Genomic DNA, 48,670 nt, shown 5'->3' on the forward strand with positions numbered 1-48,670 from the left:
GCCTGCACACCGGTCGGCGAGATGATGACCGGCATCGAAATGTCTTGGCCCATCACCGTTGTGGCCATCTCACGCTTCTCGGTGGCGCCGACGACGTGCGGGGCGAAGCCGAGCTCGGAGAAGGCCTGGACATTGTCGGAGACCGTCACGCCCTTCTCGCTGGCAGAGATCAGCGAAGAGTAGGCCGACTTGGGCAGCCGCTTCTTCGCCCGTTCCTGGGCGATGGCGACGGTCTCGAACCAGGTATCGCGTGCCATGGAGTTACACCGGACTTTCGTTACAGAAGCGGGCAGGCGGCTTGGTGAGCAACTTGAGCGCCACCGGTCCCTGTTTGGTGCCGCGGGAGTGATCACCACTGGGCTTGGGCTTGATGCGTTCCTTGGCCAGGGCCGGCTCGCCCCATCCTTCGACGCACTCCGGGTCCGGCCCGTCCATCGGCAGACCGGTGAAGAACTTGGCCGCCATGCAGCCGCCCCGGCAGGCGTCGTAGTGCCCGCACCCGCTGCAGGCACCGGCCGACTGGGGCTCACGCAGCTCGCGGAACAGCGTGGAGTTCTGCCAGACGTTCTGGAAGCCAGCCCCAAAACCAGTGTCTTCCAGGATGTTTCCGGCCAGGAACTTGTCGTGGATGGCGAACGGGCAGGCGTATACGTCGCCGACCGGGTCGATCAGGCACACCACCCGGCCGGCACCGCACAGGTTCAGCCCGGCCAACGCGCCGGGCTCGCCCAGGCCCGAGAGGTGGAAGAACGAGTCACCGGTCAGCACCCGCTCACCGTGGGACACCAGCCAGTTGTACAGCTGCCGCTGCTGGTCGGCGGTCGGATGCAGCTCGTCCCAGACGTCGGCACCACGGCCCGACGGGCGCAACCGGGTGATCCGCAGCGTGGCCCCGTACCGATCGGCCAGCGCCTTGAACTCATCGAGCTGGTCGACGTTGTGGCGGGTCACCACCACCGAGATCTTCGCATCGGAAAAGCCCGCGGCGGCAAGGTTTTCCAGCGCCCGCACGGCCATGTCGAAGGAGCCCTTGCCGCGCACGGCGTCGTTGACCTCGGCATTGGCGCCGTCCAGGGAGATCTGCACGTCGACGTAGTCGCTGGCGGCCAGCTTGGCGGCCACCTCGGGCGTGATGCGCACCCCGTTGGTGGAGAACTTGACCCCGACATGGTGCTCGGTCGCGTAATCGACCAGCTCCCAAAAGTCCGGGCGCACAGTGGGTTCGCCGCCGCCGATGTTCACGTAGAACACCTGCATGCGTTCCAGCTCGTCGATGATGTCCTTGCACTGCTGCGTGGACAACTCGCGCGGATCACGCTTGCCCGACGAGGACAGGCAGTGCACGCACGCCAGGTTGCAGGCGTAGGTGAGCTCCCAGGTCAGGCAGATCGGGGCGTCGAGCCCGCGCTCGAACTGGTCGACGAGCCTTGGGACGGGGGCAACAGAAGTCATTGTGGATTCCCGGGGATGAGCATCTTCGAGGACACCAGCACGCTCAACGCATGCAGGTACGGGCCTTGGTCGGAGTCGGCAATCCCGGCCGCGCGGCACGCGGACCGGGCGTCGGGGTGATCAGCCAGGGAGTTGACCACCTCGACGACCGTCCGGTTCTTCAGAAACGACAGCTTGCGGGTTCCGAAGTGATACAGCAGGGCACCGAACGGCTCCGGCCGCACCGCCACCTGGTGGTGCAGCCGCCAGCTGGCATCCGGGTCGAAGACGGCGCCAGCGCGCCCGCCCGTATCGGCGACCTGTGTGGACACCGTCAGTAAACCCCGCACATACCGTCGATCGAGACCTCTTCGACGAGCGTCTCGGTGACGAGCTGGGTTTCGGTTTCGGCCTGCGGGTTCTGATCCATGAATCGCACCTTTCTTCCAACTGTGGGTCTCGACAATTGTGACCTGAGTCGCAAGAATATGGCATCGAGTGCACAAATGGAAGGGCGGGTTTCATGCGACAGGCATCCGGGCCCCGCGTCGGTCGGCGCCCGTCCACCACGCAGGACCACATCACCGAAGTGGCCCTGGGGCTCTTCGCCGCACGCGGGTTCGACGAGGTCAGCGTCGACGACGTGGCCAAGGCGGCCGGGATCGCCCGGCGCACCCTGTTCCGCTACTACGCGTCGAAGAACGCCATCCCCTGGGGCGACTTCGACGCCCATCTTGAGCACCTTCGCGAGTTGCTCAGCACGGTGAGTACCGAGATTCCCCTGGCCGACGCGTTGCGCGATGCGCTGCTGTCGTTCAACACCTACGACGCGCAAGAGATGGCCCAGCACCGCCAGCGCATGCGCGTGATCCTGGGAACCGCTGAGCTGCAGGCCTACTCGATGACCATGTATGCCGGCTGGCGCGAGGTCATCGCCACCTACGTGGCACAGCGGACCGGCGCCCACCCCGGCGACCTGATGCCGCAGACCGTCGGATGGCTCATGCTCGGCGTCGCACTGTCGGCCTATGAGCACTGGCTCGGCGACGAGTCCGCGTCGCTGACCGGCTCCATCGCGCAAGCCTTCGAGCTGGCGCGCCCTGGCCTTGAGGCCTTAGCCGCGCGGTAGCCCGTCCCATGCCGCGGCCAGCGCCGCCGGGCCGNTCACCGAGCACCCCGAGCTCGCTGACTGCAGCAACCCCACCCCGCCGCATCGCCGGCATCAGCTCAGCCAGCGGGGCGGTGTTCCCCGGACTCCGTTCGTCGGCCCAGACATCGCCGGGCGAAATATGTAGCAATACAGATGTTTCGGTGTGACCCGCGTGCGCATCGGCATCCGCGGCGATGCACGGCACCCAGCCTGCGTCGCGTCCCTCCTGGCGCAACAGGGTCACCGCGGCCACCAACGCCTGCACGTTCCCACCGTGGCCATTGACGAAAACCAGGCGCGACGCCCAGCTCGACGCGGACCGCCCGTACTCCACCAGCAACAACCGCAAGGCGTCGGTACCGATCGACACCGTGCCCGGAAACCCCTCGTGCTCGCCGCTGGCGCCGTAGCAGACCGGCGGCGCGACCACCCAGTCACCGGCAGTCTCACCGTCGACCCGCTCGCGTGCCGCGTGGGCGACGGCGGTGGCGATGCGGGTGTCGGTGTCCAAGGGCAGGTGCGGGCCATGCTGCTCGGTAGAGCCCACAGGGATGATCAACATTGGCGACATGCTGCGTAGCTGCCTCGACGTTGAGTTCCCGAGCCCGCTGGGGAAAGCCACGTGCCGATGGTAGGCCGAATTCACCTACTGTGCGCCAATTGTTGGAGCACGAGCAGCAATTGATTTCCCTTAGCTTTCCGGACACCTGCCGTCAGCATCACGTACGTCTCACCTGCCACCCCCGTCACGCTGCATCTCAAGGTGACGGTCAGCCCGTCAGGCGTCGGACCGCGGTACGCCGAGCGTGCGGGTGAAGCCCTCGGGGATGAGGATGTCCTCGGGTGTCAAGTCGTGGATCGAGGACTTCGCCAACCCGCGCAGCGCCGAGTCGATACCTCCGCTGAGGATGTCCAGCACGTTCTCCACACCCGCCTGACCGTTGGCCGCCAGGCCCCACAGGTAGGCCCGGCCGATCATCACGGCCCGCGCGCCGAGCGCCACGGCCTTGACGACATCGCTGCCCCGGCGGATGCCGCCGTCCAGCAAAACCTCCACCTGATCGCCGACGGCCTCGGCGATGGCAGGCAGGCAACGGATCGCGGCGGGAGTGCCGTCCAGGTTGTTCCCTCCGTGATTGGACACGGTGATCGCCGAAACGCCTGCATCAACAGCGCGTTTGGCGTCATCGACACGGACCATGCCCTTCAGCAGGAACGGGCCGCCCCACTGCTCACGCAGCCACGCGATGTCCTCCCAGGTGGGCGGCGGGGTCCCCATCCACTGCCCGTAGGCCTCGAAGAACGTCGGGCCGGGCTCCCCGCGCCTGCCCTGGTTGGGCACCCGCAGGTCCGGCGGCCGCAGGTGCTTGCCGAAGCTCCACAGCCAGCGCGGCTTGGTGAGCACCTCCGGAGACATCCGCAGCATCGTGCGCAGATCCATTCGCTCCGGGATCTTCGGGCTACCCCAGTCACGGCCGTGGCTGAAGCTCCAGTCGGTGGTCGCGATCAACCCGACGGCGCCCGCGTCCTTGGCGCGCTGCACGCGCTCGGCGATCTCGTCACGGGACCCGAGCCAGTAGATCTGGAAGAAGATCTTGTCGTTGACGGCGGTGACTTCCTCCATCGGCTTGCTGGCGAACGAGGACAGCCCCATCGCGGTGCCGCGCGCCGCGGCGGCCCGGGCCACCGCCACCTCGCCGTCCGGATCGACCGCCTGCACACCGGTCGGCGAGATGATGACCGGCATCGAAATGTCTTGGCCCATCACCGTTGTGGCCATCTCACGCTTCTCGGTGGCGCCGACGACGTGCGGGGCGAAGCCGAGCTCGGAGAAGGCCTGGACATTGTCGGAGACCGTCACGCCCTTCTCGCTGGCAGAGATCAGCGAAGAGTAGGCCGACTTGGGCAGCCGCTTCTTCGCCCGTTCCTGGGCGATGGCGACGGTCTCGAACCAGGTATCGCGTGCCATGGAGTTACACCGGACTTTCGTTACAGAAGCGGGCAGGCGGCTTGGTGAGCAACTTGAGCGCCACCGGTCCCTGTTTGGTGCCGCGGGAGTGATCACCACTGGGCTTGGGCTTGATGCGTTCCTTGGCCAGGGCCGGCTCGCCCCATCCTTCGACGCACTCCGGGTCCGGCCCGTCCATCGGCAGACCGGTGAAGAACTTGGCCGCCATGCAGCCGCCCCGGCAGGCGTCGTAGTGCCCGCACCCGCTGCAGGCACCGGCCGACTGGGGCTCACGCAGCTCGCGGAACAGCGTGGAGTTCTGCCAGACGTTCTGGAAGCCAGCCCCAAAACCAGTGTCTTCCAGGATGTTTCCGGCCAGGAACTTGTCGTGGATGGCGAACGGGCAGGCGTATACGTCGCCGACCGGGTCGATCAGGCACACCACCCGGCCGGCACCGCACAGGTTCAGCCCGGCCAACGCGCCGGGCTCGCCCAGGCCCGAGAGGTGGAAGAACGAGTCACCGGTCAGCACCCNGGGCGGTCGCGGCTGGCCCCGTCCACCAACGCACCCGATTCGATGAAGTCCACCGGATCCGGCCCGAGCACCCCGGCGACGTCGCGGTGTGACCCGACCCGGATCCGGGTGGGGGCATCGGCGAAACCGATCTCCGACAGCAGGGTCAGCACCAGAACGGTGTGCGGGCGTCCGGTTACCGCCCAATCGCCGCCCGGGAGCGGGGTGTTGAGGTCGATGTGCCAGCCTCGGTCCTCGGCGGGCGGGTCGACCGGGAAGCGCACCGGGATGTTGCCCAAGGCGCCGCGCGGCAGCCACCCTCCGGCACCGCAGATCGCATCGAGGGCATCGGTGAGCGCCGTGTTGCCCACCAGCGGCCGGAACGGGCCTTGACCGGTCAGATCGGCCGTCCACACCACCGGCTCGGCCCACGAGCCCGGCTCGTGCGCGGACAGCCCGATCTGGGACCAGAGCAGATCCCTGGCCGCATCGGCGATTTCGTCCGGGACGGCCTGCTCGATCTTGACAAAGCCGTCCCGCACAAATGCGTCGACATCCACCACGCCAACCACCATGGCGCACCCCGGCTGAGCGACGCCAATGGTTTTTCGCCGAAAATTCTTCGCGCAAGCCCGTCGGAGTTTCGGGCCGGACGGCGACGATAAGAGTGTGAGCGCCGAAACTGACGCTCCGCGGTTGCTGATGAGGTGCTACGACCAGGCCCTGCCAGTGGTGTACGGCTACTTCGTACGACGCTGCGGTGACCGCGGAACCGCCGAGGACCTGACGTCGGAGACGTTCCTGGCCGCGATGGACGCGGCCCGCAGACCGTCGCCGCCGTCGATCACGGTGCCCTGGCTGATCGGGGTGGCCCGGCACAAGCTGGCCGACCATTACCGCAGGCGGCACGACCGGTTCACCGTGCCGGTGGCCGAGCTGCCCGAGCCGGTGGATCCTGCCGACGACTGGGATGCCGAACTGGATCGCATTGTCGCCGAGTCGGTTTTGGCGCGGCTGCCCGAACACCACCGCACCGTGCTGGCACTGCGCTACCTGGACGACTGCTCGGTGCCCGAGTGCGCCGAGTTGATCGGCCGCACCGTGCACGCCACCGAGGCCCTGCTGGTCCGGGCACGCCGCGCGTTCAGATCCGAGTATCCCGCCGAGAACCCCACACCGGAAGGAGGGACGTCGTGAACAACAGCCACGATCCGCTGACCGTGCTGACCGGCGCGGACCATCCGGTGTCCCCCGACCCGGGGTTCGCGGCCCGGCTGCGGGCCCGGCTGGAATCGGCGCTGACCCTCCCCGCCCATTCCGAAGGAGTTGACATGAGTGGAACCGACACTGCCATCGACGAACTGAACAACCCGGTCCCGGCCGCGCAGGTTCCCCCGCGCTCAGCGGCCATCGCGTACCTGGCCGTGCCCGACGCCCGCGCCGCGATCGCCTGGTACATCGATGCCCTGGGGGCGGTACAGGTCGGCGAGCCCATCGTGATGGACGATGGGCGCATCGGCCACGCCGAGCTCGAGCTCGCCGGCGGCGTGTTGTACCTGGCCGACGAGTATCCCGAGATGGGATTGAAAGCACCGGCACCGCAAGCGAACTCGGTGAGCCTGATGCTGAGCGTCCCCGACACCGACGCGACGCTGGAGCGGGCCCGCGCGCTGGGCGCACAGGTGCAACGCGAACCGTATGAGAACTACGGCACGCGCAACGCTGCGATCATCGACCCGTCGGGCCACCGCTGGATGCTGTCCGGGCCGGTGACCGGGGCCGCCGTGCCGATCCAGCACGGCGATGTCGGCTACGTCTCCGTCTGGGCCCCGGATGCCGAGCGGGCCGCGGCCTTCTACGGTCACGTGCTGGGCTGGACCTATGACCCCGTCACCCGGCAGGTGACCAACACCAGGCAGCGCATCGGCATCTTCGGCGTCCCCGGCCCGGCCAACCTGTTCTGCTGCTATGCGGTGACCGATCTGGACGGCGCCCGCCAGGCGATCCAGGCCGGTGGCGGCGAGCCCGGCCAGGCCCAGGAGTTCGATTTCGGCACCGTGCTGGACGCCACCGATCCGGCCGGAACTCCGTTCGCGGTGTTCGTGCCCGCACCGGGTACGCCACGGCCGGAGCTGAATGGTTCAGGGCCGGGCGAGCTTTCGTACCTCACCTACGAAGTCGCCGACTCCACCGCATTCAAGGCGTTCTACAGCCGAGTGTTGTTCTGGACCTTCGAGCCCGGCCGGATCGACGACGGCTGGGGTGTGCAGGGCAGTCAGCCGATGTCGGGTGTGGCCGGCGGTGCCGCGCGGACCGCCACGGTGCCGATGTGGACGGTCACCGACATCGACGCCGCGGTCGCCCGGGTCATCGAGGCCGGCGGCACCGTGCTGCAACAGCCGTCACGCCAGGATTACGGATTGATGGCCGAGTGCACCGACGACCAGGGCGGCCGGTTCTACCTCGGCCAGTTCTAGCGCGATTTGTGCACCTGCCGTAACGCCTGGCGTTACGGCAGGTGCACAAATCGCAGGGAAGGTCAGCCCAGGATGTCGGAGATGGGGGCACCCGCGGCGATCTTGCCTCGGGCCTTCATCACCTTGCCCGGCATGCCGCCGCCCACCACGCCCACCAGCACGCCGTCGCGTTCGTAGTAGGCCAGGAACTTGCGGCCGTCGTCCTCGACCACGTGCACGACGTCGTCGGCCTCGGGCTCACCCAGGCACTGGATCTTGACGTCGTACTGATCGCTCCAGAAGTACGGCACCGACACCACGGGCGAGGCCTCCCGGCCAAGCAACGCCGGCACCATGGCCCGGGCCTGGTCGGCGACATTGCTCCAATGTTCCACGCGCGCTTGGCCTCCCACGTGATCTCGCCACGAAGCGACGTCGCCGATGGCCCACACGTTGGGAGCGCTGGCGCGGCCGAGATCGTCGCACACCACGCCGTTGTCGAGCTCGATCCCGCTGCCCTCGAGCCAGTCGACGGCGGGATGGGAGCCGATGCCGACCACCACCAGATCGGCTTCGAGCTCGGTGCCGTCACCCAGCACGACGCCTTCCACCTTGTCGGTGCCGCGCACCTCGTTGACGCCGACCCCGCAGCGCACATCCACACCCTCGGCCTGGTGCAGCCGGGTCACCAGGGCCCCGATCTGCTCGCCCAGCACGGAGGCCAGCGGCGTCGGCTGCGGTTCTACGAGCACCACCTCGACACCCAGCTTGCGCAGGCTGGCGGCCACCTCGCAGCCGATGAAGCCGGCGCCCACCACCACCGCACGCCGGGCATTGCCGGCGTGCTCACGCAGGGCCATGCTCTCGTCGTAGGACCGCAACACGTGGATCCCGGCCAGATCGCCGAAGGACCGGATGCGCTTGGGCACCAGGCCGGTGGCGATGATGAGCTCGTCGTATGCGACATCGCTGCCGTCGGCCAGCTTCAGCGACTTTGCGGCGGTGTCGACCGACTGCGCCGCGGAGCCGAGCCGCAGCGTGATGTCGTTCTCGGCGTAGAACTCGGCCGGCTTGAGCGTGACGTCGTCGGTCTCGGCGCGCAGCACTTCCTTGGACAGCGGCGGCCGGTCGTAGGGCAGATGGTCCTCGTCGCTGACGATCGTGATGGGCCCGGCGTACTCCGATCGGCGCAGCTGCTCGGCCGTCCGGGCCGCGGCCAGGCCGCCACCGACGATGACGATGCCCGCCACTGATCCCGTTGAAGTAGTCACGTGGGGTTTTTACACGATCGCCGCCGGACGTTGTGCGCCACCCTACGTTTGCGCAGGCCGCCGGCTCACATCACACCTCCCGTCACGACCGGCCGCGATCGATGACGTTGGTCAGCACCACGATGCTCTCGCTGCGCTCGATTCGAGCCGTCGAACGGATCCGCTCCAGCGCCTCCTCGAGGTGGCGCATGTCGCGCGCCAGCACGTGCAGGATGGCGTCGGCGGTGCCGGTCACCGTTGCCGCACTGACCACTTCGGGGATGTCGATCCAGGCCGCGCGCAACTGGTCCGGGGCGATCGTGCCCTGACAGAACACCTGCACATACGCCTCGGTGCGCCAACCGAGAACGTTGCGGTCGATCACCGTGGTGAAACCCCGGATCACGCCGTCGGCGACCATGCGGTCCACCCGGCGCTTGACCGCGGGCGCCGACAGATTCACCTGCTGCCCGATCTCGGCGAACGTCGCCCGGGCATTCTCGGTCAGTTCGGCCAAAATCCGCTCATCGGTGGCGTCCAGCCGCTCCACATCGCCCTCCACGCAACAAAAAACCGCGAACTCGAACTTCATGCAATATATCGCTGGATATCGCGCAACAAGAAGCGATTGATTGCGTCAACACTCCTTCATATCGTCGATCCATGACGATTTCCGAGGAAGTCATGCCCGACGCTGCGCCCGAAACCACGACCACGCCCATCCGGACCGCGACACTGCGCCACTACGCCATGACCGCACCGGAGTACTTCACCGTCGAATACGCCATCAACCCGTGGATGGACACCTCCACCCCGGTGGACACCGAGCTCGCGCTCCAGCAGTGGGACACGTTGCGCCGGGTCTACGCCGATCTCGGTCACCGCGTCGAACTGGTGACGCCGCGCCAGGGACTGCCCGACATGGTGTACGCCGCCAACGGTGGCTTCCTGGCCGGGGACATCGCCGTGGTGGCCCGCTTCGCATACCCGCAGCGGGCAGCCGAGGCCGACGCCTACGCCGAATGGATGGACAGCCGCGGCTACCGCACGGTGCGCACCGAGCACCTCAACGAGGGCCAGGGCGATCTGTTGCTCGTCGGGCGAACACTGTTGGCGGGTTATGGTTTTCGCACCGACCGCCGCGCCCACGACGAGATCTCGGCCGTGACCGGGCTGGCGGTGACCAGCCTGGAACTCGTCGACCCGCGCTTCTATCACCTCGACACCGCGCTGGCCGTGCTCGACGACACGACCATCGCCTACTATCCCCCGGCCTTCAGCGACGACGCCCGCCGCCGCCTCGCCGAACTGTTCAGTGACGCCATCGAAGTCGGCTCGGCCGACGCGTACGTCCTCGGCCTGAACGTGGTGTCCGACGGCAGGCACGTGGTGATGCCCTCGGCCGCCACCGGATTCGCCGGCCAACTGGGCCGGGCCGGGTTCGAACCGATCGGCGTCGACCTGTCCGAACTCCTCAAAGGCGGAGGATCCGTCAAATGCTGCACGCTGGAGCTACCTCGATGACCATGCTGGACAGTGTGGAGAGCCAGGCCACTCCGGACTCCGCGACCGCAGCGGCGATCGCGCTCGACGATCGCCATGTCGTCCACAACTACTCACCGCTGCCGGTGGTCGCGGCCCACGCCGAGGGCGCCTGGATCACCGACGTCAACGGCCGGCGCTACCTGGACTGCCTGGCCGCCTATTCGGCGGTCAACTTCGGCCACCGGCATCCCGAGATCATCGCCACCGCGCACGCCCAGCTCGACCGGCTCACGCTGGTGAGCCGCGCCTTTCACTCCGACCGGCTGGGACCGTTCGCCGCGGCCTTGGCCGAATTGTGCGGCAAGGACATGGTGCTGCCGATGAACAGCGGCGCCGAGGCCGTGGAGAGCGGCATCAAGGTGGCCCGCAAGTGGGCCGCCGACGTCAAGGGCGTGTCGGCCGGAGAGTCCAATATCGTGGTGGCACACAACAACTTCCACGGCCGCACCACCACCATCATCAGCTTCTCCGACGACGAGACCGCGCGCCGCGGCTTCGGCCCGTACACCCCCGGCTTCCGTTCGGTGCCCTTCGGGGATCACCGGGCCGTGGCCGACGCGATCGACGCGAACACCGCAGCGGTGCTGATCGAACCGATCCAGGGCGAGGCCGGCATCATCGTCCCGCCCGCCGAATACCTGCCCCGGGTCCGCGAAATCTGCTCCGGGAACAACGTGCTGATGATCGCCGACGAGATCCAGTCCGGCCTGGCTCGCACCGGGCGGACCTTCGCGTGTGACCACTGGGGCGTGATTCCCGACGTCTATCTGCTCGGCAAGGCTCTCGGCGGCGGCGTGGTGCCGCTGTCGGCGGTGGTCGCCGACCGCGACGTGCTCGGGGTGCTCCATCCCGGCGAGCACGGCTCCACCTTCGGCGGCAACCCGCTGGCCGCAGCCATCGGCACGACCGTGGTGGGAATGCTGAAACGCGGCGAATTCCAATACCGCTCAACCGAGCTCGGGAACCACCTGCACGAGCGCCTCACCGGCCTGATCGGTCAGGGGGTGCAGGCGGTGCGCGGGATGGGCCTGTGGGCCGGGGTGGACATCGACCCGGCGTTGGGCTCCGGCAAGCAGTTAAGCCTCGCGCTGGCCGAGAGGGGCGTGCTGGTCAAGGACACTCACGGTTCGACGCTGCGGTTCGCTCCGCCCCTGGTGGTGACGGCCGACGAGCTCGACTGGGCCATTGACCGATTCACCGACGCTCTGGCCGAGGCCCGCCGATAATCGGTTGATCGGCAGCAAGGAGGCTCCATGTCCGCCCCAGCCAACAGCCTGACCGGCCAGATGTTGCGACGACGACCGGTCATGGGAGCTCCGGTCGCTCACGGTGCGTCCGATCACCTCCGACGAAGTATCGGCACGTTCCAGCTGACCCTGTTCGGCGTCGGCGCGACCGTCGGCACCGGCATCTTCCTCGTGTTGCAGGAAGCCGTGCCCGAGGCCGGTCCCGCCGTGCTCGTGTCGTTCGTCCTGGCCGGCATCGCCGCCGGGCTGTCGGCCCTGTGCTATGCGGAAATGGCCTCTGCGGTCCCGGTTTCGGGCTCCACCTATTCCTACGCCTACACCACGATGGGCGAATTCGTGGCGATGGGCGTCGCCGCGTGTCTCCTGTTGGAGTACGGCGTCTCCATGTCCGCGACGGCAGTCGGATGGAGCGGCTACCTCAACAAGCTGCTGGAGAATCTATTCGGCTGGCGGTTGCCGCACGCGCTGTCCACGGCGCCATGGGGCGAGAACCCCGGCATCGTCAACCTGCCGGCCATGGTCCTCATCATCATGTGCGCACTCCTGCTGATCCGCGGGGCCAGCGAGTCCGCGGCGGTCAACACCGTGATGGTGATCCTCAAACTGTGCGTGCTCGGCCTGTTCGTCGCCGTCGCGTTCACCGCGTTCAACACCGACCATTTCGCCGGCTTCTGGGACAAGGGTTTCGGCGGCATCACCCTCGCCGCGAGTTCCATCTTCTTCACCTTCATCGGGCTGGACGCGGTCTCGACGGCCGGCGACGAGGTCAAGAACCCGCAGAAGACCATGCCGCGGGCGATCATCGGCGCCTTGGTCGTCGTCACCGGCGTCTACCTGCTCGTGGCATTCGCCGGGCTGGGCGCCCAGCCCGCCGAACAGTTCGGATCCGAGGCGCAGGCCGAGGCCGGGCTGTCGGTGATGCTCACCAACATCCTGCACGGCCAGACCTGGGCCAGCACCATTCTGGCTGTGGGAGCGGTGATTTCGATCTTCTCAGTGACCCTGGTGGTGATGTACGGGCAGACCAGGATCCTGTTCGCGATGGGCCGCGACGGACTGCTGCCGCCGATGTTCGCCAAGGTCAACCCGCGCAGCATGACCCCGGTGAACAACACCATCGTCGTCGCGGCGGTCACCGGAACGCTGGCCGGCTTCGTACCGCTGGACTACCTGTGGGACCTGGTGTCGATCGGAACCCTGGTGGCGTTCATCGTGGTATCGATCGGGGTGATCATCCTGCGGGTGCGCGAGCCGAATCTGCCGCGCGCCTTCAAGGTTCCCGGCTATCCGGTGACGCCGATCCTGTCGGTGGTCGCGTGCCTGATGGTGCTGTACGGTCTGCCCGCGATCACCTGGCTGTGGTTCAGCCTGTGGGTCGCGCTGGTGCTGGCGTTCTACCTGTTGTGGAGCCGACATCACAGCGCGCTCAACGACGGTGGCGACGGCTACATCCCCGGCGCCGCGGCAGGCGAGGATGACGTGATGACGACGCCGGGTGCCGGGGAAACCCGATGACCGTCGTCGTCGGATATCTGGCAGGCAAGGGCGGCGCATCGGCGCTGCACCTCGCGGTCGGCGCGGCCCGCACGCTCAACACGTCACTTGCGGTGGCCACCGTCGTCCCACGGCCGTGGATGACCCCGTCACCGGCGCGCGTCGACGCCGAATATGCCGAGTACGCCGCGCAATTGGCGGCCTCCTCAGCTGAACAGGCCCGCCAGCATGTGTCCGCTCTCGATGCCCGCCTGGACGTCAGCTTCCACAAGTTCGCCCACCGCTCGGTGTCCGGCGGCCTGCTGGAGGCCGTGGCCACCCTCGACGCCGAGGTGCTGGTGCTCGGATCGGCAGCCGACGGGCAGCTGGGCCAGGTGGTCGTCGGCTCGACCGCCGACCGGCTGCTGCACTCCTGCCCGGTGCCGCTGGCGATCAGCCCGCGCGGCTACCGGCGTCCGAAATCCGAAGCGCTGGCACGCATCACGTGTGCCTACCCCGGCTCGCCAGAGGCCGTCTCGGTGGTCGAGCAGGTGGCCGAACTAAGCCAGCGGCTGGAAACCCCCATGCGCGTGATGACATTCGCGGTGCGGGGACGCAACATGTACCCGCCTACCGTCGGCCTGCACGCCGAGGACTCGATCCTGCAGGAGTGGGCGAAACAGGCCCAGCAGGCGCTGACCCGGTTGAAGGACACCAAGGTGATCGGCGACGACGTCGACCTGCAGGTGGTCACCGGCAACGACTGGCGCGACGCGCTCGACGCCACCGACTGGCTCGAGGGCGAGATCCTCGCGATCGGCACGTCACCCGGAGGCGCGGTGGCCCGCGTGTTCCTGGGTTCGCACGGATCAAAGATCCTGCGGCACAGCCCGGTTCCGGTGCTCGTCCTCCCGGGCTGACCGCCTCCGATTCAGTACTTGAGCACGCCGCGATCGACGGCGATCTGGCTGCCCGACAGGGTGGCCGAGCCGTCACCGGCCAGCCAGGCCACCACGTCGGCGACCTCCTCGGGCGCCATGAACGCCGCAAGTCCCTCGTTCTTGCCGTCGGTCACCTTGTGATACGGCATCGGGGCGAAGCTGTGCAGGAAGCTCGGGAACTTGCCGAAGATCTCGGCCATCGCCTCCGGTTCGATCATCGGGGTGTCGATCGAGTACGGATGGATCGAGTTGACCCGGATGCCGTACTCGCCCACCTCGAGAGCCAGCGTGTTGGTCAGCGCCACCAGGCCGTGCTTGGACGCCGCATAGTGGCCGTTGCCGGGGGTGGCTTTCACCCCGGCCGACGAGCTGACGATGATGATCGACCCGCCGTTGCCTGCCTCGATCATCGCCGGCACCGCGGCCCGGATGGTGCGCCAGGTGCCGTTGAGGTTCACGTCGATGACGGTGTCGAACTGCTCAGGGCTGAGCTCCCACAACCGCCCCCAGCTCAGTACGCCGGCGTTGGCCACCACGATGTCGAGCCGGCCGAACTGCTCGACGCCCTCGGCGACCACCTGTTGCTGGGCGGCCAGATCACGGATATCGATCTCGCGCGCGAGCACCTTGCGGCCCGCGGCCTCGACCCCGGCGACCGTCTCGGCCAGCTCCTCGGACGTCGCGGCCGGATAGGTGATGGTGTCGTCGACCGGCTTGCACACGTCGATGGCGATGATGTCCGCGCCGTCGTTGGCCAACCGCAGCGCGTGGGCGCGCCCCTGACCGCGTGCGGCGCCGGTGACGAATGCCACCCGGCCTTCCAGTGGTGCGTTGCCTGTCGCCATCCCAGGGTCCTTTCGGTGAGTCTGGGCACAGGCTAACAGCAGAAGTAGAACGTGTTCCTGGACTCTTACCACTCAATGGGATCGCGGATGATCGGGCAGGTCATGCAGTGCCCACCGCCACGGCCGCGACCCAGCTCGGCGCCGACGATCGTGATCACCTCTACGCCCGCCTTGCGCAGCAGCGAGTTGGTGTGGGTGTTGCGGTCGTAGGCGAACACCACCCCGGGCTCCACGGCGACGAGGTTGTTGCCGCTGTCCCACTGCTGCCGTTCCGAGTCGTACTTGGTGCCGCCGGTTTCGACCACCCGCAGCCGGCCCAACCCCAGTTCTGCGGCCACCACCTCGATGAACGGTTTGGTGGGCTCCTCGACCTCCACCCCCGGCGCCGCGTCGCTGGGACGCAGCACGAACGTCTGGATCGAGTCGACGATCTCGGGGTAGACGGTGACCACGTCCCGGTCGGCGAACGTGAACACCGTGTCCAGGTGCATGGCCGAACGCAGCTTCGGCATGCCCGCCACCACGATCGTCTCGGCGGCACCGGCGGCGAACAGTTTCGCGGCGACCTGGGTGATGGCCTGGCGCGACGTGCGTTCACTCATGCCGATCAGTACCACCCCGTTGCCGGGCACCAGCACGTCGCCACCTTCGAAGGTCGCCAGCCCCCACCCCTGCTCCGGATCGCCCCACCACACCGTCGAACCCACGTAGTCGGGATGGAACTGATAGATCGCCTTCATCAGCAACGTCTCGTCGTGGCGCGCCGGCCAGAACAGCGGATTGAGTGTGAGCCCGCCGTAGATCCAGCAGGTGGTGTCACGGGTGTAGAGCGTGTTGGGCAGCGGCGGCATCAGATACTCGGTCACCCCGGCCTCTTCCCGCGCCAGAGCCCGGTAACCCGAACGGATCTCGGCGGGTAGATCCCGCACCGACAATCCGCCGATGAGGAACTCGGTGAGCCGCCGGCTGACCAGAGAGTCCAGAAACGCGCGGGTGTCATCGACCAGGCCGAGCCCCACCTCGTTGGCCACGATCTTGCGATCCAGCAGCCACGCCTTGGCCTCGGGGATGTCCATCGTCTCCGTGAGCAGGTTGTGCAGCTCGACGACCTCCACCCCGCGGTCGCGCAACTTGTCCATGAAGTCGAAGTGGTCGCGGCGCGCGTTCTGCACCCACAGCACGTCGTCGAACAACAGGTCGTCGCAGTTGGTGGGCGTGAGCCGTTCGTGGGCCAGCCCGGGCGAACAGACCAGCACCTTGCGCAGCTTCCCGACCTCGGAGTGCACGCCGTACGTGGCGGACGGATTCGACATCATCTTCCCTTCCCGAGGTGAGGCACTAGATCTGGATCTGTCCGGTGACCAGGCCGACGATTCCGGCCACCGCACCGAGCAGGATGACCACGAACAACACCGCCTCGGCCGGCGTGAACACGCGCAGCGCGCGCTCGCGGCGCGCCATCACGTACAGCACGGCGCCCGCGGCGTAGAGAATGCAGGACAGCAGCAGGTGATCGAAACCGGCTGCGTACACGAGAAACAGCGTGTAGACGGTGGCCAGGCCCGCCACCACCCCGTCGGAGAGCGGCGGTCGGCGATCTCCATAGCTCTCGCGGGTGAGGACCAGCTTGAGCGCGTAGCCGGCGGCCAGGAAATAGGGAATCAGGGCGAGCGCCGCGGTGAGGTCCAGCATGAAGTCGAGCGCCTCGGAGGTGAACAGCAGCAGGATGAGCAGCAGCTGCACCAGCCCGCCGGCCATCACCAGGGCGGTCACCGGCGCATCGTGGCTGTTGGTGCGGGCCAGGAAACGCGGCATGTCCTCGGATTTGGCCGGGATATAGAGAATCTCGGCGGCCATCAGCGTCCAGGCCAGGTACGCCCCCAAGACCGAGAGCACCACGCCGACCTTGATGAACACCGAACCCCACGGGCCGACAATCGATTCGAGCACCGAGGCCATGGATGGCTGGTTGACGGTGGCGAGTTCGGACTGCGGCAGCACACCGTAGGACACCAGGGTGACCAGCGCGAAAACCGCGAGCACGGACAGGAATCCGAACACGGTCGCCCGGCCCACGTCCTCCCGCTTCTTGGCGTAACGCGAGTACACACTGGCGCCTTCGATGCCCATGAACACGAACACCGTGATCAGCATGGTGCCCTTGGCCTGTTCGAACACCGAAGCCGGCGAACCGCCTTCGGGCTTCCACCCGCCCCAGAGGTTGTCGGCGAACACACCGGCTTTGAAGGCGACGATCGCGATCACGATGAACACCAGGATCGGAACGACCTTGGCAACGGTGGCGATTCGGTTGATGATCGCTGCTTCCTTGACTCCGCGCAGGATCAGGTAGCAGAACAGCCACACGCCCACCGAGGAGATCAGCACCGCGAGCACGGTGCTGCCGTCGCCCAAGTCGGGAAACAGCGCACCGGCGGTGGCCATGATGAGCACCCAGTACGACGTGTTGCCCGCACACGCCGAGGCCCAGAAGCCGAATGCCGAGTTGAAGCCGACGTAGTCACCGAAGCCGGCCTTGGCATAGGCGAAAATGCCCGCATCCAGATCGGGCTTTCGGGTAGCCAGGCGCTGGAACACGAACGCCAGCATCAGCATTCCCGTACCGGCGATGGTCCAGGCGATGATCGCGCCCAGCACGCCGGACTCCGCACCGAACCGACGCGGCAGCAGGAAAACCCCCGAGCCGATCATCGATCCGACCACCATCGCGGTCAGGGTCGGCAGGCTAACCTTCTCGCTCGCCGCTTCTGTCTTCGGTTCAGCCGTGGTCATATGTCGTCTTTCGCAGAGCGCTGGACGGTGCCGTGACGATCGTGAATCCGCTTGTAACCATAGAACATACTCAGCAACTGGCTGGTGAACTTGAGCGACGCAACTGCCGAATGCGTCAATCGGGTTGATCCAGAACGGATCAGAGTTCGGCGATGATCTGCTGCCGCTTGGTCGCGTATTCGTCTTCGGTGACGGCGCCCGTCGCACGCAGGGTTTCGAGTTCCTGCAGGCGCTGCGCGGTCGACGGTTCCGGGGGCGCCATGAACGGGGCCGCCGGCGCAGCCGNGTGGCCCGGATTGACCGGTGAGGTCGTAGGTCGTGTTGTCCTCGGCGATGGTGAACGTAGCCGGCATCAGACCGCTGACCAGACTGCTTCTCTCCCAGTCGATCCGGTAGTCGTTGGTGGTCGGATCCACCAACGCGACCAGCTTGCGGTTGGTGATCATGGGTAGGCGCGAGACCGAGGCCAGCACCCGGTCCTGACTGGCGAACGGCGCGAACCCAGGTCCCGAGATCTGCAGGTCCAGCTTCACCAACGGCTGTTCGTTGATGCGGGTATTGGTCTCATGTATGCCGGTGACCTGGGCCAACCCCAGCACACCGACCTGCTCGAGCCGCTCCTTCTGCGCCGCCGACTTCGAGCCGGCGGCGGTGAGCGCCAGCGCGATCAAGACATCGACCGCGGTGACCAGCAGACCGGTCCAGAACATCCACTTCATCATCGGGTCGGAGCCGCTGAAGAAATAGATGGCCAGGAAGATCGGGCCGACGATGCCGCACAGCAACACGAAAGCCTGGATGCGCACGTACCGCCAGAATGTGGACATCACACGCTCCCGTCGTCGGCTGGGCGCAATCAGAGTAACGCCAGAAGCCGCCCTGGTCAGGAGTGAACGACACCTTCGGTCGGCACCACTTGTTGCTGCTGCATCGGCGCCGAGGCCACCAACCGGTACAGCGGCCACGTCCAGCCGAACCCGCCACTGCTCGACCGCGCGTAGCTGGTGTGCACGGCGATGGCCTGGGCCGTCACCTCTTCGGCGTCGGGATCGTAATCACAGACCGCGTCGCCACGATCGCACACACTGATGGTGCGGCTGCCGACCGAGACCGGCAGCGGGCCCGGCGCGTGGGCCAGGATCGGCCAGTCCTGCGCGACGCCCTTGCCCGCGCCGCGCACCGCGGTGGCGGTGCCCAGGTTGATGGTCGGGTCCGTCGGCAGCCGGTCGCCGTCGGCGATCAACAGCGCGGCGGCCAGGTTCGGGCTGGCCGACAACGCGGCCAGGTTGCGGTGGACCACCATCGCGCCCTGCGAGTACCCGGCCAGCACGACCTTCGATGCCGGGCACTGCTGGGTGAATGCCGCGTACTGGTTCCCCAGGGCGGCCACCCCGGCGTCGACACTGCTCATGAAGCCGCCCCAGCCCAACAGGTCGCCGTCCTCGGGCACCGGAGCGGCCGGGTAGACCACCGCATCCGCGGTCATGGTCCGCCCATCCTGCTGAACCCATCCGGAGAAGTCGCGCAGCGAGTTGTAGACCACCCGGCCCATGCCGGCGTCGGCTGTCGGGTCGTCACGCTCCCCGGAACCGGCGACACCGATCCAGTGCACGTCCGGACATGCCGGACTGGCCTGTGCGGAGCCTGTTGTCAGTCCGACCGCGGCCATGCCGGCAATCGCGGCTGCTGAAGCCAGCGCCCATATCCGTCGCACCATGTTCGTCCCCAACCCGTGTAGCTCGTCTATGCAAGAAAGATCGGCTCAGCTATCACAGGCGTTACATCGCGTATCACGATGCTCGTCACACACCCCGAAAAGGGCACGTCAGAACGGAAGGCCGACCGCCCGGGTGATGCTCGGCAGCTTGGTGAGCGGGTTGTCGAGCGAGGGTGGCGGAGGCAGCGGCGGCGGGGGCGGCAGCTTCGAGAAGTCGAAGGACGGCGGGGGCGGGAGCTTCGAGAAATCGAACGCCGGGGGCGGCGGCAGCTTCGAAAAGTCGAATGCCGGGGGCGGTGGCAGGGCCGCGCCCGCGGCCGGGGCCAGCATCAGCGCGGACAGGCCCTCCGGGGCCGGGAATCCGATGTTCTGGTTGCCGTTGGTCGAGGCCATGATGACGGCGCCGAGGAAGTTCAGCGCACCGCCGCCGATCCCGCCTGCGGCACCCGAGATCGCGGACGCCACGGTGTTCGCGGTGTCCTGCGAGTTCACCGCCGGGGCAATCAATTGCGCCCAGGGCGGGTTGATCGAGGCGGCGTCGAACTGCGGCCAGGACACCGTGGGCAGCTCGGCCGGCGCCGAGGGCAACGTCGGAAGTGCCGGCGCGGGCTGGCTGACAAGGCCGGAGCTCGGGCTGGTGCCGCTGGTGGCCGGCAACAGCGAACCAGTGCGATTGGGGGGCTTCGGCGACNCGGATCCGTTCGGCGAGCGGCGCCGACGCCGGAATCGGTTCTGTCACATCAACGTCCATCTGTAGCTCGCCCCGTAACCATCAATGGACCCGACCGTTGCAGATTCAACGACGTCGCCCCCAGCCAAACTATCACCCGCGGGCCCGACATGCGCAGGTCCGTCGTCACGCAAAAACCCCCGGAATCGCAAGGATTCCGGGGGTTCTCGCAGTGCTGGATCAGATCATCACTTAATGATCTTGGTGACCCGGCCGGCGCCGACGGTACGGCCGCCCTCGCGGATCGCGAAGCGCAGGCCCTCGTCCATGGCGACGGGCTGGATCAGCTTGACGGAGATGTCGGTGTTGTCACCGGGCATCACCATCTCGGTGCCCTCGGGCAGGGTCACCACGCCGGTCACGTCCGTGGTACGGAAGTAGAACTGCGGACGGTAGTTGTTGAAGAACGGCGTGTGGCGGCCACCCTCGTCCTTGGACAGGATGTAGACGCTGCCCTCGAACTCGGTGTGCGGGGTGGTGGTGCCGGGCTTGACCACAACCTGGCCACGCTCGACGTCCTCGCGCTTGATGCCACGAACCAGCAGACCGACGTTGTCACCGGCCTGGCCCTGGTCGAGCAGCTTGCGGAACATTTCCACACCGGTGACGGTGGTCTTGGTCGTGGTCGGGCGGATGCCGACGATCTCGACCTCTTCGTTGACGTTGATCACGCCACGCTCGACGCGACCGGTCACCACGGTGCCACGACCGGTGATGGTGAAGACGTCCTCGACGGGCATCAGGAACGGCTTGTCGGTCTCGCGAACCGGATCCGGGATGGACTCGTCGACGGCCTCCATGAGGTCCTCGACGGACTTGACCCACTTCGGGTCACCCTCGAGCGCCTTCAGCGCGGAGACCCGGATGACCGGGGCGTCCTCGTCGAAGTCCTGGGCGGCCAGCAGCTCGCGGACCTCCATCTCGACGAGCTCGATGAGCTCCTCGTCGTCCACGGCGTCCGACTTGTTCAGCGCCACCAGGATGTAGGGCACACCCACCTGGCGGGCCAGCAGCACGTGCTCGCGAGTCTGCGGCATCGGGCCGTCGGTGGCCGCGACCACCAGGATCGCGCCGTCCATCTGGGCGGCACCGGTGATCATGTTCTTGATGTAGTCGGCGTGACCGGGGGCGTCCACGTGGGCGTAGTGCCGCTTGTCGGTCTGGTACTCCACGTGGGAGATGTTGATCGTGATGCCGCGCTGACGCTCTTCAGGCGCGTTGTCGATCTGGTCGAATGCACGCGATTCGTTCAAATCGGGGTACTTGTCGTGCAGAACCTTGGTGATTGCTGCGGTCAGCGTGGTCTTGCCGTGGTCAACGTGACCGATGGTCCCGATGTTGACGTGCGGCTTCGTCCGCTCGAACTTCGCCTTCGCCACTTCTGTGTCCTCCTGGACTTGTTGGTGCTTGTTACAGCAGGTTTTGGATTTTCAGTTGTGGTCCCGAAGGACGACAGGCCAGATTACTGACCGGTCGCCTTCGCGATGATCTCCTTCGACACGTTCGCCGGAACTTCGGCGTACGAGTCGAACACCATGGAGTAGTTCGCCCGGCCCTGGGTCTTCGACCGAAGGTCGCCGACGTAGCCGAACATCTCCGACAGCGGCACCTGCGCCTTGACGACACGCGCACCACTGCGCTCCTCCATGGCCTGGATCTGACCACGGCGGGAGTTCAGGTCGCCGATCACGTCGCCCATGTAGTCCTCGGGCGTAGTGACCTCGACAGCCATGATGGGCTCCAGGATGACCGGCTGGGCCGCCTGCGCGGCCTTCTTCAGCACCTGGGAACCCGCCACCTTGAACGCCATTTCCGAGGAGTCGACCTCGTGGTAGGCGCCGTCGAGCAGCGTCACCTTCAGGTTCACCAGCGGGTAGCCGGCGAGCACGCCGTACTGCATGGCGTCCTGCGCACCGGCATCCACCGACGGGATGTACTCGCGCGGGATGCGGCCACCGGTGACCTTGTTCTCGAACTCGTAGGTGGCACCGTCCTCGCCGACGAACGGCTCGAGGTCGATGAGCACCTTCGCGAACTGTCCGGATCCACCCGTCTGCTTCTTGTGGGTGAATTCGACCTTCTCCACCTTGCGGCGGATGGTCTCGCGGTAGGCCACCTGCGGCTTGCCGACGTTGGCCTCGACCTTGAACTCGCGGCGCATGCGATCCACCAGGATGTCCAGGTGCAGCTCGCCCATACCGCCGATGACGGTCTGGCCGGTCTCCTGATCCAGGTGCACCTTGAAGGTCGGATCCTCTTCGGCGAGCTTCTGGATCGCGGTGCCCAGCTTCTCCTGGTCGCTCTTGGTCTTGGGCTCGATGGCCACCTCGATCACCGGATCGGGGAAGGTCATCGACTCCAGCACGACCTGCTGGTTCGCGTCGCACAGGGTGTCACCGGTGGTGGTGTCCTTCAGACCGATCACGGCGTAGATGTGACCGGCGGAGGCCGACTCGACCGGGTTCTCCTTGTTGGCGTGCATCTGGAACAGCTTGCCCAGCCGCTCCTTCTTGCCCTTGGTGGCGTTGACGACCTGCGCACCGGACTCGACCTTGCCCGAGTACACGCGGACGTAGGTCAGCTTGCCGAAGAACGGGTGCACGGCGATCTTGAAGGCCAGCGCGGCGAACGGCTCGTCGGTCGACGGCTTGCGCAGAACCTCTTCGTCCTCCTTGCCGGGGACGTGGCCCTTGACGGACTCGACGTCCAGCGGCGAGGGGAGGTAGTCGATCACGGCGTCCAGCATCGGCTGCACACCCTTGTTCTTGAACGCGCTGCCACACAGCACCGGGTAGAGCTCGCTGTTCACCGTGAGCTGGCGGATGGCGCCCTTGATCTCATCGATGGTGAGCTCTTCGCCGCCGAGGTACTTCTCCAGAAGCGCCTCATCGGTCTCGGCGACGGTATCCAGCAGCTCGCTGCGGTACTCGGCGGCCTTGTCGGCCAGCTCCGCCGGGATCTCGATGGTCTCGTAGCTCTCACCGAGCTTGGTCTCGCCACGCCACACCTTGGCGTTCATCTCGACCAGGTCGATGATGCCCTCGAAGTCGTTCTCGGCACCGATCGGCAGCTGGATCACCAGCGGCTTGGCGCCGAGGCGGTCCTTGATGGTCTGCACGGTGAAGTAGAAGTCCGCGCCGAGCTTGTCCATCTTGTTGACGAAGCAGATCCGCGGCACGTCGTACTTGTCGGCCTGGCGCCACACCTGCTCGGACTGCGGCTCGACACCTTCCTTACCGTCGAACACCGCGACGGCGCCGTCGAGGACGCGGAGCGAACGCTCCACCTCGACGGTGAAGTCGACGTGCCCGGGGGTGTCGATGATGTTGATCTGGTTGCCGTTCCAGAAGCAGGTCACGGCTGCGGAGGTGATGGTGATACCACGCTCCTGCTCCTGCTCCATCCAGTCGGTCGTGGAGGCACCGTCGTGCGTCTCACCGATCTTGTAGTTGACGCCGGTGTAATAGAGGATGCGCTCGGTCGTCGTCGTCTTGCCGGCGTCGATGTGCGCCATGATGCCGATGTTGCGGACCTTGTTCAGGTCAGTCAGCACGTCCTGTGCCACGGAAGTCTTCCCAACTCTTTCGCTTGCTTGATTAGGTGTTCGATTGCGCGCCCGTTGGCACCCGACGCTGGATGCCGGGCGCGAGTATCACCAGCGGTAGTGCGCGAAAGCCCGGTTCGCTTCGGCCATCTTGTGAGTGTCCTCACGACGCTTCACAGCGGCACCCAGGCCGTTGCTGGCATCCAGGATCTCGTTGGCGAGGCGCTCGACCATGGTCTTCTCGCGACGGGCCTTGGAGAAGCTCACCAGCCAGCGCAGGGCCAGCGTGGTGGAGCGATCGGGACGCACCTCGACCGGAACCTGGTAGGTGGCGCCACCGACACGGCGGCTGCGCACCTCGAGGGCGGGCTTGACGTTGTCCAGCGCACGCTTGAGGGTGACGACCGGATCGGTGCCGGTCTTGTCGCGAGCCTGCTCCAGCGCACCGTAGACAATGCGCTCGGCCAGCGACTTCTTGCCGTCCAGCAGAACCTTGTTGACCAGCTGGGTGACCAGCTGCGACCCGTAGACCGGATCGTTGACCAACGGACGCTTCGGCGCGGGTCCCTTGCGCGGCATCAGCTCTTCTCCTTCTTCGCGCCGTAACGGCTACGGGCCTGCTTGCGGTTCTTGACACCCTGGGTGTCGAGCGACCCGCGGATGATCTTGTAGCGGACGCCGGGGAGGTCCTTCACACGACCGCCGCGCACCAGCACCATCGAGTGCTCCTGCAGGTTGTGGCCCTCGCCCGGGATGTAGGCGGTGACCTCGACCGCGCTGGTCAGCTTCACGCGAGCGACCTTACGAAGTGCCGAGTTCGGCTTCTTCGGGGTGGTGGTGTACACGCGGGTGCACACGCCGCGGCGCTGCGGGCTGCCCTTGAGAGCCGCCGTCTTCACCTTGGCGACCTTGTCGCGGCGACCCTTGCGGACCAGCTGGTTGATGGTTGGCATGTACCGGCTTTCTCTGTTGCTTTCTTGCTGTTCTAAGTCTCTGTACTGCAGTTATCCCCCGAGCCGCGTACCCCGCGTCCGGGCGTGTCGCACGTTCTTACACCGGTGGAATTCCGATGCGTGATAGACATGCAAATTGGCCCGGCGTGCGGGCACGCTTGCGAAACACTCAGCCAGCATGCGCCTTCCGGCCAGGCACGATCTACCACAATACCAGGGCTGGCCGCGCCGAACCAAACCCGCTCACGACGACCTAATCCCAGGTCAGACGCTACGAGCCTGACTGCCCCATACCCGCGGCCAATCGTCGCAGCATATCGGTGAACACCGCGTCGGTGTCGATGTCGTCCATCACACCGGTCATTTCCAGCAGCACGAAACCGTGCAGGGCCGACCAGAACTGCAGTGCCGCATAGAAGGCGTCCTCGCCTTCCAACCCATAGGAGGTCAGCACCTCGATGACCGGGCCGGCCGCGGCCTTGGTCGCCGCCGAGTACTCGGGATCGTCGCCGCCGAAGGGCATCCGGGTGAACGCCGAGTAGCGACCGGGATGGTGGTGGGCGTAGCTGCGGTAGGCGCTGGCCATCACCGCGACCGCATCGTCGCGGGTACGGCCGGACCCGACGGTGTTGAGCATCTCGATGATGTCGTCGATGACCCGCATCCGGACCGTGCGGCGCAGGTCGTCGAGGCTGTGCACGTGGTTGTAGAGCGACGGGCCCTTGGTGCCCAACTGGTTGGCCAGCGCATTGATGGTCAACGCGTCCCAGCCCTCGCGATCCAGGAAAGTCAGCGCCGCGTTCACGATGGTGTCGCGGCTGAGCTTGGTGGTCCGCGCCGGGCGAGCCTGGGCACGCCGAGTACCGGCCGCCTGTGTGTCCGGCCGAGCTGACATGTACGCACTGCCTTCGGGTCGATGCGATCGGGGCCCCAGTTTGGGTCGCCGTGAAACTGTAGCCCCTCACGCAGCTCAGATCAGTTCACCCGGCCCTGACTGAGCCGGGCGAGTTTCTCGGTGATCTGGCACAGGTCGGGCAGGGTGGCCGGGTTCATGGTCTGGATCGACCAGGTGATCACATCCTCGCCCTTGGCCACGTAGATGCTGCACACATTCGCGTCGGCGGCCCGGAACCCCTTGTTGCCGTCGATGGACATCTCGGTCAGGGTGCGCCCGGCCCGGGTTTCCAGGGTCCGTTCGGTGTCCATGTCGCTGCCCCGGTACCACCACGTGGAGATGCCCATCCCCGCACCGAAGGTGCCCAGCATCGAGTTCTCCTGCCAGAAGCAACCCGAATCGCTGACCACGGCCTTGGTGAACATCTGAGAGCCGGCCGCATCGGCGATGTCGGCGTCGGTGATGCCGTTGCAGTCCGCGGCGCGAAAGCCACCACCGGCGTCACCCGGATCGTCCGGCGGCGGCTTCTCCGCCGGCGAGCATGCGCACAGCAGCGCGGCACCGGCCGCGAAGCCGGCCAGCCACGTCACAGCACGGGAGGGGTGCGCCACGTCAGAGTTCCGACTGAAGGGTCGCGGAAAGAAGTTTCTTGGCGTCCTGACACGGATCACCCTTGCCGTCCGGGCCGGCCCCACGGAACTGCACCCACCAGCTGATCACGCCGGAACCGGCGGCCGCCGTCGCCGAGCAGGCCGCCCCGGTCACGTCCCGTCGCGCCAGGAAGGCCTGGTGCCGCTCGACCACGGTGTCGGTGATCTCCGCGTCCCGGCCGTGGGCAACCGCCCGCTCGCGTTCCAGGGACCCCTCCTCGAACCAGGAGAAGATGACGTCGAGCATCGAGAGCGAATCGCCACTCGGACCGGCGCCGGCCTGCGCCTTGCGTGACAACACGTACTGGCACACCGCCCCGCTGTAGGGCCGCACCACGTTGTCGGCGGCGAGGATCTCCTGGATGGTGCTGTCGACCAGCAGCCCACACCGGTTGTCGACATATCCGAAGCTGCGATCGGGGTCGGCGGTGTCGGTCGACGCGCGCTGCGCAGTTCCGCCGATGGTGTGCGAACACCCCGCGACGGTCACCACGGCTGTGACTGCCACGGCAGCAGCCTGAACAACACACCGACGCATTGCTCAACACGGTACCGAGCACGCCCACTGCTCGCGACCTGTCGGCAACCAACCGTCAAACTGACCAACACTTGCCGCCATGCCGAGCGCGCAACGTAATCTTCCTGACAGCCCGTCGGGGCGGCGGACCGGAAGGGGATCAACCGTGTATTGGACAGCTGTGGGTCGGATGGCGGCCGCCGGTGTGATCGCGCTGCCACTGGCGCTGACGGTCGGCATGCCCGGCGCGGCGGCCAAGAACGGTGACACCCACGTCACCGGTCAGGGCATCGAACAAACTCTGGACTGCAACAACTCCACGCTGTTCGTCAACGGAACCGATATCCACGTCAACGCGTTGGGTACCTGTTGGGCGGTGACCGTGCAGGGATCGTCCAACGTGGTCGTGGCCGACAACGTCATCAACGACATCACCGTGTACGGCTACGACCAGACCGTGTTCTACAAGAACGGCGACCCGTTGCTCGTCGACCGTGGCCGCGAACTGCAGATGACCAACCAGATCGCCCGCGTCCCTGCCTGACGAAGAAAGCAGAGGCTGAACCCGTGCTCACCCGTAATCCCTACTCCCGACTGACCCTCGGAGTCGGCGCAGCGGCCGCCGCGTTCGCCCTCGCGGCCTGCGGTTCCGAAAGCTCGGACACCACCACGCCGACCGGTACCGCGGGACAATCCGGCGTCAACGTCGAGGTCGGCAACACCATCAACTACATGTCGGTGGGCACCACGGCCGACATCGACTGCGCCGACGGCAAGTCGCTCACGGTCGGCGGGGCCAACAACACGCTGACCGTCAAGGGCACCTGCGCCAACGTGAACATCGGCGGCTCCGACAACAAGGTCACCTTCGAGCGGATCGACAAGGGGCTGACCATCGTCGGGCTGAACAACACCGTCAGCTACGCGGCCGGCGAGCCCAAGGTCAACAACACCGGGACCAACAACACCATCAACAAGGGCTAGCCGGCGCGGGCGTCGGGTCAGCTCGCGCCGGCGCCGTGCCTGCCGGCGNATTCCTGCGGTAGCCGTGCGAGTTCGGCGGCCAGTTCCTCGGCCGCCGCCCGGGACTGCCCTTTCGGCACGACGCGGTTGGCCAGACCGATCGCATGGGCCTCGGCGGCCTCGACGGCACGACCGGTCAGGATCAGGTCCATGGCCCGGCTCTGGCCGATCAGCCGGGGCAGCCGCACGGTGCCGCCGTCGATCAACGGCACTCCCCAGCGCCGGCAGAACACGCCCATCACGGCGTCCTCCTCGACCACCCGCAGGTCACACCACAGCGCGAGCTCCAGACCGCCGGCGACGGCGTGGCCACCGATCGCCGCGATCACCGGCTTGGACAGCACCATCCGGCTCGGCCCCATCGGGCCCGGCCCGGCCGGATCCAGCCGGTTCATGTCCGGGGTTCCGAACGCCTTGAGATCGGCTCCGGCACAGAACGTTCCGTTGGCGCCGGTCAACACCGCCACCGCGGCATCCTCATCGGCGTCGAACTGCGCGAAGGCCGCGAACAGGGCCGCGGCGGTGGGACCGTCGACAGCGTTGCGGGCGTGGGGCCGGTCGATGATGACCGTGGTCACCGCGCCGCTGCGTTCGGTCCGGACAGCTTCGGTCACGTCGCCTCCATGAGTTCTCTCCGGTCGCGCCGCTCGACGAGTTCGGCGGCGAAGTCGTTGTAGGCCTTGCGCAATCGCGTACCCGGCCAGCTGCCCGGCAGCAGTTCGTCGGGCAACACCGGGTCGGCCAGCAGGTGCCGCACAATGCCTGCGGCGGCGACGAACCGTCCGGGAACGTCGGTTGCGGCGGCCATCTCCCCCAGCAGCTGTTCGCCGGTGCGGCGCCAGTCGGGCAGGTCCCACAGCGTGGCGGCGAGCCCGGCCGGGTCCTCGTCGCTCGCGCGCAGGACCCGCACCCGGTCGGTGATCTCCTGAGGCAACACCTGGTCCAGGTTGTCCGGACGCATCCAAACCCCCTCGCGCAGCTCGGCGAACCGGTACTGCTGCAGTGTGTTTCGCAGCGCCGCCCGGGTACGGGCATCGGTGCCGACGCTGGTGATGACCAGTGTGAGCCACTGCCCATCATGGTCACGCAACGGCGGATCGATCGCATCGTCCTGGCGGCGCTGCCGGGTCAGCAGCCGGTCCGACAGGCGGTAGCCGTCCTCCGAGCGCACCAGGTCACCGGCGCTGACCATCCGTGTCAGCGCCACCCGCAACGTCGGCTCTTTGATGTCGAAATCGGCTGTCAACCGGATCAGTTCGGCCGCGCTCGCCCAGGCCGGGTGGGCACCCAGCAGCACGCTCAGCACCACCGACCGGGCCGTCATCCGTTTGAGCGCGGGCATGTCAGACCCCGGACGACCTGCGTCCGTAATCGCCCATCGGCTCGTCGCGGTGGCGCACCGCTTCGCGGAAGCCGTGCTCAACCGCATCGGCGACGAACGCGTGTCCTTCTGGCGTGTGCCGGGCGATGCCGTCGAACACCGTGCTGACCATTCGGCTGGTCGCCACACCTTGCTGTAGCAGGGAGGCGTTGCACGCCAGCTTGGCCATGATGAGCTGGTTGACCGGCATGGCCGCGATCCGTTCGACCAGACGCTCGGTGCGCTCGTCGAGGTCTTCGGGTTCGGGCGCCTCGACGGCCAGACCCCATTCGGCGGCCTGCGCGCCGGTGATGCAATCCCCGGTGAACAGAAGGCGTTTGGCACGTTGGTCGCCGAGCCGGTGCGCCCACAGTCCGGCCGCCGGCACACCCCACACCCGCATGGGCGGGTAGCCGATCTTGGCGTCGGCGGCGGCGATCACCTGGTCGGCGTGCAACGCGATATCGGTGCCGCCGGCCACGCAGTAACCGTGGATCTTGACCACCGTGGGCTTGTCGGCGTGCATCAGACTGGAGAAGCCTCGGACGAACCGGCTCATCATCTGATAGTCGACCATCGGATCCCATGGTTGATCCGGAAGATGGTTGATCGCCTGGGTTTTCCCGGACAGCACGGTCCCGTCATAGCGGCCCCCGCCGGCCTCACCGGTTCCGTCGGCATAGGCCGACAGGTCGAATCCCGCACAGAAGCCCTCGCCACGGCCGGACACCAGGATGACGTGGACATCGGCATCCAGATCCGCACGTTCGACCAGGGACTGCAGTTCCAGCGGGGTGTCGGCGACGATCGAGTTGCCTTTTTCGGGGCGGTTGAAGGTGATTCGGGCGATCCGGTCGGTGACCTCGTAGGTCATCGTCTTGAGCGTTTCGACACTCATCCCTTGACCAGCGCCCGCTCGATGATCGGCGCCAGGTCCAGGCCGGTCGGCAGGGTGCCGAACGCCTGGCCCCACTGCCCGCCGAGCCGGCTGGCCAGGAACGCCTCGGCCACCGCCGGGTGGCCGTGCCGCACCAGCAGCGCACCCTGCAGAGCCAGCGAGATGTCCTCGGCGACCTTGCGGCCCCGGTACTGGATGGTCTCGAAGTCCTGCAGGTCCGTCTGCAGCGTGGTGACATGGCGGTCCAGCCGCGGGTCCTGCCCGGCGGTCTTGGACAGCTCGTCGAACAGCACCTCGACGCACTCCGGGCGGGTTGCCATGGCGCGCAACGTATCCAGTGCGCTGACGTTGCCCGAGCCTTCCCAGATGCCCATCAGCGGGGCTTCGCGGTACAGCCGCGGCATGCCCGAATCCTCGACGTACCCGTTGCCGCCAAGGCATTCCATCGCCTCGGCGGCGTGCGGCGTGGCCCGCTTGCACACCCAGTACTTGCCGGCCGCCAGGCCGATGCGGCGCAGCAGCGCCTCGCGGTCGTCACCGCGGACCGCCTTGTCGGTGGCGCCGGCCATCCGCATCGCCAGCATGGTCGCGGCCTCGGCCTCCACTGCCAGGTCGGCGAGCACGTTGCGCATCAACGGCTGGTCGATCAGGTAGGCGCCGAACGCCTTTCGGTGCTGGGCATGGTGCACGGCGCGGGCCAGCCCGGTGCGCATGCTCGTGGCGCTGCCCAGCGTGCAGTCCAGGCGGGTGAGGTTGACCATCTCGATGATGGTCGGCACGCCCCGGCCCTCCTCGCCGACCAGCCAGGCGGTGGCGCCGTCGTACTCGACCTCGCTGGAGGCGTTGGCGTGGTTGCCGAGCTTGTCCTTGAGCCGCTGCAGGAACATCCGGTTGCGGGTGCCGTCGGGCAGGATGCGCGGCAGGAAGAAACAGCTCAGTCCGCCGGGCGCCTGGGCCAGCACCAGGAAGATGTCGCCCATCGGGGCGGAGGTGAACCACTTGTGCCCGCGCAGTGAGTAGCTGCCGTCCCCGTTGGGGGTGGCCTCTGTGGTGCCGGCGCGGACGTCGGAACCGCCCTGCTTCTCGGTCATCGACATGCCCGCGGTGATGCCTGCCTTCGTCGTCGCGAGCTTGAGCTCGGGGTCATAGACCCGGCTCGTCAGTAGCGGCTCGTAGATCGCGGCGAGTTCCGGGTTGAACCGCAGTGCGGGCACCACGGCGTACGTCATCGAGATCGGGCAGACATGCCCGGGTTCGACCGTCCACACCGACATCTTGGCGGCGCGCACCACGTGCGAGCCTTCGCGGTCATCTGCCCACGGGGCGCCGTGCAGGCCGTGGGTGACGGCCACGTTCATCAGCTCGTGGTAGGCCGGGTCGTACTCGACCTCGTCGATGCGGTGGCCGTAGCGATCGTGGGTGTGCAGCACCGGTCGGTTGCGGTCGGCCAGCTCACCCCAGCGCTGCGCCTTGGCGCTGCCGTTCAGCGCGCCGAGTTCGTGGACCTCGTCCACGCCCCACTCCCCGCCTTCGCGGATGAGGGCCTCGGCGAGCACCGGCGAAGTGGCGGGGTTGTAGTCCTCCAGTGTGGGGACCTGGTTGGTGACGACGTGTGTATCGACCATGCCCACAGTGTTACAAATTTCCGACAACCGCACAATAGTTGTAATGCCCGAGAGGTGGGACGGCCGACCCCGACCGCCGCACTGTCACGCTGGAGTGGCCGTCGAGGCCCGCAGCCACTCCAGCGTGACGCTCGAATGGCGGGGCCGGGTCAGCGGCGCAGGCTTGTCACGCCAGCGTGGCTCTCGAGTGCGAGAGCCACGCTGACCGGAAAATGTCCCAGGGTGAGTGGGCAGGCCGAAGGCAGCCGGCGCAGCCGGCTCTGTGTTTTGGTGTGGTTAGGCGGCGGGTTCGACGCTGACGCGGTAGCCCATGGCCGTCAGTTGGGCGATGTGGTTACGCATGCGGCGTTCGATGTTGACCCGCCGGGTGTAGTAGTCGGCTCCTAGGTCATGGAAACGTGCGGTGGCATCGGCGAGCAGCTGCCAGACGATGGTAAAGATCGAGCGGGCCACCGCGACAAGGGCTTTGAGCTTGCCGCGGCGTTTGACCAGTCGTCGATACCGCTCCCCGAGGAAGGTGTCGGTCTTGGCCACGGTCGCAGCGGCCTCCCCGAGAGCGCCTCTGAGGTAGGGGTTGCCGGTTCCGGTTCTGCCGGCTCGGGTTACCGGCCCGGACTGGATGGTGCGTGGGCACAGTTTGGCCCAGGACACCAGGTGCGCTGCGGTGGGGAATCGGGTCATGTCCATACCGATCTCGGCCAGAATGATCTGCGCTGTGGTCGGGCCGATACCTGGGATCTCACACAACCGTTGGACGGCCGAAAGGTCCGTCGACGCCAGGCCACCACCGGGCCGATCCTGGTCGTGATCGTCGGGCTCGGTGCGTGCCAGTCGCTGAGCGATCCGTGCGGTCAAGGTGGCGATCTGGGCATCGAGTGCGTCGATCTGATCGAGCAGCATCCGGGCCAACTCGCCGTGATGATCATCAAAACGACCATCGAGCGCCTTGATCAGCTCGGTGCGTTTGACTGTCATCCGTCCGCGGGCCAGATCAGCCAACTGCCGCGGATCGCGTTCACCGGCGATCAACGCCTCGACCATGGCCCGCACCGAAATAGTGTCCAGCCGTGAAGCCACCGCCGACACCTTGATCAACGCGTCTTCGAGCAGTTTCTCCAGCCGCTGCCAATAACGGGCCCGTTCACGAGTCAGATCCACCCGCAACCGGGTGTAATCGCGCAGTTGCCGAATCGGGGCCGGCGGAACAAAGCTCGGCCTCAGCAGACCTTTTTCGGTGAGTTTGGCCAGCCACACCGCGTCGAGCTTGTCGGTCTTGGGCCGCCCCGGGACGTTTTTGACCTCGCAGGCGTTGACCAACTGCACATCCAACCCAGCAGCCTCGGCCAGGTAATACCAGATCCGCCAATAATCCGAGGTGGACTCGATGGTGAGTTTCTCGACACCCCACCCGACCAACTTGGCGGCCAACTCAGCCACCGCGCTGGTGGTGGCTTGGACCTCCCAGACCTTGCTGACCCGACGGGCAGGACCAGGAAGGCGGACACACACCACCCCCGAGGCCTTGGCCACGTCAATGGCAGCGACCCGCTCGATGACCAACTCATGCTCGGCGTCGGCAATCTCCTCAACCCCGGCCGGACCCTTCTTATGCTTCACCTCAGCTGCCCTCCTCACCCATCAACACCATCGCGGTGGGCGGGCTGCCCGGGGGCCTCGGTCAAGGGAAAACCGAAATTCTGACCGGCGTGCTCACAGCAACAATGCATGACCCTTCCAGGTCCGGGCCCCGGCGTCAGGCTGGCGTACAAGCTCAACACGTCCCAAAGTGGCAACGACGTCGACAGGCAACCCACACCCATTTTCACGCCTGCAAGGCGCCCAGGGAACCCGGACAACCCGGCTGGCGTGACAATGGCGGCGGCACGGCGCCCGAACGGCCGCCGTGGTAAGCCCGGAAACACCAGGAACCGGTCGGACTACCCCGCAGCAGTCACCGACGGACGCCGGTCAGCGGCCGTCTTGGGAGCCACCTGTGCGTCCTCGTCGGTGAATTCCTTGGTCCAACATGCGAATTCGAGGGTGATGCCGTCCGGGTCGAGGAAGTAGAACGACCGGACGTAGACGCCGGGGTGCACGGTGGCCGAGGCCTGCATCGGGCTGTCGTCGTGGTTGAGCACCGGACCGACGCGGACGCCCTTGGCCTNAGTGGGACGCCGGTCAGGCCGGGTCGAGTTCGGCGACGGTCGTCGGCGGCTGGTCGACCCGGTCGACGGGGCCGGGCCGGCCCGATCGCCACCCCTCATATCGATTGAGCGCGAACAACACCACGGCCGCCAGAGCCCAGCCGAGCAGGATGTCGACGACGTAGTGCTCAGCCGTGTACACCAACGTGAAGGCCATGATCAGCGGGTAGGCCACCAGGAATGGCCGCCAGCCGCGATTCACCCGGTTCCACAGGAACACCGCGACCGCAGCGGTCAGGCCGGCGTGTAGGGATGGGATCGCCGCGACCAGGTTGACGCTGGCCTGGCCCTGATCGATCAGCGCCGTCGCGGTGTGCAGGTTGAGCTTGCCCCAGCCGCGGGTGACGATGCGTTCGATCCAGTCGTGCGCACCGTTCTGGCTGTCTTGCATCGCCCCCAGGAGGCCACCGTCGACGGCCTCGCGTGCCGAGCGGAACATGCACCGCGGACCGGACGGTCCACCGTCGACATCGTCGGCCGTGCACCGCGCCGCGGCCCACGGTGGCGCGGCGGGCAGCAGGGCATAGATGGCGAGCGCGGCGAACGACAGCCCGACGAACAGCCGAACGAAGCGCTTCCAATCCTGTCTCTTATCCAAATCTNTCGCGGTCGCGCAGCCACAGCACCCCGGCGACCACGTAGGGAAGGATGAAGAACGACATGTAGACCGTGCTGATGACGACTTCCCACCACGGCGGATGCAGCTGCTTCAACCGTTCCTGCAACCACACCGTGGGCACCGTGCCGAAGAACAACCAGCGGTCCGCGTCGACCTGCCACTGCCACAGCGTCGGTCGGCCCACCAGGGTCGCCGCACCGCGGCTGAGGTCGTAGGCGGCCAGCACCACGGCGAACGGCAGCCAGTCGCGGATGACGTAGAGCATCCGCCGGCCCTGGCCGATGCTGGCGGCCAGCAGGCCGGTGGCGATGTAGAGCAGCAGCAGTTCGCGGTTGAACGCGAAGCCGTCGGTGGCGGTGCGGTAGATGACCACGGTGGCCCACACCAGGATCGCGGTGTAGCGCAGCACGCGCAGCCGTCGGGCACGGCCGCCATCATCCGACTGCGCCGGAGCTTCATCGGTTACCGAGTCGTCAACCGCCGTCACACCACCGACGTTAGTTCACCTACGCGTCACCGTGCCGTTGGAAACGGTTCAGGTTGGCGAACGTGTCAGCCGGCGTGCTCGCGCAGGAACGCGATGTCGTCCTTGCGGCCTGCCTCGGCGGTCTCGCAGATCACCGGGGCGTCGGCCGCCTTGACCACCGCGGCCAGCAACTGCGGATCGATCTGGCCGGTGCCGAAGTTGGCGTGGCGGTCGGCACCGGAACCGGCCGCGTCACGCGAGTCATTGCAGTGCACCAGATCGATGCGTCCGGTGATCGCCTTGATGCGCTCCACCGCGTCGATCAACGCCTCCCCCGCCGCCCAGGCGTGGCAGGTATCGAGGCAGAAACCAATTCCCTTGTCCCCGATGTGATCCCACAACCGGGCGATGGTGTCGAAATGGCGCGCCATGGCGTGATCGCCGCCCGCGGTGTTCTCCAGGTACACCGGCACATCGGTGTTCAGCGCATCGAGGGCCTTGACCCAGCGCTCGAACCCGGCCTCCATGTCGTTGTCATCGGCATGCCCGCCGTGCACGATCACCGCGGTCGCGTTGATCTCGGCCGCCGCGTCGCACGTGTCCTGAAGGATCTTGCGCGACGGGATGCGGACCCGGTTGTTGGCCGAGGCCACGTTGATCAGGTAGGGCGCATGGACGTAGAGCGGCACGGTCGACGCCTTGAGCACATCGGCATCTTCCCTTGGCTTGGGCTTCTTCCAGCTCTGCGGGTTGCCGAGAAAGAACTGGACGACGTCGGCGCCGTCTGCGGCGGCCGCGGCCAATGGGTCGGTGTTGTCTACATGCGAGCCGATGAGCACGCCGCCAAGTCTAGTGAGACGCTGCGACACCTCGGCGGGGGCTGCGATGACTTTCGCCTGCCCGGTCAGTCGTATGCAGTGTGGACAACAACGTGTGGCCGATGGTGCACGCCGAACGGGCAGCGCTGATCGCCGACCTCGAGTGCCTCGACGACGACGCATGGGACGCGGCGTCGCTCTGCGACGGGTGGAGTGTGCACGACGTCGTCGCGCACCTGGTCGACGTGGCGCTGACGACGCGAGTCGGGTTCATGGTCGACATGGCCAGGGCGCGTTTCGACTTCGACCGGCAGAACGCGCGTGGCGTCGCGCGGACCCGCGGCGCCACCCCGCACGAAACGCTGGAGCGCCTGCGCCGGGCCGCGCCACGGACGTCGACTCCCCCGGCGCCGCTCGACACGCGACTGGTCGAGGAAGTGGTGCACGGCGAAGACATCCGACGCCCGCTCGGCGTCACGCGCGCCTATACCCCCGAAGCCGTCGTCAGATCGTTGCGCCAACAAGCCCGTACCTCAAGGGCATTCGGCGGGGCGAAGGAACTTCTCACCCAGGTGCGGATCAGCGCGACCGACGCCGATCTGGTCATCGGCGACGGTCCTGAGATTCACGGCACCGCGCTGGCCCTGTTGCTGGCCATCTCGGGTCGGCGCGTCGCACTCGGCGAACTCGACGGCCCCGGGATGCCCACCTTGGCGTCGACCACACCACCGACTGTCACGCCAGAGTGACCATCGGCGTCGACAGCCACTCCAGCGTGACAATGGCGGGCCGAGATGACGGGTCGAGACGGCACCCAAACGAAAAAGCCCCCGTCTCCCAACAAGCGGGAGCGGGGGCTTTTCCGTGACTGACTTAGCGGTAGTCGCTGTAGCCGTAGTCGTCCAGCGGCACCGCGGCACCGGTGGCCTGGCCGAAGTCCGGGCTGTAGTACTGATCCTCGTAGGACGGGATCGTGTACGCCGCAGCGCGGGCTTCCTCGGTCGGCTGCACCTGGATGTTGCGGTAGCGGTTGATACCGGTACCGGCCGGGATCAGCTTGCCGATGATCACGTTCTCCTTCAGACCCTGCAGCTTGTCGCTGCGGCAGTTGATCGCCGCATCGGTCAGCACGCGAGTGGTCTCCTGGAACGACGCCGCCGACAGCCACGAATCCGTGGCCAGCGATGCCTTCGTGATACCCATCAGCACCGGACGGCCGGCCGCGGGCTCGCCGCCCTCGGCAACCACCCGACGGTTCTCGGCCTCGAACTCGGCGCGCTCGGTCAGCGAACCGGGCAGGAACTCCGTCGAGCCCGAGTCGATGATCGTGACGCGACGCAGCATCTGCCGGACGATGACCTCGATGTGCTTGTCGTGGATCGACACACCCTGGGCCCGGTAGACCTCCTGGACCTCCTTGACGAGGTGGATCTGCACCTCGCGGGGGCCCTGGACGCGCAGCACCTCGTGCGGATCGGCGGAGCCTTCCATCAGCTGGTCGCCGACCTCGACGTGATCGCCGTCGGACAGCACGCCCTCGGAGCCGTCCTCATGGGTGAGGACGCGCAGCCGCTGACGCTTGGAGAGCTTGTCGTAGACAACTTCCTCGCCACCGTCGTCGGGAACGATGGTGATCTTGAAGAACTTGTCGCTCTCCTCCAGCCGGACCCGGCCCGCGACATCGGCGATGGGCGCCTTGTTCCGCGGAATACGGGCCTCGAACAGCTCCTGCACGCGAGGCAGACCACCGACGATGTCGGCGCCACCGGTAACACCACCCTGGTGGAAGGTACGCATGGTCAGCTGGGTACCGGGCTCACCGATGGACTGGGCGGCGACGATGCCGACGGCCTCGCCGATGTCGACCAGCTTGCCGGTGGCCATCGAGCGGCCGTAGCACTTGGCACACACACCTGCGGCCGAGCCACAGGTCAGCACCGAGCGGACCTTCACCTGCGTGATGCCCGCCGCCAACAGCGCGTCGATGGCCGGATCGCCGAGGTCGTGTCCACGCTCGACGATCACGTTGCCGTCGGCGTCGACCGCGTCGGTGGCCAGCGTCCGCGCGAACGCCGAGGTCTCGACGTGCGCATCGCGGATCAGCGAACCGTCGGCGGCGCGCTCGGCCAGGTGCACCGTGATACCGCGCTCGGTCTCACAGTCGGTTTCGCGCACAATGACGTCCTGCGAGACGTCCACCAGACGACGGGTCAGGTAACCCGAGTCGGCGGTACGCAGAGCGGTGTCGGCCAGACCCTTACGAGCACCGTGGGTGTTGATGAAGTACTCCAACACCGTCAGGCCCTCACGGAACGAGGACTTGATCGGGCGCGGGATGAACTCACCCTTCGGGTTGGTCACCAGACCCTTCATGCCTGCCAGGGTGCGCGTCTGGGTGAGGTTACCCGTGGCGCCGGACTTCACGATCGTGATGATCGGGTTGTCGGCCGGGTAGTACTCCTCCAGCGCCTTACCCACCTCTTCGGTGGCGTCCTGCCAGATCTTGACCAGGGACTCGTTGCGCTCGTTGTGGTTCAGCGCACCGCGCTGGTACTTGCGCTCGATCGCCTCGGCCTCGGCCTCGTGCCGCTCCAGGATCTCCTGCTTCTGCGGCGGCACCAGAACGTCGGCCATCGAGACCGTGACACCCGAGCGGGTGGCCCAGTGGAAACCGGCGTCCTTGAGCTTGTCGACGGTCTGCGCCACCACGATCATCGGGAAGCGCTCGGCCAGATCGTTGATGATCCTGGCCTGGACCTTCTTGTGCATCTGCTCGTTGACGAACGGGTAGCCCTTGGGGAGCAGCTCGTTGAACAGCACCCGGCCCAGCGTGGTCTCCGCGGTCCAGGCATCGCCCGGCTTCCAGCCGTTCTCGAACAGTTCGGCCTCGATGTTGGCCGGCGGACGCGCATCGGTCAGCCGCACCTTGATCTTGGCGCGCACCGACAGGGCACCGCGGTCCAGCGCCATGATGGCCTCGGCCGGGCTGCTGTACACGCCCTGTTCCGGCGAATCCTTGCCGGCCGGCACGTACTCACCCTTGTCACCCTCGACGAGGGTGGTCAGGAAGTACAGACCGGTCACCATGTCCAGACGCGGCATGGCCAGCGGCTTACCCGACGCGGGCGACAGGATGTTGTTCGAGGACAGCATCAGGATGCGGGCCTCGGCCTGAGCTTCTGCCGACAGCGGCAGGTGCACGGCCATCTGGTCACCGTCGAAGTCGGCGTTGAACGCCTCACACACCAGCGGGTGCAGCTGGATTGCCTTGCCTTCCACCAGCTGCGGCTCGAAGGCCTGGATACCCAGGCGGTGCAGCGTAGGTGCACGGTTCAGCAGCACCGGATGCTCGGCGATGACCTCTTCGAGGACGTCCCACACCTGGGGACGCTGACGCTCCACCATGCGCTTGGCGCTCTTGATGTTCTGCGCGTGGTTCAGGTCGACCAGACGCTTCATCACGAACGGCTTGAACAGCTCGAGAGCCATCAGCTTCGGCAGACCGCACTGGTGCAGCTTGAGCTGCGGGCCGACCACGATGACCGAACGGCCCGAGTAGTCGACGCGCTTACCCAGCAGGTTCTGACGGAAGCGGCCCTGCTTGCCCTTGAGCAGATCGGACAGCGACTTGAGCGGACGGTTGCCCGGCCCGGTGACCGGACGGCCGCGGCGGCCGTTGTCGAACAGCGCGTCCACCGACTCCTGAAGCATGCGCTTCTCGTTGTTGACGATGATCTCGGGCGCACCGAGGTCGATCAGTCGCTTGAGCCGGTTGTTGCGGTTGATCACGCGGCGGTACAGGTCGTTCAGGTCGGAGGTGGCGAAGCGGCCACCGTCGAGCTGAACCATCGGACGCAGCTCCGGCGGGATCACCGGGACGGCGTCGAGCACCATGCCCAGCGGGGAGTTGCCCGACTGCTGGAAGGCCGCGACGACCTTGAGGCGCTTGAGGGCGCGCAGCTTCTTCTGCCCCTTGCCGCTGCGGATGGTCTCGCGCAGGCTCTCGGCCTCGGCCTCGATGTCGAAGTTCTCGATGAGCTTCTTGATCGACTCCGCGCCCATCGCGCCGGTGAAGTACTCGCCGTAGCGGTCCTGCAGCTCGCGGTACAGCACCTCGTCGACGATGAGCTGCTTGGGAGCCAGCTTGGTGAAGGTGGTCCAGATCTCGTCGAGCCGGTCCAGCTCACGCTGGGCGCGGTCGCGGAGCTGACGCATCTCACGCTCGCCACCGTCGCGCACCTTGCGGCGCACGTCGGACTTGGCACCTTCGGCTTCGAGCTCGGCCAGGTCGGCCTCGAGCTTCTGGGCCCGGGCTTCCAGGTCGGCGTCGCGCTGATCCTCGACGGCCTTGCGCTCGACGGCCATCTCGGCCTCGAGCGTGGACAGCTCGTTGTGGCGCATCTCGTCGTCGACCGAGGTGATCACGTAGGCCGCGAAGTAGATGATCTTTTCCAGATCCTTCGGAGCCAGGTCGAGCAGGTAGCCCAACCGCGACGGCACACCCTTGAAGTACCAGATGTGCGTGACGGGTGCGGCCAGCTCGATGTGGCCCATCCGCTCACGGCGCACCTTGGCGCGAGTGACCTCGACGCCACAGCGCTCACAGATGATGCCCTTGAAGCGGACGCGCTTGTACTTACCGCAGTAGCACTCCCAGTCGCGAGTCGGTCCGAAGATCTTCTCGCAGAACAGGCCGTCCTTCTCAGGCTTGAGCGTGCGGTAGTTGATGGTCTCCGGCTTCTTGACCTCGCCGAAGGACCAGTTACGGATGTCGTCCGCGGTGGCGAGGCCGATGCGGAGTTCATCGAAGAAGTTGACGTCTAGCACGTAACTCCCTTTCCCCTTGCGGGTGTTGAAACTAAATGGCTGGCGGTCTTAGGCGAGGTCTTCGACTGAAGCGGACTCGTTGCGCGACAGGTTGATTCCCAGATTCGCGGCAGCGCGCTCCAGGTCCTCGTCGTCACCGTCACGCATCTCGATCGCGGCACCGTCAGAAGACAGGACCTCGACATTGAGGCACAGCGACTGCAGCTCTTTGAGAAGCACCTTGAACGACTCCGGGATACCGGGTTCGGGGATGTTCTCGCCCTTGACGATGGCCTCGTACACCTTGACCCGGCCGACGGTGTCGTCGGACTTGATGGTCAGCAGCTCCTGCAGGGTGTAGGCCGCGCCGTACGCCTGCATGGCCCAACATTCCATCTCACCGAACCGCTGGCCACCGAACTGCGCCTTACCACCGAGCGGCTGCTGGGTGATCATCGAGTACGGGCCGGTGGAACGCGCGTGGATCTTGTCGTCCACCAGGTGGTGCAGCTTGAGGATGTACATGTAGCCGACCGTCACCGGGTACGGGAACGGTTCGCCACTGCGACCGTCGAACAACGTCGCCTTGCCGTCGGCATTCACCATGACGTCGCCGTCACGGTTGGGCAGCGTCGAGCCGAGCAGACCCGCCAGCTCCTCTTCGCGGGCACCGTCGAACACCGGGGTGGACACGATGCTGTCGACCGGGGCCGAGTACAGCTGCTCGGGCAGCTTCGACGCCCATTCCGGAGTGCCCGCAGCCACATCGATGTTCCAGCCGGCCTTGGCCACCCATCCGAGGTGGGTTTCCAGGATCTGGCCGATGTTCATACGACGCGGCACACCGTGGGTGTTCAGGATGATGTCGACCGGGGTGCCATCGGGCAGGAACGGCATGTCCTCGACCGGCAGGATCTTGCCGATGACGCCCTTGTTGCCGTGGCGTCCGGCGAGCTTGTCGCCGTCGGAGATCTTGCGCTTCTGGGCCACGTAGACGCGGACCAGCTCGTTGACACCGGCGGGCAGCTCGTCGTCGTCCTCGCGAGAGAACACGCGGATGCCGATGACCTTGCCGGACTCACCGTGGGGCACCTTCAGCGAGGTGTCACGAACCTCGCGGGCCTTCTCACCGAAGATGGCACGCAGCAGGCGCTCCTCCGGGGTCAGCTCCGTCTCACCCTTCGGGGTGACCTTGCCGACCAGGATGTCGCCGTCGCGGACCTCGGCGCCGATGCGGACGATGCCGCGCTCGTCGAGATCGGCCAGCACCTCGTCGGAGACGTTCGGGATGTCCCGGGTGATCTCCTCGGCGCCCAGCTTGGTGTCGCGGGCATCGATCTCGTGCTCTTCGATGTGGATCGAGGTGAGCACGTCCTCTTCAACCAGACGGTTGGACAGGATGATCGCGTCCTCGTAGTTGTGGCCTTCCCACGGCATGATCGCCACGAGCAGGTTCTTGCCCAGGGCCATCTCACCGTTCTCGGTGCACGGACCGTCGGCGACGACCTGGCCGGCCTCGACACGCTGCCCGGCGTCCACGATCGGACGCTGGTTGGCGCAGGTGCCGTGGTTGGACCGGGCGAACTTGCGCATCCGGTAGGTGTGCCGGCTGCCGTCGTCGGCCATCACGGTGATGTAGTCGGCCGAGACCTCCTCGACGATGCCCGCCTTCTCCGAGACGATGACATCGCCGGCGTCGATCGCGGCGCGCAACTCCATACCGGTACCGACCAGCGGGGCCTCGCTGCGCACCAGCGGAACCGCCTGGCGCTGCATGTTGGCACCCATCAGGGCACGGTTGGCGTCGTCGTGCTCGAGGAACGGGATCATCGCGGTCGCGACGGACACCATCTGGCGCGGCGAGACGTCCATGTAGTCGACGTCGGACGGAGCCACGTTCTCGACCTCGCCGCCCTTACGGCGAACCATCACGCGGTCCTCGGTGAACCGGCCGTCCGGGTCGATCGGCGAGTTGGCCTGCGCCACGACGTGGCGGTCCTCCTCGTCGGCGGTCAGGTAGTCGATCTGGTCGGTGACCACACCGTCGACGACCTTGCGGTACGGGGTCTCGATGAAACCGAACGGGTTGACCCGCGCGTACACCGAAAGCGAACCGATCAGACCGATGTTCGGACCCTCAGGGGTCTCGATCGGGCACATGCGGCCGTAGTGCGACGAGTGGACGTCGCGGACCTCAAGGCCGGCGCGCTCACGGGACAGACCGCCGGGGCCCAGCGCCGACAGACGACGCTTGTGGGTCAGACCCGACAGCGGGTTGTTCTGATCCATGAACTGCGACAGCTGCGACGTTCCGAAGAACTCCTTGATCGCCGCCACGACGGGACGGATGTTGATCAGGGTCTGCGGGGTGATCGCCTCGACGTCCTGGGTGGTCATGCGCTCACGCACGACGCGCTCCATGCGGGACAGGCCGACCCGGATCTGGTTCTGGATCAGCTCGCCCACGGTGCGCAGTCGACGGTTACCGAAGTGGTCGATGTCGTCCACCTCGACCGGAACCTCGACGCCGCCGGGGACGGTCATCGTGGTCTGGCCCTCGTGCAGGCGCACCAGGTACTCGATGGTGGCGACGACGTCTTCCTCGGTCAGAGTCGACGACGTGATCGGCTGGCCGGCGTTCAGGCCCAGCTTCTTGTTGACCTTGTAGCGGCCCACGCGGGCCAGGTCGTAACGCTTCTCCTTGAAGAACAGGTTCTCCAGCAGGGTCTGCGCGGATTCCTTGGTCGGCGGCTCGCCCGGACGCAGCTTGCGGTAGATGTCCAGCAGCGCCTCGTCGGGACCAGCGGTGCTGTCCTTCTCCAGGGTGCCCATCATGATCTCGGAGAAGCCGAAGCGCTCGGTGATCTGCTCGTTGGTCCAGCCCAGCGCCTTGAGCAGCACGGTGACCGGCTGACGGCGCTTGCGGTCGATACGCACGCCGACGGTGTCGCGCTTGTCGACGTCGAACTCCAGCCACGCACCGCGGCCGGGGATCACCTTGACGCTGTGCAGCGTCTTCTCGGTGGACTTGTCGATGCTCTCGTCGAAGTACACACCGGGAGAGCGCACGAGCTGGCTCACCACGACACGCTCGGTGCCGTTGATGATGAAGGTGCCCTTCTCGGTCATCATCGGGAAGTCACCCATGAAGACCGTCTGGCTCTTGATCTCACCGGTGTTGTTGTTGATGAACTCGGCCGTGACGAACAGCGGGGCCGCGTACGTCATGTCCTTGTCTTTGCACTCGTCCACCGGCGCCTTGACCTCGTCGAAGCGCGGATCGGAGAAGCTCAGCGACATCGAGCCCGAGAAATCCTCGATCGGGGAGAGCTCTTCGAGCACCTCTTCGAGGCCGCCCTTGGGGTCGGTCTCACCGCGATCGACGGCCTTCTGCCGCCATTCATCCGAACCCACGAGCCAGTCGAAGGAATCGGTCTGAACGTCGAGCAGCCCCGGAACCTCAAGCGGTTCGCGGAGCTTGGCAAATGAAACTCGGTTCGGTGCTCCTGGGACGGAGTTATTGGTGATAGCGTTCGCTGACTTGCTCTGGCTAGAGACTGCCAAGATGCATCCTTCCAGCACCTCATGCGACTTCTCGGACATCCGGTTACCGGTCCGTTGGCCGCGATTCTGCGTCGGTTCGGCTGACTGTGTCCTACTTCAGCCTGTCCGAAACCAAACGCAAGGCACAGGTCTAGATGCTGAGCAACGCTCAGGCTAGAACGACTTTGTGCAGGTCAGGTGAGGGTGGGCAGGATGCAGCCAGCGCAACGTCCAACAATAGCGCAGAACGGCGCATTCATCAACTACCACGCACCCACCGTATGGATCGGGTCCCCCGGCGCTGGCTGGCGTCTCTAAACCCGTCACACATGCTGACCAACAGATTGGCCTGTCCATGGCCGTCCGTCAAGAGGTGACGCGCGGTTTGACTGCGCCGAACCGGCGCTGTACCGATGCGATATCGACGCGTGCGGCTACGCCGCGCCGAACCGTGCGAGCAGCCCGGATGCCACCTCCGGCGGAACGAGCTGCTCCGGGATGACCAAGGGCCGCGCCGCGCCCTGCGACCTCACGTGAAACGCGCTGTCAGCGTGCCGGATGCGCTTCACGGAAACCAGATCCAGCGTCTGCAGGTAACCACCGAGGCGTAGCCCGATCCGCTGCGGCCCGAACTCCGCCTCGATCGGAGCGCCCGGCGGAATCAACCGGCGGTACCGCGTCGGTATCGCCCAGTAGACGAAGTACCCGATCAGGCCGACGGAGACGACCATCACCGCGACGGACAGCAGCACCGTCCACGCCGTCAGACGTCCGCCCTCAAGCGTGAACAACACCAATGTGAACAGCGGCACTCCGACGGCGGCCGCCAGCGCGCCGCCCACCTCGGTGCTGTGCCGAACCGCTGCAGCGAGCTGGTCAGCCAGTCCGACCCCGGCGACGCCTCCGGTGCGGGTCACCCCGTCGAGCCCGAGGCCCAGCTGCGCGGTCGACGCCGTCGGTTGCAGCTGCGCCGACCGCGACCGCCCCGCGCCGCCGTAGGTGGACACCAAATCGTCGGCGACGTCTGCCGGCAGCAGCTCGGCGGGGATCAACAGCCGGATGCCGGCGCCGCCCTCGACCACCAGGACCGACGCGATTCTCCGGACCCGCTCTATGTGGTCGAGGTCGAGCGCTTCGAAGTGCCCCAGCCAGCCGATCCCGATCGACTTCGGACCGAACTCGGCGTACACGGGAGTGCCCGGCGGAAGCCTCAGTGCCCATCTCCGTGGCGCCGCGATGAAGAGCACCACCAGTGCCAAGAACCCCGGAACGCCCACACCGAGCACCAAGACCGGTAGCAGCCACCAAAGCAGCGGGATGTCTTTCGACAGTGCGCCAGATGCGGCGACGACCAGCAGCGGCGCCTCAATCACCGCAATTGACACCACCCACCACCAGCGCACGGCACCACACTCGGCGCGCGCCAACTGGCCGATCATGCGCGAGTGCGCGACACCGCGCGACCGGGTCACTTCACCGGACTGCATGTCGACTCCTGCGTGGTCCAGACACAAATCAGGCCGGGCCCTGCGGCCCGGCCTGATTCGCGAAACTCAACTCTGGTGCGGCACCTCGATGGCGCCGGTGGGAGCGTCGTCCTCGACCGGGCGCTGGTGGCGCGCCGTCGGCTCGTCACCGAACTCGTGCACCGCGTACTTGTGGGTGCCCTCAAGGTCGTCCAGGATCGCGGCCTGCGCGGCCGGCGGCAGGGTGTGCAGGATCTCGCGCACCCGGGCCTGACGGCGGGCCACACCCTGGCGCTCGGGCATGCCCGGGGTGGCGGTGAGCTGCGGCGGCACGCCCTCGATCTCCTCGACACCACCGTCGTGCTGGCCGCGGTCCAGCATGGCCTGCTCGGCGGCCGCGGTCGCCTCGTCCTTCTCCTCGGACATGCCGATCGGGCCGATGCGGCGGCCGTTGAGGAACTGTTTGACGACGGGCTCCTCGCTGGTCAGCAGCACCTCGCGGGGGCCGAACATGACCAGCTGCTTGCGGAACAGCATGCCGATGTTGTCCGGCACGGTCCGGGCGATGTTGATGTTGTGCGTCACGATCAGCACGGTCGCGTCGATCTGCGCGTTGATGTCGATCAGCAGCTGCGACAGGTAGGCGGTACGCACCGGGTCCAGACCGGAGTCCGGCTCGTCGCACAGGATGATCTGGGGGTCGAGCACGAGGGCGCGGGCCAGGCCGGCGCGCTTGCGCATACCGCCGGAGATCTCACCGGGGAACTTGTGGCCGTCGTTGGGCATACCGACGAGCTCGAGCTTCTCCATCACGATGTTGCGGATTTCGCTCTCGCTCTTCTTCGTGTGCTCGCGCAACGGGAAGGCGGTGTTGTCGTAGATGTTCATCGAACCGAACAGCGCGCCGTCCTGGAACAGCACCCCGAACAGGGTCCGGATCTCGTAGAGCTCCTTGGCCGAGCACTGCAGGATGTCGGTGCCGTCGATGACGATCGAGCCGCGCTCGGGGCGCAGCAGGCCGATCAGCGACTTCAGGAACACCGACTTACCGGTACCGGACGGGCCCAGGAGCACGCTGACCTCACCGGCGGGAATCGACATCGTGACGTCTTCCCAAATCTTTGACGATCCGAAAGATTTGCTCAGTCCCGTCACATCGATCTGGACGCCCATCAAAGATCCTTCCGCCTACGGCTCACCCTGCCACCTGCTGCGGCCTGTGGCTTGAGTCACCATAGCGCACGGGGAGTCAGCCCCACATGCTTGTCCCAATAACCGGGTGTACCCGGGTGTGGTCGGCGCCAATCCCAGTTCAGACAGCAAAGAACCCCCGAATCCGAGGGGATTCGGGGGTTCTTGCGGTCCAGTAGTGAACTACTTGACGGTGACGCTGGCGCCGGCGGCCTCGAGCTTGGCCTTGGCGTCCTCGGCGGCCTCCTTGGAGACCTTCTCCAGCAGCGGCTTGGGAGCGCCGTCGACCAGATCCTTGGCTTCCTTCAGGCCCAGGCCGGAGACGATCTCGCGGACGACCTTGATGACACCGATCTTCTTGTCGCCGGCACCCTCGAGGATGACGTCGAATTCCGACTGCTCCTCGCCGGCCTCGGCGGCAGCGCCACCGGCGGCGGGGGCGGCCGCAACGGCGACCGGAGCAGCAGCGGTGACCTCGAAGACCTCTTCGAACTGCTTCACGAACTCAGAGAGCTCCAGCAGGGTCATTTCCTTGAACGCGTCGAGCAGTTCGTCGGTGGACAGCTTGGCCATGTTTATGGTCCTTCCTGATTTTTCTTACAGATGTTGGGTGGTTTGTGCGGTTGCGTTACGCAGCAGCGGCGGTGAAGCGGAAGCCTCTACGCAGCTTCCTCACCGGCCTTCTTCTCCTGCAGCGCCGCGGCGAGGCGGGCCACCTGAGAAGCGGGTGCGTTGAACAGGCCGGCAGCCTTGGACAGGTTGCCCTTCATGGCACCTGCCAGCTTGGCGAGCAGAACCTCGCGCGACTCGAGGTCGGCGATCTTCTCGACCTCGGCCACGGACAGCGCCTTGCCGTCCATGTAGCCGCCCTTGATGACGAGCGCCTTGTTGTCCTTGGCGAACTTCTTGATCGCCTTGGCGGCGTCAACCGGCTCACCCTGGACGAACGCGATCGCCGTGGGACCGGCGAACAGCTCATCGAGGCCTTCAATGCCGGCTTCGGACGCAGCGCGCTTCACCAGAGTGTTCTTGGCGACGGTGTACGTGGCGGAGTCGCCGAGGGAACGACGCAGCTCAGCCAGGTTCGCCACAGTCAGCCCGCGGTACTCGGTGACGACGGTGGCCGTCGACGCCTTGAACTGCTCAGCAATGTCGGCAACCGCCGTGGCTTTGTCAGCCTTGGCCATGCATGCCTCCTTGTGGTGGGTATCGGGCGCTCCACCAACTTGGGGCCGTGAAATGACGAACGCCCCGACGCAGACAGGTCGGGGCGCACAGATATCCAGCACGAAACTGGACTAGCCTCGTCCTCCTGCGTGGGCCGCCGGGACATTTCCCGGACCTTCAACCGATTGCGAGCCCCTTGCTCTGCGAGCAAGCGCCCATCGGTGACCGACGGTCTTCGGTGGAACCCGACCAGAGTAGCCCATAGCACACCGATCAGCCAAAACGGGCCTCAGCCGCGTGCCAGGGCCGCCGCACCGACCAGGCCGGCGTCTCCACCGAGTTCGGCAGGCACCACCCGCAGCCCTCGCAGGAAGTCCAGCCCCGCGTAGTCCGTCAGCGCCGCGCGCAGCGGGTCGAACAACAGGGATCCGGACTTCGCCACTCCCCCGCCGATCACCACCAGGTCCAGGTCGCACACCGCGCCCACCGAGGCGATCATCGCCGCCACCGCCCGCGCACCGCGCCCGAACGCCTTGAGCGCCAATTCGTCTCCCTGTTTCGCGGCATCGCCCAGCGCCTTGGCATCGGTACCGTCCCACCCCTGACGCCGGGCCCACCGCACCAGGCTGGGGCCGGACGCGACCGTTTCGACGCATCCGTGCCCGCCGCACGTGCACGGGTCGCCACCGTCGGGGGCGACGACGACATGGCCGACGTGCCCGGCGTTGCCGGTACGGCCGTCGTACGGGGCACCGTCGAGCACCAGGCCACCGCCGATCCCGGTCGACACCACCATGCCGAGCAGGAACTGGGCATCGCGACCGGCTCCGCACCACTGCTCACCCATGGCCATGCAGAGCCCGTCGCCGCCGAGCCGCACCGGCA

General features: G+C 66.7%; 41 protein-coding genes and 7 pseudogenes. 10 read left to right on the forward strand and 38 right to left on the reverse strand.

Features of this window, described 5'->3' with window-relative positions:
- From BN4332_RS21535 to mftA, 4 genes are all read right to left on the reverse strand, one after another.
- The coding region (locus BN4332_RS21535) for an alpha-hydroxy-acid oxidizing protein (RefSeq protein ID WP_200820431.1) at positions 1-257 on the reverse strand (257 nt) is incomplete at its 3' end.
- Between the two features lie 4 nt (positions 258-261).
- Positions 262-1,452 (reverse strand): mycofactocin radical SAM maturase, encoded by a 1,191-nt coding sequence (gene mftC, locus BN4332_RS21540; protein WP_066901461.1) that lies wholly within the window; start codon positions 1,450-1,452, stop codon positions 262-264.
- Positions 1,449-1,763 carry a mycofactocin biosynthesis chaperone MftB gene (gene mftB, locus BN4332_RS21545; RefSeq protein WP_066901464.1) on the reverse strand — a complete coding sequence of 105 codons (315 nt, stop codon included), beginning with the start codon at positions 1,761-1,763 and terminating at the stop codon, positions 1,449-1,451. Before mftB ends, mftC begins: the two co-directional genes overlap by 4 nt.
- A gap of 2 nt (positions 1,764-1,765) precedes the next feature.
- Positions 1,766-1,861 carry a mycofactocin precursor MftA gene (gene mftA, locus BN4332_RS21550; RefSeq protein ID WP_003881928.1) on the reverse strand — a complete coding sequence of 32 codons (96 nt, stop codon included), beginning with the start codon at positions 1,859-1,861 and terminating at the stop codon, positions 1,766-1,768.
- A gap of 93 nt (positions 1,862-1,954) precedes the next feature.
- Between mftA and mftR the strand changes: the two are divergent.
- Positions 1,955-2,548, forward strand: a pseudogene (gene mftR, locus BN4332_RS21555) (mycofactocin system transcriptional regulator MftR); the annotation flags it as partial.
- Here mftR and mftE read toward each other — a convergent pair.
- The 4 genes and pseudogenes from mftE to BN4332_RS21575 all read right to left on the reverse strand — a co-directional run.
- Positions 2,433-3,227 carry a mycofactocin biosynthesis peptidyl-dipeptidase MftE gene (mftE, locus tag BN4332_RS21560; protein ID WP_435405168.1) on the reverse strand — a complete coding sequence of 265 codons (795 nt, stop codon included), beginning with the start codon at positions 3,225-3,227 and terminating at the stop codon, positions 2,433-2,435. The pseudogene mftR and the gene mftE sit on opposite strands and share 116 nt — an antisense overlap.
- Before the next feature lie 132 nt (positions 3,228-3,359).
- Positions 3,360-4,550: a pre-mycofactocin synthase MftD gene (gene mftD / locus BN4332_RS21565; RefSeq protein WP_066901469.1), complete on the reverse strand. Its 1,191-nt coding sequence runs from the start codon at positions 4,548-4,550 to the stop codon at positions 3,360-3,362.
- Between the two features lie 4 nt (positions 4,551-4,554).
- Positions 4,555-5,061, reverse strand: a pseudogene (locus BN4332_RS21570) (SPASM domain-containing protein); the annotation flags it as partial.
- A 5-nt stretch (positions 5,062-5,066) separates the two neighbouring features.
- Positions 5,067-5,618, reverse strand: a pseudogene (locus BN4332_RS21575) (phytanoyl-CoA dioxygenase family protein); the annotation flags it as partial.
- 94 nt (positions 5,619-5,712) lie between these two features.
- On the opposite strand from BN4332_RS21575, the gene BN4332_RS21580 reads away from it, so the two are divergent.
- Both BN4332_RS21580 and BN4332_RS21585 read left to right on the forward strand, forming a co-directional pair.
- Complete coding sequence (locus tag BN4332_RS21580; RefSeq protein WP_066901471.1) at positions 5,713-6,240, forward strand: RNA polymerase sigma factor; 528 nt, start codon at positions 5,713-5,715, stop codon at positions 6,238-6,240.
- Positions 6,237-7,520 (forward strand): VOC family protein, encoded by a 1,284-nt coding sequence (locus BN4332_RS21585; protein WP_066901473.1) that lies wholly within the window; start codon positions 6,237-6,239, stop codon positions 7,518-7,520. Before BN4332_RS21580 ends, BN4332_RS21585 begins: the two co-directional genes overlap by 4 nt.
- 62 nt (positions 7,521-7,582) lie before the next feature.
- On the opposite strand, the gene BN4332_RS21590 is transcribed toward BN4332_RS21585, so the two are convergent.
- Both BN4332_RS21590 and BN4332_RS21595 read right to left on the reverse strand, forming a co-directional pair.
- Positions 7,583-8,770 carry an FAD-dependent oxidoreductase gene (locus BN4332_RS21590; protein WP_066901475.1) on the reverse strand — a complete coding sequence of 396 codons (1,188 nt, stop codon included), beginning with the start codon at positions 8,768-8,770 and terminating at the stop codon, positions 7,583-7,585.
- Between the two features lie 82 nt (positions 8,771-8,852).
- The gene (locus BN4332_RS21595) at positions 8,853-9,299 is read right to left on the reverse strand and encodes an Rv2324 family transcriptional regulator (protein WP_066901521.1); all 447 of its coding nucleotides are present in this window, start codon (positions 9,297-9,299) and stop codon (positions 8,853-8,855) included.
- 134 nt (positions 9,300-9,433) lie between these two features.
- On the opposite strand from BN4332_RS21595, the gene ddaH reads away from it, so the two are divergent.
- The 4 genes from ddaH to BN4332_RS21615 are packed head-to-tail and all read left to right on the forward strand — an operon-like array spanning position 9,434 to position 13,934.
- Positions 9,434-10,273, forward strand: coding sequence for a dimethylargininase (ddaH, locus tag BN4332_RS21600; RefSeq protein ID WP_235654295.1), 840 nt, complete (start codon positions 9,434-9,436; stop codon positions 10,271-10,273).
- Positions 10,270-11,520, forward strand: a complete 1,251-nt coding sequence (gene rocD, locus BN4332_RS21605; RefSeq protein ID WP_066901479.1) for an ornithine--oxo-acid transaminase — start codon at positions 10,270-10,272, stop codon at positions 11,518-11,520. The genes ddaH and rocD overlap by 4 nt, the downstream gene beginning before the upstream one ends.
- 27 nt (positions 11,521-11,547) lie before the next feature.
- Entirely contained in the window at positions 11,548-13,056 is a 1,509-nt protein-coding gene (locus BN4332_RS21610) for an amino acid permease (RefSeq protein ID WP_066901481.1), read from the forward strand.
- Positions 13,053-13,934, forward strand: coding sequence for a universal stress protein (locus BN4332_RS21615; protein ID WP_066901483.1), 882 nt, complete (start codon positions 13,053-13,055; stop codon positions 13,932-13,934). The genes BN4332_RS21610 and BN4332_RS21615 overlap by 4 nt, the downstream gene beginning before the upstream one ends.
- 11 nt (positions 13,935-13,945) lie before the next feature.
- Here the strand turns inward: BN4332_RS21615 and BN4332_RS21620 are convergent, their stop codons facing one another.
- From BN4332_RS21620 to BN4332_RS21685, 13 genes and pseudogenes are all read right to left on the reverse strand, one after another.
- On the reverse strand, positions 13,946-14,800 hold the full coding sequence (locus BN4332_RS21620; protein WP_066901484.1) for a mycofactocin-coupled SDR family oxidoreductase: 855 nt from the start codon (positions 14,798-14,800) through the stop codon (positions 13,946-13,948).
- A 65-nt stretch (positions 14,801-14,865) separates the two neighbouring features.
- Positions 14,866-16,113 carry an arginine deiminase gene (locus BN4332_RS21625; RefSeq protein WP_066901523.1) on the reverse strand — a complete coding sequence of 416 codons (1,248 nt, stop codon included), beginning with the start codon at positions 16,111-16,113 and terminating at the stop codon, positions 14,866-14,868.
- Positions 16,114-16,138: 25 nt separating this feature from the next.
- Positions 16,139-17,593: a basic amino acid/polyamine antiporter gene (locus BN4332_RS21630; protein ID WP_066901486.1), complete on the reverse strand. Its 1,455-nt coding sequence runs from the start codon at positions 17,591-17,593 to the stop codon at positions 16,139-16,141.
- 139 nt (positions 17,594-17,732) lie between these two features.
- Positions 17,733-18,420 (reverse strand): annotated as a pseudogene (locus tag BN4332_RS21635) (SHOCT domain-containing protein).
- A gap of 56 nt (positions 18,421-18,476) precedes the next feature.
- Entirely contained in the window at positions 18,477-19,262 is a 786-nt protein-coding gene (locus BN4332_RS21640; RefSeq protein WP_235654167.1) for a cutinase family protein, read from the reverse strand.
- A gap of 156 nt (positions 19,263-19,418) precedes the next feature.
- A complete protein-coding gene (locus tag BN4332_RS21645; protein ID WP_160110906.1) occupies positions 19,419-19,967 on the reverse strand; it encodes a hypothetical protein in 549 nt (182 codons plus the stop codon).
- 261 nt (positions 19,968-20,228) lie between these two features.
- Positions 20,229-21,419 (reverse strand): elongation factor Tu, encoded by a 1,191-nt coding sequence (gene tuf, locus BN4332_RS21655; RefSeq protein ID WP_066901494.1) that lies wholly within the window; start codon positions 21,417-21,419, stop codon positions 20,229-20,231.
- 83 nt (positions 21,420-21,502) lie between these two features.
- Positions 21,503-23,605: an elongation factor G gene (gene fusA / locus BN4332_RS21660; RefSeq protein ID WP_066901496.1), complete on the reverse strand. Its 2,103-nt coding sequence runs from the start codon at positions 23,603-23,605 to the stop codon at positions 21,503-21,505.
- Positions 23,606-23,692: 87 nt separating this feature from the next.
- Positions 23,693-24,163 carry a 30S ribosomal protein S7 gene (gene rpsG, locus BN4332_RS21665; RefSeq protein WP_018601866.1) on the reverse strand — a complete coding sequence of 157 codons (471 nt, stop codon included), beginning with the start codon at positions 24,161-24,163 and terminating at the stop codon, positions 23,693-23,695.
- Positions 24,163-24,537, reverse strand: coding sequence for a 30S ribosomal protein S12 (gene rpsL, locus BN4332_RS21670; RefSeq protein ID WP_066901499.1), 375 nt, complete (start codon positions 24,535-24,537; stop codon positions 24,163-24,165). Before rpsL ends, rpsG begins: the two co-directional genes overlap by 1 nt.
- A gap of 271 nt (positions 24,538-24,808) precedes the next feature.
- Positions 24,809-25,432, reverse strand: a complete 624-nt coding sequence (locus tag BN4332_RS21675) for a TetR/AcrR family transcriptional regulator (protein WP_066901501.1) — start codon at positions 25,430-25,432, stop codon at positions 24,809-24,811.
- An 80-nt stretch (positions 25,433-25,512) separates the two neighbouring features.
- The gene (locus BN4332_RS21680; protein ID WP_435405169.1) at positions 25,513-26,043 is read right to left on the reverse strand and encodes a DUF3558 domain-containing protein; all 531 of its coding nucleotides are present in this window, start codon (positions 26,041-26,043) and stop codon (positions 25,513-25,515) included.
- A gap of 1 nt (position 26,044) precedes the next feature.
- Positions 26,045-26,620 (reverse strand): DUF3558 domain-containing protein, encoded by a 576-nt coding sequence (locus BN4332_RS21685; protein WP_066901503.1) that lies wholly within the window; start codon positions 26,618-26,620, stop codon positions 26,045-26,047.
- A 145-nt stretch (positions 26,621-26,765) separates the two neighbouring features.
- Here BN4332_RS21685 and BN4332_RS21690 point away from each other — a divergent pair, with 145 nt between their 5' ends.
- Both BN4332_RS21690 and BN4332_RS21695 read left to right on the forward strand, forming a co-directional pair.
- Positions 26,766-27,143: a DUF3060 domain-containing protein gene (locus BN4332_RS21690; RefSeq protein ID WP_084459365.1), complete on the forward strand. Its 378-nt coding sequence runs from the start codon at positions 26,766-26,768 to the stop codon at positions 27,141-27,143.
- 23 nt (positions 27,144-27,166) lie between these two features.
- Complete coding sequence (locus BN4332_RS21695) at positions 27,167-27,583, forward strand: DUF3060 domain-containing protein (protein WP_200820331.1); 417 nt, start codon at positions 27,167-27,169, stop codon at positions 27,581-27,583.
- A gap of 50 nt (positions 27,584-27,633) precedes the next feature.
- Here the strand turns inward: BN4332_RS21695 and BN4332_RS21700 are convergent.
- From BN4332_RS21700 to BN4332_RS21735, 8 genes and pseudogenes are all read right to left on the reverse strand, one after another.
- Positions 27,634-28,236 (reverse strand): annotated as a pseudogene (locus tag BN4332_RS21700) (crotonase/enoyl-CoA hydratase family protein); the annotation flags it as partial.
- The gene (locus BN4332_RS21705; RefSeq protein WP_066901507.1) at positions 28,233-28,964 is read right to left on the reverse strand and encodes a PaaX family transcriptional regulator C-terminal domain-containing protein; all 732 of its coding nucleotides are present in this window, start codon (positions 28,962-28,964) and stop codon (positions 28,233-28,235) included. The pseudogene BN4332_RS21700 and the gene BN4332_RS21705, both read right to left, overlap by 4 nt.
- Position 28,965: 1 nt before the next feature.
- Positions 28,966-29,880 (reverse strand): crotonase/enoyl-CoA hydratase family protein, encoded by a 915-nt coding sequence (locus tag BN4332_RS21710; protein ID WP_066901509.1) that lies wholly within the window; start codon positions 29,878-29,880, stop codon positions 28,966-28,968.
- Positions 29,877-31,505, reverse strand: coding sequence for an acyl-CoA dehydrogenase family protein (locus BN4332_RS21715; protein ID WP_066901511.1), 1,629 nt, complete (start codon positions 31,503-31,505; stop codon positions 29,877-29,879). The genes BN4332_RS21710 and BN4332_RS21715 overlap by 4 nt, the downstream gene beginning before the upstream one ends.
- Positions 31,506-31,781: 276 nt before the next feature.
- Positions 31,782-33,122, reverse strand: coding sequence for an IS110 family RNA-guided transposase (locus BN4332_RS21720; protein WP_066900295.1), 1,341 nt, complete (start codon positions 33,120-33,122; stop codon positions 31,782-31,784).
- A 320-nt stretch (positions 33,123-33,442) separates the two neighbouring features.
- A pseudogene (locus BN4332_RS21725) lies at positions 33,443-33,664 on the reverse strand (VOC family protein); the annotation flags it as partial.
- Between the two features lie 19 nt (positions 33,665-33,683).
- Positions 33,684-34,815: pseudogene (locus BN4332_RS21730) on the reverse strand (phosphatase PAP2 family protein).
- A gap of 65 nt (positions 34,816-34,880) precedes the next feature.
- Positions 34,881-35,633 (reverse strand): deoxyribonuclease IV, encoded by a 753-nt coding sequence (locus tag BN4332_RS21735; protein ID WP_066901513.1) that lies wholly within the window; start codon positions 35,631-35,633, stop codon positions 34,881-34,883.
- A 101-nt stretch (positions 35,634-35,734) separates the two neighbouring features.
- Between BN4332_RS21735 and BN4332_RS21740 the strand changes: the two genes are divergently transcribed.
- Positions 35,735-36,361 (forward strand): maleylpyruvate isomerase family mycothiol-dependent enzyme, encoded by a 627-nt coding sequence (locus BN4332_RS21740; RefSeq protein WP_066901529.1) that lies wholly within the window; start codon positions 35,735-35,737, stop codon positions 36,359-36,361.
- Between the two features lie 124 nt (positions 36,362-36,485).
- On the opposite strand, the gene BN4332_RS21745 is transcribed toward BN4332_RS21740, so the two are convergent.
- From BN4332_RS21745 to BN4332_RS21775, 7 genes are all read right to left on the reverse strand, one after another.
- Positions 36,486-40,439 (reverse strand): DNA-directed RNA polymerase subunit beta', encoded by a 3,954-nt coding sequence (locus tag BN4332_RS21745; protein WP_066901515.1) that lies wholly within the window; start codon positions 40,437-40,439, stop codon positions 36,486-36,488.
- Between the two features lie 48 nt (positions 40,440-40,487).
- On the reverse strand, positions 40,488-44,000 hold the full coding sequence (rpoB, locus tag BN4332_RS21750) for a DNA-directed RNA polymerase subunit beta (protein ID WP_066901531.1): 3,513 nt from the start codon (positions 43,998-44,000) through the stop codon (positions 40,488-40,490).
- Positions 44,001-44,395: 395 nt separating this feature from the next.
- Entirely contained in the window at positions 44,396-45,448 is a 1,053-nt protein-coding gene (locus BN4332_RS21755; protein ID WP_066901517.1) for a hypothetical protein, read from the reverse strand.
- A gap of 66 nt (positions 45,449-45,514) precedes the next feature.
- Entirely contained in the window at positions 45,515-46,600 is a 1,086-nt protein-coding gene (locus BN4332_RS21760; RefSeq protein WP_066901519.1) for an ABC transporter ATP-binding protein, read from the reverse strand.
- Positions 46,601-46,801: 201 nt separating this feature from the next.
- Positions 46,802-47,191 carry a 50S ribosomal protein L7/L12 gene (gene rplL / locus BN4332_RS21765; RefSeq protein ID WP_003881849.1) on the reverse strand — a complete coding sequence of 130 codons (390 nt, stop codon included), beginning with the start codon at positions 47,189-47,191 and terminating at the stop codon, positions 46,802-46,804.
- A gap of 86 nt (positions 47,192-47,277) precedes the next feature.
- Positions 47,278-47,805 carry a 50S ribosomal protein L10 gene (gene rplJ / locus BN4332_RS21770; protein ID WP_019346901.1) on the reverse strand — a complete coding sequence of 176 codons (528 nt, stop codon included), beginning with the start codon at positions 47,803-47,805 and terminating at the stop codon, positions 47,278-47,280.
- A gap of 269 nt (positions 47,806-48,074) precedes the next feature.
- The coding region (locus BN4332_RS21775) for an ROK family protein (RefSeq protein WP_066901533.1) at positions 48,075-48,670 on the reverse strand (596 nt) is incomplete at its 5' end.

It is taken from the genome of Mycolicibacterium houstonense, from assembly GCF_900078665.2.
GTDB classification, from domain to species: domain Bacteria; phylum Actinomycetota; class Actinomycetes; order Mycobacteriales; family Mycobacteriaceae; genus Mycobacterium; species Mycobacterium houstonense.

Excerpts from the sequence above, each read along its gene's own strand:
- BN4332_RS21620 (WP_066901484.1), bottom strand. The coding sequence starts at position 14,800 with ATGGCGACAGGCAACGCACCACTGGAAGGCCGGGTGGCATTCGTCACC.
- BN4332_RS21615 (WP_066901483.1), top strand. The coding sequence starts at position 13,053 with ATGACCGTCGTCGTCGGATATCTGGCAGGCAAGGGCGGCGCATCGGCG.
- rpsL (WP_066901499.1), bottom strand. The coding sequence starts at position 24,537 with ATGCCAACCATCAACCAGCTGGTCCGCAAGGGTCGCCGCGACAAGGTC.
- rplL (WP_003881849.1), bottom strand. The coding sequence starts at position 47,191 with ATGGCCAAGCTGTCCACCGACGAACTGCTCGACGCGTTCAAGGAAATG.
- BN4332_RS21625 (WP_066901523.1), bottom strand. The coding sequence starts at position 16,113 with ATGTCGAATCCGTCCGCCACGTACGGCGTGCACTCCGAGGTCGGGAAG.
- rocD (WP_066901479.1), top strand. The coding sequence starts at position 10,270 with ATGACCATGCTGGACAGTGTGGAGAGCCAGGCCACTCCGGACTCCGCG.
- rpsG (WP_018601866.1), bottom strand. The coding sequence starts at position 24,163 with ATGCCGCGCAAGGGACCCGCGCCGAAGCGTCCGTTGGTCAACGATCCG.
- ddaH (WP_235654295.1), top strand. The coding sequence starts at position 9,434 with ATGCCCGACGCTGCGCCCGAAACCACGACCACGCCCATCCGGACCGCG.
- BN4332_RS21675 (WP_066901501.1), bottom strand. The coding sequence starts at position 25,432 with ATGTCAGCTCGGCCGGACACACAGGCGGCCGGTACTCGGCGTGCCCAG.
- BN4332_RS21685 (WP_066901503.1), bottom strand. The coding sequence starts at position 26,620 with ATGCGTCGGTGTGTTGTTCAGGCTGCTGCCGTGGCAGTCACAGCCGTG.
- mftA (WP_003881928.1), bottom strand. The coding sequence starts at position 1,861 with ATGGATCAGAACCCGCAGGCCGAAACCGAAACCCAGCTCGTCACCGAG.
- mftD (WP_066901469.1), bottom strand. The coding sequence starts at position 4,550 with ATGGCACGCGATACCTGGTTCGAGACCGTCGCCATCGCCCAGGAACGG.
- BN4332_RS21610 (WP_066901481.1), top strand. The coding sequence starts at position 11,548 with ATGTCCGCCCCAGCCAACAGCCTGACCGGCCAGATGTTGCGACGACGA.
- BN4332_RS21740 (WP_066901529.1), top strand. The coding sequence starts at position 35,735 with ATGGTGCACGCCGAACGGGCAGCGCTGATCGCCGACCTCGAGTGCCTC.
- BN4332_RS21710 (WP_066901509.1), bottom strand. The coding sequence starts at position 29,880 with ATGAGTGTCGAAACGCTCAAGACGATGACCTACGAGGTCACCGACCGG.
- BN4332_RS21755 (WP_066901517.1), bottom strand. The coding sequence starts at position 45,448 with ATGCAGTCCGGTGAAGTGACCCGGTCGCGCGGTGTCGCGCACTCGCGC.
- BN4332_RS21630 (WP_066901486.1), bottom strand. The coding sequence starts at position 17,593 with ATGACCACGGCTGAACCGAAGACAGAAGCGGCGAGCGAGAAGGTTAGC.
- rplJ (WP_019346901.1), bottom strand. The coding sequence starts at position 47,805 with ATGGCCAAGGCTGACAAAGCCACGGCGGTTGCCGACATTGCTGAGCAG.
- mftC (WP_066901461.1), bottom strand. The coding sequence starts at position 1,452 with ATGACTTCTGTTGCCCCCGTCCCAAGGCTCGTCGACCAGTTCGAGCGC.
- BN4332_RS21705 (WP_066901507.1), bottom strand. The coding sequence starts at position 28,964 with ATGCCCGCGCTCAAACGGATGACGGCCCGGTCGGTGGTGCTGAGCGTG.
- BN4332_RS21760 (WP_066901519.1), bottom strand. The coding sequence starts at position 46,600 with ATGGGCGTCCAGATCGATGTGACGGGACTGAGCAAATCTTTCGGATCG.
- BN4332_RS21715 (WP_066901511.1), bottom strand. The coding sequence starts at position 31,505 with ATGGTCGATACACACGTCGTCACCAACCAGGTCCCCACACTGGAGGAC.
- BN4332_RS21640 (WP_235654167.1), bottom strand. The coding sequence starts at position 19,262 with ATGGCCGCGGTCGGACTGACAACAGGCTCCGCACAGGCCAGTCCGGCA.